This window comes from Ensifer sp. Root954 (genome assembly GCF_001429005.1).
Taxonomy (GTDB): Bacteria; Pseudomonadota; Alphaproteobacteria; order Rhizobiales; family Rhizobiaceae; genus Ensifer; species Ensifer adhaerens.
The window spans coordinates 208,722-266,392 of record NZ_LMJM01000051.1; the positions used below are offsets into that span (position 1 = coordinate 208,722).

Here is a 57,671-nt window from a genome sequence, read left to right on the forward strand (position 1 = left end):
GGCGATCTTTTTGCGGCGCTCGAAGGCGACGATCTCCAGGGCAAGATCGACATGGTGGTCTGCAATCCACCCTATATCTCGACCGGCCGGCTGGAGGGGGACCGCGCGCATCTGCTCGACAACGAGCCGCGCGAGGCATTCGACGGAGGCCCCTACGGCATTTCCATACACCAGCGCCTGATCCGGGACGCGCTTGCCTTCCTGAAACCAGGAGGCTGGCTGTTGTTCGAGTTCGGCGAGGGCCAGGAGCGGCAGGCGGCTGCACTTCTCTCACGGGCGAAAGCCTATGCACCGGTCACCTTCGCATCCGACCGTGACGGCAAGCCGCGCGTCGCCATCGTTCAGAAAATCGCCGGCCCGGTAGAGGCCGGCGCCGGAGAGCAGGCCCGATGAGCGAAATCCGTTCGCTAGACCACGCGGACGTTCCAGCGGTCGCCGGAATGTTCCAGCGGGTGTTCCGTGACGAGCGGACCGCTTCGCCAGCACTTGCCGACTATATGCGGCAACTCTATCTCCACGGGCCAGGCTGCGATCCGGAAATCAGACCTCTCGTGCATGTGAACGACGAGGGTCGGATTACCGGCTTCGTCGGCGTCAATGCGCTGCCGATGACACTGAACGGCCGGCACTTGCGCGCCGCGATCTGCGGATCGCTGATGGCGGAAGACCGGGAAAGCGACCCCTTGGCCGGAGCGCGCCTCATGAAGGCCTTCCTCGCCGGTCCGCAGGATCTATCCTTCAGTGAGACAGCAAGCGAAGTCTCTGTGCAGATGTGGACGCGGCTTCGCGGCGTGGTCCTGCCGCAATACAGCCTCGACTGGGTGCGCGTCATCCGTCCGGCGACCTTTAGCCTGAGCGTCGCCTCGAACCGCATCAAGCCCGCCCGGCTCGCCGCCCCCTTCGCGCGCGCACTCGACAGGTTCTATCGCAAGCGCATGGGCCAGGGCGAGCAGCGCTGGTCCGCCCTGCCCGAGGCGGGGGCGGCACCGGCCGGCTTCACCGCGACCGAGACGGACCGCAGCGGCTTTGCGGCCGTCGTCGACCAGTTCACCGCGCCGTTTCCGCTTCGCCCCGAATGGAGTGACGGCCAGCTCGATCACGTCCTTGCCGATGCCGAAAAGAAGCCCGAGCAGGGCGAACTCGCCTACGCGCTGGTGACGGCGCGCACGGGCGCCGTGGTCGGTGCATTCGCCTACTACGTCAAAGCCGGTGAAATCGGTCGGGTACTGCAGATCCTGGCGCGGCCAGGGCAGGCCGGGCCGGTCATTGACTGCCTGGTCGACGAGGCGTCGAGACGTGGCCTTGCGGGTTTGCGCGGGCGCACACAACCGGCGCTGATGGAAGCCATGCTCGGCCGACGCATCGCCTTCGTGCACGTCGCCTCGACCGTTGTGCATTCGCGCGACCAGACCATCGTCGAAGCCTGCCGCGACGGACAGGGCTTCTTCAACGGCATTTCCGGCGAATACTGGAGCCGGCTGATCGGCGGCAGCTTCGATTGACGATGGCCGGCGGTGCGGCCAGGCCTCAATAGCCGGCAATTTCCTCCACGGGCTGCACCAGTTGCGGCCCGAGATGCAGGTAGCGCGTCGCCTTGCGCTTGGCGGCGATATCCGCCCAGACCCTTTCGACCTGGACCACGGTCAAGCCGGCCGCCTTGGCGACGGCCTCGATCTCGATCCCGTGATTGAGGCCATAAAGGCAGAGGTCCATGCGGTCGTAAGGCAGGGAGAAATAGAACTCCTCCTGCGTCTGTTCCAGCGAATAGGTGTCGGTCGTCGGCGGGCGACGGCAAACTTCCGCGGGAACGCCGAGATGGGCGGCAAGCGCATAGACCTGCGACTTATAGAGATGGGCGATCGGCTTTACGTCGGCGGCGCCGTCGCCGTTCTTGACGAAGAATCCCTGGTCGTATTCCAGCCGGTTGGGCGTGCCGAGTACGGCAAAGTTCAACCGATCGGCATGATAGTACTCGACCTGCTTGCGAGTGCGTTGCTTCATGTTGGTGGCCGCAACGACGCCGAGATAGACCGAGGGCGGCATGCGATGTTTCGATTGCACGCCTTCCGGGCTCTGAACGACCAGCGAGGAGATGTTGTAGCCTTCTCCCTCAAGCGCGTTGGCGATGACGACCTTCGAGGCCCATCCGTCGCCATAGTCCGGAACCAGTTCCCGGATGAAGGCGTCGCGGCGCTCGTAGCAGCCCATGGCCTTGAGGGTCGGCCCGATGTCTTCGACGATCGCCGCGACGCCGAAGGTTTCAGCGACCAGCCGGCCGAAGCGCAGGCTTTCCGGATCGGAGTCGTTTTCCGGCATGAACAGGCAGAAGACGTTCTTGGCGCCGACCGCGCGCACCGCAAGCGCCACGGAAACGCTGGAGTCGATGCCGCCCGAAAGCCCGAGCACCAGACCGCGCTTCTTCATGGAGCGCAACTGTCCGCGCAAGGCGGAAACGATGCGATCGGTCTCGGCCGCGTGGTCGATCGTCAGGGTTTCGGCCGAAAACGGGCCATTGCCCCCGGTTGTTCTGATGTTCATTGTGCAGGCTCCATCGTCTCGGCGGCAAGTCGGCGGCTGACCTTGCCGGTATCCGTCTTCGGCAGTTCGGTGCGGAATTCGATGATCTTCGGCACCATGAAATCTTCGAGGTGGCGGGTGCAGTGGCGGATGATGTCCTTGTCGGTCAAGTCAGGATCCGTGCGCACCACAAGGGCAGCGATCGCGTGGCCGAGAACCGGATCCGGCATGCCGATGACGACGGCCTCGGCAATGCCGGGATGGGCATGGAGCACGGTCTCGACTTCCTTGGGCGCGACCTTCTCGCCGCGGGTCTTGATGATATCGTCCTTGCGGCCGACGAAATAGAGAAAGCCCTCTTCGTCCGTCTGGAAAAGGTCGCCCGTATAGAGCACCTTCTCCCAAGGGTTCGGCCCGGGCCGCAGCATGCGCTCGGTCGCCACGTCGTTGCGCCAGTAGCCCTGCATTACATGCGGCCCGCGGATGACGAGTTCGCCGGGAACGCCCGGCGGCACGCGGCTGCCCTCGTCGTCGACGACGAAGGCTTCCGTGTTGGGGATGGCAATGCCGACGGAGCCCGGCCGGCGATCCAGTTCCTCCGGCGGCAGGTAGGTGCAGCGCTTGCACTCCGTAAGCCCGTACATCGAATAGAGCCGTGCGCCCGGGAAAAGCTCGCGCAGGCGGGCGATATGCGGCGGCGGCAGGGCCGCGGCGGTGTTGGAGAGGTAGCGCAGGCTCGGCAGGAAACCCGGCTCCAGGTCGCGCATCTGCAGGATCATCGCCGCCATCGTCGGCACCAGCGGGAAGCCGGTGACGCCCTCCTCGCGAATACGCTCGAAGATCGCATGCGGGAACGCGAAGGACTTTTCGAGCACCAGCGTCGCCCCCAGCCTGATCGCCATCAGCAACTGATAGAGGCCATAGTCGAAGGCGAGCGGCAGCACGTTGAGGATGATATCGTCGTGCTCGTTGCGCAGATAGGTGGTGATCGATTCCGACGCCGCATCGATGTTGCGGTGGGTCATCATCACGCCCTTCGGGCGGCCGGTCGAGCCCGACGTGTAGATGAGCATCGCCAGGTCGACGTCAATGCCGCCATGCGGCACCGGCGTCGCCTCCGCCGACAGGCAGCCCTCGAAGGGCACCGCGCCGGCAGGCGACTGGCCATTGGGCGCCGCGGTCGATGCGACGATGATATCCGCCTTGCCGCTGCTCTGCGCCCGGGCGTCCGCCACCACCGGCATCAACTTGGCCTGCGTCAGGATCGCAGCCGCCTCGCAGTCGTCGATGATGTAGGCGAGCTTGTCGGCCTTGGTCGAGGCGTTGATCGGACTGAAGGTCGCGCCCGCCTTCAGGATCGCAAAGATCGAGACGGCCGCCTCCCAGCAATTGTCCATGAACACGAGGACGCGGTCGTTGCGCTTGACGCCTGCCTTTGCCAACGCGGCCGCCAGCCGGCTCGACAGATCGTCGAACTCGCCGTAGCTGAGGCGCTTGCGATCGGTGACCAGCGCCGTCTTGGCCGCATGCCTTGCCGCATTGCCGATGAGAAACTGCTCGAACCGCATGGAACGCCCTCGGGTCTTGGTTAGGCCGTGGCCGGCACTCCGGCCTTTGCCTCGATGAAGGCCGAGATGCGCGCGAGCGAATCGAGGTTCGCCGGCACGATGTCTGCGTCGGCCATGGCGATGCCGAACTGGTCTTCGATAAAGGCGACGAGTTCGAGAACGCCGGTCGAGTCGATGATATCGTTCTCGATCAGAGAGGCGCCGTCGGCGAGATCGTACGAGGTATCGCCAAACAGGAAGTTCTCGATGACAAAGGCCCTGACCTTGTCCTTGATGGTTTCCGTCATTTCCATTTCCTTTCCCAATGGGTTTCAGGCCGCTTGAGCGGCGCGGATGCTGGTGCCGGTAAAGGTCTGCAGCCAGAGCTGCGTCGACAGGATGCCGACGAAGGCGGCATTGTCCCTAAATCCGGTGGTCGGTTGCGACTGGCATTTCTCGTAGAGCTTGCTCACGGCCTTGGCATTGAACAGACCGCTGTCCCCGATGCGCGTCTCGCTCATGGCATCGCGAACGTAATCGAGTTCGCCAGGCCCCGTAAACGAGTGGCTGTCGGGCGCGCGATAGGGCTGCTTGGTGCGCTGGCCGATGGTCGGCGGAAGCAGGTCCTTCGTCGCTTCGCGCAGGATGTGTTTTTCCACCAGCCCCTTCAGTTTCATTTCCGGCGGCAGGCGCGTCGCGAACTCGACGAGGCGGTGGTCCAGGAACGGGAAGCGTCCTTCGATCCCGTGCGCCATGGCCATGCGGTCGCCCTGGCTGGAGAGAATGTAGCCGGGCAGAAGGAAACGGCTTTCGAGATACTGCGCCTGGTGCAGCGGATGCCAGCGACCGAAGGCAGCGGGAAGCCGGCTCGCCAGATCTTCGGCCGCGTCGTAGTCCTTCAGCGTGGCGCGCAGGTCAGGAGAAAAGAAGATCTTGGTCGCGGCCGTGCTTTTGAACCGCGGGCGGTGCGAGAACAGCGGGTCGTTGAGCGGCACGTCGCCGGCGCCGAAGAAGGCGGCGAGATATTCCGCCGATTGCTGCTGCAGGCCCGGCAGATAGGGGTAGAGCTTGCGGAACAGGTGCGGCCGGATTCGCGAGCCGGACTGGCGGCCGCAGAAGCGGCGCACCCGCGACTCCTTGAAGATATCGTATCCGGCGAAGACCTCGTCGGCGCCCTCGCCCGTCAGCACGACCTTCAATCCCTGCTCGCGCACGAGACCCGAGAGCTGGTAAAGCGGGGCGGGTGCCGTGCGGATAATCGGACGTTCGGCGAAACGGACGACCTGCGGAAAGACCTTCGCGATGTCGCCGGCACGACAGGCGACCGCGCTATGATGCGTGCCGAGCGCCTTCGCCATTTCCATCTGGAAGGCGCTCTCGTCGTGTTCGACGCTATCAAACGTCACGGAAAACGTGCGCAGACCCTGCGGCGCCATTCCGGCCGCAAGCGCCGAGACGATGGAGCTGTCGAGCCCACCCGAGAGATAGGATCCGACGGTCACGTCGGCCCGCATGCGGATCCGGGTCGCATCGGTAAGAAGGGCGCGTAGTTCCTCGGCCGCGCTACGCTCATCGGCAAACAGCGGCGGCGCGTCGTGGTCCGGATAGTCGAGTTGCCAATAGGGGCGGATCGACGTCTTGCCCTTCTCGACGATCATCAGGTGAGCCGGCTCGAGCTCTTGAATGCCACGAAAGCCGGTCCGCGGCGCGATCGGCGCCCAAAGGGTAAAAATCTGGTCGAGCGCAACGGGATCGAGTTCGGCTGAAATGCCGGGAACCTGGAGCAGCGCCTTGATTTCGGAGGCGAAATAGAATGTCCCGGCATGGGTCGTGTAAAACAACGGGCGCACGCCCATGCGGTCGCGCGCCAACACCATGCGCTGACGGCGTCTATCCCAGATCGCGAAGGAGAAATCGCCGTTGAGGACGGACAGGCAGTCCTCACCCATCACGGCGTAGAGATGCAGGATGACCTCGGTGTCGCTCGCGGTGCGGAACCGCCGCCCCTTGGCGCGCAGTTCCTCGCGCAATTCGACGTAGTTGAAGATCTCGCCGTTGAAGGCGATCGAAAGGTCGCCGGTTTCGTCGGACATCGGCTGCTGGCCGTCGCCGAGACCGACGATCGACAGCCGTACATGGGCGAGCCCGGCCTCCGGTGCGGCAAGAACGCCGTTTTCGTCCGGGCCACGATGCGCGATCGCAGAGGCCATCCTTTTGAGAAGGATTTCCGCATCCGGGACCGACCCGAAATAGCCACCGTAACCGCACATGCCGAGATACTTTCACACCGTTCGATCACTGCCGGACCATAAACCGCATGACGGAATCATGGGTTAATCTCCGGCATTTTCTAGTTGTATGGTAAATACCGCCGTTCAGGCGCCGCGTTGAGGATAAGCGCCGCTGGCCCTTGCCGTCAGCGCTCCGGAATTCGTCTTTTCGATGCCATCCTGAGCATCAGATACAGAAACAGAATCGGCCAGAAAACGCAGACCAGAAGCCCGGCCACGCGGTACATGTTCCAAGGTGCATGCGCCTGCAATCCTTCAAGGTAGGTCATCCCCACGAGAAAAAACGCCGTCAGGCCATAGGCGACACCGGCAACGTATAACCAGGACATGCAACCGCCCTCCGCGACGCGCCACAACCAAAACCAGGAAATAGCAGCAGCGAAGCTATACCACCGGAAGTAACATTTTGAAACGAAGAGTTAACTTTAAGCGGGGGCATGGTTAACCGAACCGAGGATCGTTTCGGTTCTCGGCGGATGCCCGGACATTACCGTCCTTGTCCTCATGCATGAAAGGACTTGAGCCGCCAAAGGCTCCTTAGCGGCTACCCTCGCGCGCCACGAACAGCAGGTCGAAACCGCGAAACTCCCGGCGCGCGATCGATTTGCGTAGCGCCGTCCAGATTGCCGAGGGATTGTCGAGGCGGAAGCCCTTCAGGCTACGGATCAATCCGATAGTGGCGGTCATGGTGCGAAGGACGCGCGACAGCCTGGAGCCCGTCAGCGACGCAAACAGGATCTGCGGATGAACCGCCAGCAGCACGCCGGCCGTCCGCATCCGATCGATCGTGCGGAACTGGTCCAGCGCGCGATACTCGTAACCTTCGATGTCGATCTTGAAACAGAGCCTTTCGGTCCGCGCCATGTCCTGAAGGGCTGCGATCGTCACGGTGTGCGCACGTATCGCCTCGCCGTCGTCGTCGGCGATCAGGGCCGATGTTTCGGAGCTGCCGAAACCGCCACCGACGGAATGCAGCACGAGAACGTCATCCTCCGATAGCGCGGCATTGATGACCCGCACTTCGCCGCAATTCTCCGGCTGCATTTCCTTGAGGATGCCGAAACAGACAGGGTCGGGCTCGACCGTGATGACGTTGTCGGCAATCTGCGCCGCCCAATAGGGCGTCACGCCGATCCAGCCGCCGATGTCGATGAAAGTCGTCTTGGCGTCGACCAGGCGCGCGATGTTCTGGAACGTGCAAGGCTCCCACTCGCCGTTCTGCAGCCGCGCGAAAAAGCGCTTCTTTTCCGGCTTGTCGGGAAACTGAACGGTCTTGTGGAAATAGGTGATCGAACGCATGGCGCTTCTCTAACCCATATCCGGACGAAGCGGAATGGATTTTGCGAAGGGCTCATATGACCGAGGCGAATGGCTGCCCCGGCACATCGCCGCCTGCATTTTCGGGAAGGTTCGCCCGTACAAAGGAGGTGCCGTCAGGCGTCCACCGGCTCCATCGAGCCGCGGGCCTCGCTGAGCTCCGCCGTCGTTTGCGCGAGGCGGTCGGCGAGAACGCGCATGATTTCCACCGCCATCTCGGGGAAATCGGCCAGAAGCTTGAGGAAATCGTCCTTGCGGATGCGCAGGGCCTCGAGCGGCGTGCTGGTGCGCACCGTCGCGGTGCGTGGCGTGTTGCAGAGGATGGCGATTTCGCCGACGATCGAATTCTGCTCGACTTCGGCGATCTTGAAAGGCCCACCCGCCGTATTGATGAGCACCTCCGCCTTGCCGGAAAGAATGACATAGGCCGCGTCGCCGATGTCACCCTGATAGAACAGCGCTTCGCCGGCGCTGTACATGACCCTGTCGGACGTGAAGGCCAGAAGTTTCAGCTTTGCCGGCGGCAATCCCGAGAACAGGGTTATTCGGCGCAGCATTTCGACTTCATCTTTGAGCAACATCACAATCCGTGTCTCCGAGTTCCCGTCGGGGGCAACTTGCCTCCCGCATCGCGGCGGGACCATATGCTCGTGCCCTGACATTAATATTACATCAAGATGCCATTTCCTTGTAGTCAGGTCGTTCATCCACATTGGCGTCGTGCAGCAGGCGCCCGTTTTCGAACCGGGCGACGCGATCGAAGAGGTCCGCCAACGCCGGATTGGCGAGAACCCAGATGACCGCAGGATCACGCCCGCCCTGATCGAGCATCGCAAAGACGTTGCGGACGACCTGTTCCTGGACGCGCTGGTCGAGCGCCAGGAGCGGTTGATTGAAGATGTAGTAATCGCAATTGCGGATCAGCGCGCGCGCAAGGTCGAGCTTCTGCCGCTGCGCGGCCGTCAGCCGCTTGCCGCCGGCGCCGACATTGAAGTCGAAGCCGAAAGCAAGCACTTCGTTGTAGAGACCGCCCGCCTCGAAGAGATCCCGGACGATCGCGCGGATTTTCTCCGAGCCGTCGGCATGTTTGTGACCGATACGTCCAAAGAGCACGTTGTCGATAATGCTGCCGGACGCGATGAAGCGGTTCGGGCGGTAGTGCTCGATCATCCCGGCGAGATCGGCCGGCAGGCCTTCGTCGAACTCGCGCCGGGCGGCGACGATCTTCGCCATGACCTCATCGGTCAAAAGACCGAAACGGTGCCGCGGCTCGATGTAATCGAAGCACAGCCTGATCACCTTGATCTGGTCGTCCTCGGAGACCTCGCCCTTGCCCTTCGTGCGTACCTTCTGGAGGATGGCCTCATAGACCGGGATTTCCTCGGCGGTCATGAAGGTCAACTGTTGGAAGAACGGGTGATCCGGCGGCAGGTCGCGGAACAGTTCGACGACGTTCTCGGCGATCTCGATGCCCATCTCATAAAAGGTGTCGCGCAGGCCGACCCGCTGCAGGATCGTCTTGAAGAACGGATGGTTCTCCAGCGCATCTGCCCACATCACCTGATCGGTGATGGTGCCGAAGAGCATGTTTTCGCCGATCGTCGCCTCGACATTGTAGGTCCCGGGCTCGAAGAACACGACGAGGTCGCTGAGCTTTTCCTTTTCGAGACGCTGCCGGAGCGCGCTGCGCATCTCGACGATGCCTGCGGCGAACTCCGCATGCTCGTGGGGATCGATGGTCGAGCGCACGGCCAGCGCCATGACGTCGTTGGTCAAAAGCACCGCGTCGAGAACCGGCCGGATCTGCACGAGCAGATCGTCCGGCCCGTTTGCCCCGGCGGATCCATAGTCGATCCAGTCGCTGTTGACGTCGAGATACGGGTTTCCGGCCAGCCGGGCTTCGGTCACCTCCCACTTGCGGTGCGTCGCACGCTCGCCCTCATAGATCTCGTCCGTGAGCGGCGCATGCTTCAGCCCGTAAAGGATGTTGTCACCGAGGCTGCCCTGGAAGACGTAGACGTCGGACGAGGCGTAGGCGATCCGTCGGCCGGTCACCGATTCCGGCAGCTCCAGGATGTCCTGGCCCCCGACGAGCACCTTGCCGCTTGCCGGCCAGACGAGCCGGCCGAAGGCCTCGGCGAGCACTTCGCCACCACCCATCAGCGCCACCTTCTCGCCGGGCTGGACCTGCAGCGAGACGTGGTCGAGCAGCGTCGAGCCGCCATCGTCGATCACCGTCAGATTGACGGCGGCAAGCGGGCCTGCGAGCGGCACGGCAGCGGTGGTTGCCACCGCCTGGACCTTGGGATCGAGCAGCGTGTCGACGCTGAACTGCTCGACCACCTGCGCATATTTCACCTGGACGTCCTGACGGGCCTGGTCCCAGTCGATCAGTTCCTTCAGCGGACCCGGCAGGTCCTTGTAGGCGCCGATGACGGCAACGAGCTGGCCGATGTCGAGGCGGCCCTGCAGGGCGAAATAGCCGCCGATCGCGTAAAACAGGAAAGGCGTGACCTGCGCGAGGAAGTTGTTGATGAACTTGACGAGGAATTTCCACTGGTAGAGGTCGTAGCGGATCTTGAAGATCCGGCCGAGCCGCGCCGCGATGTCGGCGCGCTCGTAGTTCGACGTATCGTGGCCACGGATCGCGCCGATGCCGTCGACGATTTCGCTGACGCGGCCGGAAAGCTCGCGCGCCGTCAACTGCCGCTCGCGCCCAAGCACAAGCAGCCGCTTGCGCATGCGCGGAATGATGACCGCCTGAACCGCGACGATCAGCGTTGCGATCAGCCCGAGCCAGAAGCTCTGCAGCAGGATGAACACGAGCGCCGTCAAGGCCTGGCCGCCGAGCAAGGCGGGCGAGACGAAGGCATCACCGGTGAAACCACCGAGCGGCTCGACCTCGTCCTTGATCATCGTCGCGATTTCGGCGGGCTTCACCCGCTTGAAATGGCTGGGCGGAAAACGCAGGACCCGGTCGACGAGTTCGAAACGGATGCGGCGCAAGAGCCGCTCGCCGAGCCGGCCCTTGAACGTGTTGATGTAGAATTTGAAGAGGCCGTTGACCACCACCAGCGCCAGGAACACCAGGCTGAGGGCGAGCAGCATACCTTCGCGGCCGAGCTGGAAGCCGTCAAAGACGTTGAACGTGCCCAAATACGGCAGGTCGAAGGATATCGGCAGGAAGGCCTGGGTGGCCTCCGGGCTGTCGAAGCCATCGCCCTGGATCGGCCCGTTGACGATCTGCTTCGGCAGATCGAACGACAGGAAGTAAGGGATCATCGACAGCGCGACGACAACCAGGATCCAAAGCTGGTCCTTGCGCGTGTGGGTCCAGATATAGCGGGAAAGGCGTGGTTCCATGTTACTGGCGATAGGACCTTATTGAACACGACTGCTGCTGGCGGGCCGGGTTGCCATATGTCCCCAGCACGCATCACTCTTCGGCGACACCTCCGGACGGGTACCCTAAGGCACGCTCCTGAAGGGACGCCTGCATATTCCGCCCGGCGCCGAATCCGGTTGATCGATTATGCAGGTGCGAGGGAAATCTGCAATGGACGCGGTTTCCAACAGGCGGCCTTGAAGTCAACCGGCAGAGGTCGACGCTCCCGAAAGCACACGCCGTTATTGCACTCGCTCGATGCGCAGCTTACAACGACCGCATGAAACAAACCAGCCATCCCCCCTGCCAAACCAGCGATTGGTACGAGCATGCCTTCGATCTCGCGCGTGGCATCGCCGCCTATACGCGCAGTCCGCTGATCGAAGGGATCGGCCGGGTGATCGCCAAACATCCAGACGCCCACATCGCCAATGCCTTCAACCACAAGCAGGTTGCCTGCAAGGTCTGGGCGCGCGATACGCTCTTTGAGGTGGCCGGCCCCTCCTACGGCAAGATCGCCATCCTCGGCGGCTGGTACGGCATTCTCGGCGCCATGCTGCTGGAAGACCAGCGCTTCGATGTGGCGGCAGTCGACAGCTTCGACATCGATCCGGACGTCGAAGCGGTGGCGCGGACGCTGAACGCGGCCTTTCCGGACAAGTTTCATGCCGTGACGGCGGACATGTATGCGATCGACTACGCGGCGCTCGCGGCAGACGTGGTGATCAATACGAGCTGCGAGCATATCGCAGACCTCAAGGCATGGCTCGATCGCATTCCGGCCGGTACGCGGGTGCTGCTCCAGTCCAACGACTATTTCAGCGAGCCGACGCATATCAACTGCGTGGCCTCGGTCGAAGAATTCGCCAAGCAGGCGGCACTGACGACCGTGGAGTTCGCCGGCGCGCTGCCGACCAAAAAATACACCCGCTTCATGCTGATCGGCACGGTCTGAACCGATCGAGATCGCACTTGTTTGCCGGGACAGCACCCGTGCGCTCCGGCACCGTTGTCTGTCGTCGGCCTCCACGGGTACCGCCGCCCCCCGACGTTCAGTCATGCGTCTCGGCGACCCTTGATTTCATCTCGTTCCAGAGCGACGACGCGGTTCCTGCGAACGCCTTGTAGCCTGCCTCAAACGGATGTCCGTCGTTATCAGGATAAAAGCGCTGCCCGGCCAGGATCGCATCCCGCAAGGCGTCAGTCGTTGCATCCACCGCACTACGATACGGCAGATCAAGCCGGCCGGCGACCTCCCGAATTTTGTCCTCGAGTGCGATCTGACGCTCGACACTGCGGATGAAGGCGGGATCGGCAACCGCCAGCTGGCCACCGCGCCGAAGGTGTTCGAAAACCACACGCTCCTTGGACGGAATCAGCAACAGTCCTACCCGTCCCCGTCCCTGCGCGGCCCAGTCGGCCGCAAAACGTTCAAAGTCCGCAAACATCGCCGCTGTCTCGGACGAGGCCAAATCGCTCATGCGACCGGCATCATCCACATAGCGCCTCGACACGGGTGGGATCCCGTCCGGGAACCGGTAATATTCGGACGCCTCATCGCTGCCCGTGCCAAGGAAGCGCGCATACAAGCTCGTCACACGGTCCTTTATCGCATATTGATAAGCGCTCAGAAGCGCGACGTTCTCGAACAGCTTCGTCTTGATGCTCGCCGATCGCGCCTTGGTGCATTGCGTATGGCTTCCGGTCGGACTGAAGAGAGCCTGCAGGTGAAGCCGCGCCTGCTCTGCAAGCCAGAAGTCGGAACGCGCGTTCATGATATCGCATGCCGAAAAAACGATCGCGAAGTCGTTGCCTGGGAAAATGGCGACTATCGCGCCTTTGGCTCCATTTGCCAGCACGTCCTGGACGATCGCGTGGTAGGTGTAGATGCCGTAACTTCCGACACCGAAATTGTAGGTGTGTTCGCCGGTGATGGCCTGCAAGACGGCCGGCCAGGCCTGGCCGCTTTCGACGTTGTTGCCATAGGTCATCGAGTCGCCGATTGCGGCGACTTGAAAGCCCTGCCGTGCGCCTGCCGGGTCGCGGAAGCCGTCCTCGTCAACGCCGGAAAGGGTAGGATCGAGACGATAGCCATACTTCTCGTCAATGCTTCGATGCGACTGCGTTCCGATCGGAAACGGCGTGAACATGCGCAGCATTACCTCCCCGGCCCCCAATGCCAAGGTCACTGAGATCAACAGCGCGATCAGATTTCTCAACTGCCCCTCCTGCCTTACGCGCTCGACGCGCCGAAATCCCCTGGCATTGCTCTGCGGCCGCCGTTCACCGCGGGTGCCCCGCTGCCTCCACGCTCGCCAGCCGGCGCCGCTGCAGCGCACCGGCGAAGCCGTGCGCGAGAGGCCGGCGGATGCTGGGGAGGTAGACAAGGCAGGAAAGCCGTGCGGGAAACTCTTCGCCAAGAGTATGACCCAGTCCTGGCAAGACCTTGAGTTTAGTGCACACAGGAACCCAGGTTATCGTTCGGCGGAAATGCACTGCGTATATTCAGAATCGGTATTATTGATTTCACTAACATGCCATTCCGGAGACAGCCAGCCGGGACACGCAGAACGCGAGGAAAATATCCAGGCTCCGTACATACTGGCAGATAGACGAATGGTCGTCCGACCATTGGTTTGCCGAGCGACTTTTCTATTGCGGTGCTTCCGCTCAAGGGCGGCCTTCGGCGGAGACCGCTGGGCACCACCGACTACGGCTAGCGAGCCGTCTGAAGCCCCAGTATCTCCGCCGTTCTAGCGGCGCCGTTCAGGTCGAGTGGTGGGATCTCCGGCCTTGGCCGCGCCAGCATCGTCTCGACGTCGCGGGCCAGCCTCTCCGGTGTCACGTCCGCTTCTGGCAGAACGCCGGCAAGGCCGAGCTTTTCGAGCCTTTCGGCGCGCGTCGACTGCTCGGTCTCGCCGCCGGCGACGAAGGGAATGAGCAGCGACGCACAGCCGGCACGGAAGATATCGCAGACGGTGTTGTAGCCGGCCTGGGAAACCGAGAGCCGCGCACCCGACAGAAGGCTCGCAAAATCCTTGCGGAAGCGGAACAGATGCACGTTTGCGGGCGCTGCGGCGGCAAAGCCGTCATAGTCGTCCTGCGGCAGGTTCGGCCCGGTGATCAGGCACCATTTCAGGTCGCCCGCAAGCAGCCCGGCCGCCTGTAGTGCCGCGCCGATCAGATCCTTGCCGACCGCGCCACCGCCGGCCGAAACAAGCACGTCGAACCTTTCAGCCGGAGGTTCAGGGGCATGGCCGGCGACAAGACCGGTATAGACGATCTTGTCTTCGATCTCCGCCGTATACGGATAGGTCTCCTCGAGCCGCGCAAAGGCAGGATCGCCATGCACGAGCACGAGGTCGAAATGCGCCCTGACAACGTCGAGGGTTTCTTCGGCGCGCCCGGGCTTCGTCCGCTCCTGCAGGATATCGCGCAGCGATGCGGCAACGAGGGGCCGCGGATCCTGCTTCTCGATCACCTCCAGCAGCGGCATCAACTCGAAACGCATCTGGCGGCGGCCAAAGGGGAAGGCTTCGAAGATGACGATGTCAGGCTTGCAGGCAAGAAATGCCTCGATCAGCAGCTCCCGGCGCTCTTGCTTGAAAGCCTCGCTGACCGGATTTCCCTCGCCGTCGGCAAGTCCGCTAAACCCCTTGTCGCCAGCCAGCACCGGCGGCAGGGCCACGTGTTTCACATCGTTTGCCGGGAACCCCGGCACCGGACTGCCGCCCGTCACGACGGTCACGTCATAGCCTTTGGCCGCCAAGGCGCTCGCGATCCGGCTTGCTCGCGCCAGATGACCGATGCCGAGCAGGTGCTGTACGTAGAAGAAGACGCGACGTGCGGACATCAGGCGGCTCTCCATTCGCTGGCGAACAGGCCGGCGAGTTGTTCGATGCTGGTGTGGTGGTCGAACTGGCCGCGAACCTTCCGCTCGGCCGCATCGCCGAACCTGTGGCGAAGTGCCGGATTGCGGATCAGTTCCTCAAGTGCGACCGCAAGTGCCTTTGGATCCTCCGACGGAACGACACGGCCGTTCTCGCCGTCCTCGAGGAGTTCCGGAACGCCGGATATGGCCGTCGAGACGCAGGCCAGCCGCTGGCTCGATGCTTCTACAAGCACGTTCGGCAGCCCGTCCCGATCGCCATCCGCGGTGATCCGGCAGGCGAGCGCGAAGATGTCGCTTGCCCGATAGTGCGCAAGCACATCGGTCTGGTCGAGCGCGCCCTTCCAGACAATACGGTCGGAGACGCCGAGCTCCGTGGCGAGCGTCTTCAACTGGCCGGTCAGTTCGCCGGCGCCGATATGCTCGAACCGCCAATGAAGCTCTGCCGGCAGCTTGGCCAGCGCCTTCAGCAACACGTCGTAGCCCTTTTTTCCAACGGCACGGCCGACGCTGACGATGCGGACGGGATCGGCCGGATCGGAACCGGTGCGATTGGAATGCGTGCCGTCGAAATGCGGGAAGCGGTCGAGGTCGAGGCCATGATAGCTCAGATGAACCCTCGATTTGTCGCTGGCAAGGCTGCGGAGATGCTCGTATCCCATGCGTGTGCAGGTCACGGTCCAGCGCGCAAGGCCGAGCTTTTCGGACAGTTCCCAGTCGGGCGAGGTCCAGATGTCCTTTGCATGCGCCGAACAGGTCCAGGGCGTGCCGGCAATCACGCTGGCATAGGCCGTCACCGAAGCAGGGGTATGGATGAAGTGCGCGTGCAGCCAGCGCGGCTGTCCAGGCCATTCGGAGGCGAGCACCAGCGCCTGGCCGAGCCGGCGAAAGCGGTTGCGGCTGAAATCGCGCGGCAGGTCCTTGAGGAACAGACCCAGGACGCGCCAGAATCCGGGTTTCGGCAGACAGCGCACGAGCCCGCGCAGAACCCTTAGCGGCTCCTCATGCAGATATTCCGGCAGATAGTGGACGTCGGCGCGGATTTCGTCATGCACCGGGTGGCGCTTGCCGTCCGTCGGACGCCGAAGCGAGATCAGGACGAGTTCGATCCCGGCGCGCTCGAGGCCAAGCAGTTCCTGGGCGATGAATGTTTCCGAAAGACGCGGGTAGCCCTTCAGCACGACTGCAATCTTGCGGTCTGTCGGCAATGCTTCAGCTCGATTTCTTCACGATGTTCAGGTGGTCGCTCGACGGCCGGTCGAGCCATCTGCCGACGATCTCGGAGATGTGCACGAGGCCTTCCAGCCGCAGGCCGTTGGCGCTACTTTTCGACGGTGGCTCACGATAGGGCAGCGCCCTCAGCGCCGCCGCCAGCCGTAACGGATCCTCCGCCTCGTCCGGCAGGAGCATCTCGATCAGCCCCAGCTCGGCAGCCCGGCGCGCGCGGATCAGTTGCTCCTCGCGCGGCTGGATGCGCGGCACGATCAGCGCCGGCTTGTCGAAGGAGAGGATTTCGCAATAAGTGTTGTAGCCGCCCATGGCGACGACGCCCTTGGCGCCGGCAATGAGCTCTTCCATGCGATTGTCGAACTCGATGATCTTGATATAGGGGATCTTGCTGCCCTTGCGGATCAGCTTTTCCCGCTTTTTGACCGGCATGTAGGGCCCTAGCACGATCAGCGCCTTGTGCGTGAGCTCCGGATCCTGCTGATAGGCATGGATGACGTCGTGGATCAGGTCCGCCCCATCTCCGCCGCCGCCGGTGGTGACGAGGATGTAGTCGCCCTGAGGCTTATGACCCGGCAATTCCTCGCGCGGGACGCTGCGCTGCAGAAAACCGACGAAGTTCATGCGCTCGCGCACCGCGGGCGGCACGTCGAGTTCGGTCAGGGGGTCGTAGAAATCAGGCGGGCCGTAGACCCAGATCGTGTCGTAGTACTGCTCGATCTTGCGCATGGTATCGCGCCGCTTCCACTCTGCCTCGAGCAGGTGCGGCGCATCCATGACCTCACGCAGGCCGAGGACGAGCGTGGTGCCGTGCGCTTTCAGATAGGTCAGCGTTTCCTCGACCTCGCCGCGCAGGCCCATCGGCTCCTTGTCGACGATGAAGATGTCCGGCTTGAAGGTCTCTGCCGTATGGCGAATGATCGCCTGGCGCATCTTCAGCGTTTCATCGAGTTCGATATGGCGGTCGAGCGAGGTGTAGTCGCCATTATGCAGCTTGATCACGCTCGGGATCTTCACGAAATCCACGCGCGCGCGATAGTCGAACGCGCCGGCAATCGTCGCCCCGGAAATGATCAGGATGTTCAAGCCGCGATAGTCTTCCACCAGCGAATGCGCGATCGTGCGGCAGCGCCTGAGGTGTCCGAGCCCGAACGTGTCATGGCTATACATGAGGATCCGGGCATCTTCAAAACGCCGCATCATGCAAGAAACCTTTCACTCAGGGTACGATGAACCGTTTCACGCGGGCCATATGGCTGCGTCAAACCGGGCTTCATTTGTAGGGATCCGCCGCGTCACGCAACCCATCTCCCAAGAAGTTGAACGCCAAAATCACAAGAATGACCGGAATTGTGGGAAATAGGAGCCAGGGATAGAAGGCAATGACGCTGACGCTTTTCGCCTCCGTCAGCAGAATGCCCCAGCTGGTGATCGGCGGCCTGAGACCGAGGCCAAGGAAGCTGAGCGCCGTTTCCCCGAGGATCATGCCGGGAATAGAGATGGTCGCGGTGGCGATCAGATGCGACATGAAACCGGGCACGAGGTGCCGGCCGATGATGCGGCTGCTCCTTGCACCCATGAGCTGGGCCGCAAGCACATAGTCTTCTTCACGCAAGGCCAGCAGCTTCGAGCGGACAGCGCGCGCAAGCCCGGTCCAATCGAGCAGGCCGAGGATGATCGTGATCGCCAGATAAATGAAGATCGGACTCCAGGTCGCCGGCATGATCGCCGCCAGCGACAGCCAGAGCGGGATGCTCGGGATCGATTGCAGCACCTCGATGACACGCTGGACGATGAGATCGAAGACGCCGCCGTGGTAGCCGGCAAGACCGCCGATGACGATACCGAGCACGAAGCTGACGGTAATGCCGAGAAGGCCGATCGTCAGCGAAATCCGCGCGCCATAGATGATGCGCGACAGCACGTCGCGCCCGAGGCGGTCCGTTCCGAGGAAGAAGGCCTCGCCGCCCGTTGCCGGGCAGACGAAATGCACGTTGCTTTCGAACAGCCCCCAGAAGCGATAGCCATCGCCGCGGCAGAAGAAGCGAAGCGGCTGCACATCCTTGGTATCGTCGGCGTAGTTGCGCTTCAGCGTATCCATGTCCAGCGTCATCGTGCGGCCGTAGACGAAGGGACCGACGAACTTGCCCTCATGGAAGAGATGCACCGCCTGCGGCGGCGCATAGATATAGTCCATGTTGCGGGTGTGCAGGTTATAGGGCGCCAGAAACTCGCAGACGACGATCATCAGGTAGAGCGCGACGAGAAAGACGCCCGACGCAAGCGCCAGCTTGTGACGGCGGAATTTCCACCACATCAGCCGCAGCTGCGAAGCCTGGTTGACGCGCACCTGCTCGTCCGTCATCGCCTCGACGGAATAGGGATCGAACGGAGCCGTCGATACGTAGTGCGGCATGGGCTCGCCGGGCGCCGGAAGAAATGACGTCACTTGGTGCTCCTGCCTTGCAGCCGAATTCGAGGATCAAGAATGGCGAGCGCGATGTCGGAGATCAGCACGCCGATCACCGTCAGGAAGGCCAGGAACATCAGGAACGACCCGGCAAGATACATGTCCTGGCTCTGCAACGCCTTGATCAACATCGGGCCGGTGGTCTCGAGCGAAAGCACGATCGCGGTGATTTCCGCGCCGGAGATGATCGCCGGCAGGATCGAACCGATATCCGAGATGAAGAAGTTCAGCGCCATGCGCAGCGGATATTTCACCAGCGTGCGCATCGGCGAAAGGCCCTTGGCGCGTGCCGTCACCACATACTGCTTCTGCAACTCGTCAAGCAGGTTGGCGCGCAGGCGCCGGATCATGCCGGCGGTTCCCGCCGCGCCGACGATGATGACCGGAATCCAGATGTGTTCGAGGATCGATTTTGCCTTTTCCCAACTCATCGGTTCAGCGAGATATTTTTGGTCCATCAAGTGGCCGATGGAAATCCCGAACCAGATGTTGGCGAAGTACATCAGGATCAGCGCCAGCATGAAGTTGGGGATGGCGATGCCGATCAGGCCCATCAGCGACAGGCCATAATCGCCCCAGCTGTACTGATGGGTCGCCGAGTAGATGCCGATCGGGAAAGCGATCAGCCAGGTGAAGATGATGGTGACGAAGGAAACGAGGATCGTCAGCCACAGGCGGTCGCCGACGACGGCGCTCACCGGAAGCTCGTATTCGAAGGAATAGCCGAAATCGCCCTGCAGCATGCCGCCGAGCCAGTAGACGTAGCGCAGCACCGGCGGCTGATCGAAGCCGTATTCCTTCCGGAGCGCCTCGATCTGCTCCATGTCGACGCCTTCGCCCTGCGCCTTGATCTCGGCAACATAGCTTTCGAAGTAGTCACCCGGCGGCAGCTCGATGATGGTGAAGACAAGAGCGGAAATGATGAGGAGGGTCGGAACCATCGCCGCGATACGCCAGAGAATATATCGCAGCATGTCAGCCTTCCTGTTCGATCCAGAAGGTGTCGGGTTTGTAGACACCGAAATAGCACGTGGGGTCGAAGCCGTAGAGCGCAGTGTCGGGCACGTTCCTCAGCTTCTTTGCCACGAGGATCGGCTGGAGCGAGGCGTTGACGATGCCGATCGAGAACACCTGGTCGGTGTAGATCGAGAGCATCCGGCTCCAAATCTCCGTCCGCTCGGCATCCTCGGCCGAATGCCGCCAGCGCTGCAGCAGTTCCGTCAGTTCGACGGCTGCCGGAAGGTCCGGGGCCTGGCCCATTTCGCCGTGGGAAAGATAATTCAGCCCCCAGACCGGCCATTGCAGCTGGTCGTCCGCGGTCGGCGCAAGCTGGCCGGGGTTCATGCTGGCCGTCGGCACGCCGTTGTCTATGCCGAACCACATCGACATGATGATCTCGCCACCGACGGCGCGGCTGCGGAACGTGTCGCGTTGCGAGGTCCGGATGAAGAGCGATATCCCGACCTTCTGCCAGTAGTCGGTGATGAGCTGCAGCACGTCCGTCTCGAGTGTGCTTTCCCCGGCCGTTTCCACGACGATCTGCGCTGCGCGGCCGTCGGAGAGAATGCGGATGCCGTCGCTGCCCTTGTTCGTAAGGCCTGCCTCGTCGAGCAGCGCATTGGCCTGCTCCGGATCGTGGGCGACCCAGGCGCTGGCAAACTCGGGCCGGAAGAGCGGGCTGTCCGGCAGAATCGTATCGGCGCTTTCCTTCGTCAGGCCGTAGAACACCGCCTTGTTGATTTCGGTACGGTCGATCGCAAGCGACAGCGCGCGGCGAACGCGCACATCCTGCAGCAGCGCCCGCCAGACCTCATCCGAGCAGTTGAGATTGGGAAGCAGCGCCAGGCGCGAGCCCTGCGTCTTCTTCCACAGAAGCACTTTCACCGGATAGCGCTTCTCGGAATCCTTGAGGAAGGTGTAGTCGACGAAGTCGATACTGGTCGCCTGCAAGTCGCTCTCGCCGGTGCCGGTCTTCGCCGGGATCAGCGCCGAGGAGCTGACGCTAAGCACGAACTTGTCGATATAAGGTAGCTGCAGGCCGTTCTCGTCGACGCGATGATAGTAGGGATTGCGCTCGAAGACGAATTGTTCGGCCGGAAGCGGCGTCGTGTTGCGCCAGGGGTCCAGCGTCGGCAGGTCCGGGTTTTCCGGGCGGTAGGAACGGGCCATGCGCATGTGCAGCTGGCTCCATTTCTTCACCCGCTCCTCCTTCATCAGCGCCTTGAGCTTGTCTTCTTCCTGATACTTCTCATGGAACTGTTTCAGGTAGGCCGACGGCATCACCACCACCATCGGCTGGGGGGCGGCGAGCTTCTGCAGGAAGTCAGGATTGGGTGTCGACCAGGAATAGCGCACCGTGCGTTCGTCGATGATCTCGAACTTGGCGGCCTCGCCATCCATGACCAGCGCCGTCGGCAGCCCGGCCGGACTCAGCTTCTCGTTGTTGAGAACGTCGTCCCAGCAATAGCGGAAATCCTCCGACGTCAGCGGCGTGCCGTCGGACCACTTGTGGCCTTCACGGATGTGGAAGGTGAAGATGCGGTCCTCGACCGTTTCGAAGCTTTCGAGAACGTCCGCTTCGATCTTCAGCGCTTCGTCGAAGCCGACCAGACGGGCATAGCCGTAGATGGTCATCAGGCGGATGTCCTTGGCGCTGCCGATCAGCATCCGCACCTCGCCGCCGTACTTGCCGGGCTGGCGCCCCATGGCCGCGACGTTGATGACACGCGGCGTCTTCGGCAGGCGCTCGGCCAGCGGCGGCAGCTTGCCGTCGGCAATCTGCTTTTCCCAGAATGCGGGCTCGCCTGCAGCTGCAAAGAGCCGCGTCGGCAGAGCCACGGTCGCAAGCAATGCCAGTACAGTTCGGCGGGTGATCATGGCCGCAACTCCCTTGCATCCACGGATCGGCGTGCCAGCACGATGTGGTCACCACCGAGATCCGCGGGGATCAGCGCGTCGCCGGCATCATCGTCCCGGAACTGCGCTCCCCAACGCCGCATGTCCGAACCTTCGCTGTCCTTCAGCAGTTCGAAATCCAGCGGCCGGTCGAGATCCGGATAAGGAACCGCCGCCAGCAGCGACTTGGTATAAGGATGAACCGGATTGCGCATCAGCACCTCGCGTGGCGCCAGCTCGACGATACGCCCTGCACACATCACGGCGATGCGGTCGGCCATATAGTCGACGACAGCCAGATTGTGCGAGATGAACAGGCAGGTCAGCCCCAGCTCCTTCTGCAGGTCCTTCAGCAAGTTGAGGATCTGCGCCTGGACGGAGACGTCGAGCGCGGAAACCGGCTCGTCGCAGATCAGCAGCTCCGGCACCAGCGCCAGTGCCCGGGCGATGCCGATGCGCTGGCGTTGGCCACCGGAGAAGCTGTGCGGGTACCGATTGATGAAGCGCTGATCGAGGCCGACGGCCTGCAGCAGCGAACGCACCGTTTCTTCGCGCGATTTGCCCGTTCCGCGCCCGTGAATCTCGAGCGGCTCGCTGAGGATGTTCTTGACCGTCATGCGCGGCGAGAGCGAGGAGACCGGATCCTGGAAGACCATCTGGATCTTGGACCGCATGGCCTTAAGGTCGTCGCCCTGCACTTTCAGCACATCGACCGGCCCCTCGCCATTGTCGAAGATCACCGAGCCCTGGTCGGGCGTGACGGCCCGCATCAGGATCTTGCTGACGGTGGTCTTGCCGCAGCCGCTTTCCCCGACGAGGCCGAGGCACTCGCCACGGCGGATATCGAAACTGACATCGTCGACGGCGCGATGCAGCGTATCTTCGCCACCGCCGAACCAGGACGATTTGCGCGTTCCATAGGTCTTCGAGACATTGCGGACGGACAAAAGCACGTCGGGACCGGTGCGCCGGTCGGCGGCCGAGGTCCCGAGCAGCGTTCCGGCCTTGACCGGCACTTCGCGCAGTGCCTTCAGCCGCTCACCGGGCTTCATGTCGAAATGCGGAACCGCGGCCATCAGGCCCTTGAGATAGGGATGCTGCGGGTTGCGGAAGATCGCCTCGACCGGACCCGCCTCGACGATCTGGCCGTGATAGATCACCACAACCTCGTCGGCCATGTTGGCGACGACGCCAAGGTCATGGGTGATCAGCAGCATGGCCATGTTGAGCTTGACCTGAAGCTCGCGCAGGAGTTTCAGGATCTGGGCCTGAACCGTCACGTCGAGCGCCGTCGTCGGCTCGTCGGCGATCAACAGCGCCGGCCGGCAGATCAATGCCATGGCAATCATCGCGCGTTGCCGCATGCCGCCGGAAAGCTCGAACGGATACATGTCGTAGGCGCGCTTCGGATTGGCAAAGCCCACATAGCCGAGCAGCTCTTCCGTTCGCGCCCGACGTTCCGCCTTTTCCGCGTCGGTGTGGATCTTCAGCACTTCGGAAATCTGGTTTCCGATCGTGTGGAGCGGCGACAGCGATGTCATCGGCTCCTGGAAGATCTTGCTGATGCGCGTGCCGCGCAGGCTGCGGATCTCCTCCCCTTCCCGCTCCAGCGAGAGCAGGTCGATCGGCTTTGCCGCCGTCGTCGGGTCGTTGAACAAAATTTTGCCACCAACCTTGGCGACGTTGGGCAAGATGCCCATCACCGCCTGGCTGATTGCGGATTTCCCCGATCCGGACTCGCCGACGAGCGCCGTCACCTTGCCGGGCAAAATTCTGAAATTCGCGTTATTGACGGCTTGAACTTCGCCGCCGAGCACCGAGAATGTGATCCGCAGACCTTCAACTCGAAGCAGGTCCGCCCCAGATGTCATAGCAGCACGCTTCCCTCATTGCTTTTTATCCGCCGCCTCTAAAAAAAGACTAGCGCAGCTTCCAAGGGCTGTCCAGCACACCCGATTGCAGACGAGGCTATACCCACCTGCATCTTCAGATGGTTAGAACGAAGGGCAGGCACCGCCCTTCAACACGTCGGCGCAATTGGCCGAGCGTCGGAAGTCGTCGTAAAACAGCGTCCAGTCGGTTTTATCGGCCGCCCGGTAGGGGCCGAACTTGAAGTACTGGTTCTTGCCGAGCCCCTTGTCGTCGTGACCGATATGACCCGTCACCGTGATGATCGGCTTGTCGTTGGCGAAGAGTTCGATGCGACCCGTGCCATTGGCTCCCGGCAGCGTGTAGATCGCGAAATCGATCCAGCCGGACTTCGGGTCGGGCAACGGATTGCCGTGGTTCGTCACCTTGATCGCATCGGTGCATGCATTGAAGAGACTGCCGTCGATCAGCTCCCAGTTGCTGTCTGCGGCGACCAGCATGCGCATCTGGTTGACGCCCGGCCGCCCCCATACGGGGATCTCGCCCGGTTTGCAGCTCGCCGGCTTCCCCTCAGGACCGGCCCAGAGCGGCGCGATATAGTTCGTTTCCACGGTGGCGAAAAGTTTGCCGGCCTCGAGCCTCAAGGCAAGGAACGGGCTGAAATCGCCCTCGGCACCCGGATCGATCTCGCGCTTCCACTGGGCGATCAGATAACGATGGTCCTCATTCGGGATCGGGTCGGCAAACTTGACCGCGAAACCATACCAGACGCCCTGGTCGTATGGCACGCGCAGCGCCGTCTTTTCCCAGATCTCGGCCCGCTCGCTGCAACCGTCGAGCGAATCGGGACAGGTCGGAACGACGCTCAGCTTGAGCGCGCCATTACCGTTATGCTTGACCTCGTTCTGAAACTCCACCGTGCCGGCGGTCTGCTCGAAGTTCTCGCGATAGTAGAGCCCGCCCTCAGGCGCAAAATCCCGCCCCTCGAAGTCGTCGGAAAGCTTGGTTTCCCATGGCTGCGCCATCGCGCTCCCGGCCATGACGATGGAAGCGACGAAAAGGACGGTGCGAAACATTCTTCCCCCTATTGAAGCATCTTGTCGATAAGGCCGCGCGGCGGCTGGAGCGGACGCGTATTGCGATGAAGCAGCATGACATGCTCCGCCTCGGAAAGTCCATCCTGCAACACGTCGTCGAAGCGTTCATCGGCCCTTGCGAGCAAGGCAGCGTCGTTGGGGTAGAGGATCGTGAATTTCTGCCGCACGCCGCGGAGTTTTTCCTGACCGAGGGCCGTCCAGTCGCCGCCGCAATAATTGACGAAGGCTTCGCTCGCGACGACGCTGTGGGCGTATTTCTTGGTCAGGTTCTGCAACCTCTGGACTTCGTTGACGGCCGAGCCGAAGGCCGAGAACGTCAGCCGGTCGCGCAGGCCCACATTGCCGAACATCACGTTGCCCACATGCAGACCGATACCGTAGCCGATCGGATCGCGTGCCTGCTTGCGCCGCTCGCCGTTCAGCATGTCCATGCGTGCGGTTGCCGCGCGCACGGCGGCAAAGGCCTCGCGGGCGGCAAATTCCGAGGGCTCCTTGTGGCGCCCACAGGGATAGACGGCGATGAAGCCGTCACCGACGAAGCTCAGAATATGGCCACCGTTGCGATTGAAGGGGGCTGCGATCGCATCGAAATAGGTGTTCAGGGTCTCGATATAGGACTGACGCCCTTCCTTTTCCGCCAGCATCGTCGAGCGGCGCATGTCGCCCATGACGAGGACGGCGCGCACGGTCTCGCCGTCGCCGCGGCGAACCTGGCCGCTCATCACACGCCGGCCAGCGCTGGAGCCGAGATAGGTGGTCAGCATGTTGTCGGCGAGCTTGCCGAGCACCGCCATCTTCGCGGCGACTGCCAGATGGTATTGCAGCTTCAAAAGCGCGCCAATGACATCGTCAGTGAAGCCGCCGTGCCGATCGGTCGTCCAGGATCCGACCATGCCGTGGCCGGAATCGGCGCCGAGAGACTGCATGAAGGCGAGATAGTCCGTGGCACCCTGCTCCTTCAGATCGTCGAAGATCGGAAATTCGGACGGGGTATCCTGGTAGATGCGCCGGCGGACATGCTCGAGATTGTTGTTGAGCAGGTAATAGTAGGGGCTCTGCAGGAACCGCTCGGGATTAAGCGCCAGTTCCTCGTGCCGAAGGCCGCTGACCTCCACGCCCTTGCCGCGCACCCAGGTGAAACCCAGAGCATCGTAAAGCGGGTGCAGCATCGAGAAGGAAAGATGGACGCGCATCAGCGGCAGGCCGGCGGCCGCCAGCCGCTCGCAGAAGCCTTTGACGATCGTCTCCAGCGGCGCGTCGCTCAGCGATGTGCGCATCAGCCAGTCGGCGACCTTGTCGATGAGGATTTCGGATACGTTGTCGTTCGTCGGGCCCATTTCGCGTCCTCGCATGACAGACCGTCCCGCGTCAGCATCCAGAGACGGCGAACGCCCCGGCAATTTGCCGGTTCATGTTCGCGGTGGATGATGATGAGCCGTGCCCGTTAAGAAAATGCTCCAACCGATTCCGGCGTCGATGACGTGCAGGCACCCGGAATGCGGCACTTATATGTTGCAGATATTCACGCGCGCCGCCAATTTCCAGAGGCGAACGAAGATTTTTCCGACCTGTTGCAGCATGAAGATTTGATAGCCGGCTCAACGGCCTGCCAGCGGCCCTGGTGCCGGGCCTCGCTTGACTTGGGGCTTGTTTCTCTCCAACAAACCACGACATGTTCGCGCGCCGCGCCTGTCTGTCCACGAGATCCGGAACCGAAACTTGACCTCACTTCATTTCGAAAGCCTGCTGTCGTCCATCTCTGCCCGGAGCGCCAAGGTCGGCGTCATCGGGCTCGGCTATGTCGGCCTGCCATTGGCGATCGCGGCAGCGCGCGCGGGCTATTCCGTCATCGGTTTCGACATCGATCCCGGCAAGATCGTCGCGCTCGACGCGGGCAAGTCCTATATCGGGGCGGTCTCGGACGCTGTTCTTGCCCGGGAGAGCGGTGCTGGCCGTTTCCGTTCCACGACGGATTTCCTCGAACTGTCCGGCTGCGACGTCATCATCATCTGCGTGCCGACGCCCCTGACCAAATATCGCGACCCGGACCTTTCCTTTGTCGAAAAGACGTCGCGCGCGATCGCCGCAACCCTGCGTCCCGCGCAGCTCATCGTCCTGGAATCGACCACCTACCCCGGTACGACCGATGGCATCGTGCGCAGCATCCTCGAGGAAACCGGGTTCAAGTCCGGCGCCGAATTTTTCGTCGGCTTTTCGCCGGAGCGCGAAGACCCGGGCAACCCGGTCTATGAGACCGTGAGCATTCCGAAGGTCGTCGCCGGCGACGGCCCCGAGGCGGCAAAGCTGATGGAGGCGTTCTACGCTTCCGTGGTCAAGACGGTCGTTCCGGTCTCGTCCAACGCCACGGCGGAAGCCGTGAAACTCACCGAAAACATCTTCCGCTCGGTCAACATCGCGCTCGTCAACGAATTGAAGATTGTCTACGAGGCGATGGGCATCGACGTCTGGGAAGTGATCGAGGCCGCCAAAACCAAGCCGTTCGGCTATATGCCGTTCTATCCCGGCCCCGGCCTCGGCGGCCACTGTATTCCGATCGACCCTTTTTACCTCACCTGGAAGTCACGCGAATACGAACTGCCGACGCGTTTCATCGAACTTGCCGGCGAGATCAACTCGGCCATGCCGCGCCACGTCGTCAGCCGACTGGCCGAGGCGCTGGACCGGCACGCCGGCAAGGCGCTCAGCCGTTCCAACGTTCTCGTCATCGGCCTCGCCTACAAGAAGAACGTTCCCGATATTCGCGAGAGCCCATCGTTGCGCCTGATCGAACTGATCGAGGAGCGCGGCGGCCACACCGCCTATCACGACCCCTACGTTACCGAGATCCCGCCGACGCGCGAATATGCCACTCTGAAGGGCCGGCGTTCAGTGACGCTCGACGAGCCCACGGTGGCGGCATTCGATGCCGTGCTGATCGCCACCGACCACGATCAGGTGGACTACGCAGCCCTCGCCAAGTGGGCGCCGCTCGTCGTCGATACCCGCAACGTCTTCCATCGAAACGGCCTGACGGGCAGCCACATTATCAAGGCATAGCGCAACGGTCGTGCGCATGCCTGTGGCCACAACAGCTAGCCGGCGCCACCCGCAAAGGGTTGAGTGGCCTTGTTGCGCGCCAGCGCGGCCTTGAGATTGCTCGCCGCCACCGCATAGCCGCCAGAGGCGCCGTCGACAAAGTGTATGTGGTCGCGGGTCATCGGCGTCGGCACGATGCAGGTCATCAGCGCCGAATCCTGCCGGTGCAGGCCATAGTGTCCGACGCCCTCTGCCTCTGCCCGCTGCAGCCGCGCCTCGATCCGTTCGAGGCGCGGGGCGCTGATATCGATCGTCATTTTCAGGCCGTCGTCGAATTTACGGAAGTCGGTGTTGTCGGCAAGGTCGCGGCGGTATCGGTTCGTATCGAAGGGCCCAAGGTTCCAGCCCATGCGAAGGCAGACGAAAAGTGCCAGCGTCTGCACGGTGATAACGCAACGCTTCAGGAAACGTCGCCCTCGCGGAGCGGCCGCGCGCGTCTCGGTGTCGATCCCCTGGAAGGAGAACCGCGCGGTCGGACCAAGCTCGGGAACGGGGTGACCGCCGCGATCTTCCTCGTCGGCAAGCGCGACGATGTCGGCGATCAGCGCCTGGAATTCCGGTCCGTTGCCCTTCGCGCCCGGCACCGCGATGATCGAGGCAATCGTGCCGTGGCGGGACTCGATCGGGTTCCAGCGACAGGAAAGGCCGGTCAGGTCCGGCCGGCTGCCGGCAGGCGCCGCCGCGACGTGATAGCGCCCGGCCTTCATCGCCGCCTCGGCCCAGCTTGCGCCGCCGCCTGCAAACATCGCGTAGGAAACCTCGTCGCTGGCCTTGAAGCGGGCGACGCGCATGTCGAGCCCGTGCTGGCGGATGTCACTGACCGGAACGAGCGCGGTCCGCAACTCAAGGTCAAGTTCCTCCGCCACCCAGGTCTTCACCGCGGCCAGCGCGTCGCGGGCCCTGTCGGCCATTGATGCCGGCAGCGCCGCCAAGGCGCCATCCCCCCCGAATACGAAGGGCATCGTCTTTTCTTCGAGCACGTTCATCAGGGCGGATATGACGCTGGCGCCGGCCATGTTGACCGTCTTGTAGCGGCCGTCGGCAATCGCACCGGTCGAGTTGACGATATCGGCCACGGCCAGCAGCCAGCCGTCCGGCAACGGCCGGTAATTCGCTTCGTCCGCGACGCCTTCGAAGGCGTCGAACAACGGCACGCTATCGTAAAATCGGCCTTCCATTGCCTCAGCCATCAGCGCCTCGATCTTCGCTCGCCCTTAACGTTCGTCAGATAATTCACGCGGGAGCGCAACAAAAAGTTTCATTGGCTGTTACCAAGGAGACACCTCTGTCCGTTTCTGCAGCCTAGAAGATAGGCGAGGAGTGGATTTGGCCGGAGGGGGGACTTGGCGACGCGATGGTTAGTTTCCAAATAATAACCCATGGCATTGCAGGGGTGTGGCCATCTGTGCTTGTTTAACAGTCACACAAGGATCAAAATGGTCCAAGCGTGCGTAGTGAAGCCGAAACTGAATGCGTGACGACAACTTTCGAGTGCGGTTCTGGGGCGTAAGAGGAAGTTTGCCGGTCTCCGGCCAACAATACGTCGCCTATGGGGGAAATACATCCTGCATCGAAATTCGATGCGGCAAGGACGTATTGCTGTTCGATGCCGGCTCTGGCCTGCGCGAGGCTGGCTATGCGCTGATCGCCGAAGGCGTCGAAGAGTTCGATCTGTTCTTCACTCACAGCCACTACGACCACATTATCGGTCTTCCCTATTTCAAACCCATCTACAAATGTCGCAATTCGGTGCGCTTCTGGTCTGGCCATCTGCACGGCACCATGACCACGCGGGAGATGATCCGCGATTTCATGCGCCCGCCGTGGTTCCCGGTCGATCCCGACATCTGTCAAGCGAGCCTCGACGGCATGGACTTCAAACCCGGTGACGTGCTGACCCCGCGTGCCGGCGTCACCATCCGCACGACGAGCCTCAACCATCCCGGTGGCTGCGTCGGCTATCGGATCGAATGGAACGGCCGCGCCGTCGCTCTCGTCTACGATACCGAGCACGAGCCGGGCGTCCTCGATCCCGGCGTGCTCGAACTGATCGCCGGGGCCGACCTGTTCGTCTACGACTGCACCTATCTCGAAAGCGAGATGGAGCATTTTCAGGGTTACGGACACTCGACCGGCATGCATGGCGCAAGACTGGCGATGGCCGCCGGCGTCAAGCAGCTCGCCATGTTCCACCACGATCCGTCGCGCACCGATGAGGCGTTGGCCGCCATGGAACGCGATGTCCAGGCGACATTCCCCGGCGCCTTTGCCGCCCGCGACGGACAGATCGTCGAGCTCGATTGAGCATCTGAAATCGCGTCGGGATGTCCTTTACCCGAAATTCGGGCCGGAACTATTTCACGCCTCGTGGATTCCTTCTTTCCAAAGAAGGAGTACCGCATGAGCAAGGACAAGAAGGCCCAGCAGGCGATCGAGGAAACCGGCAAGGATCCCTCGGGTGGGCAGCATCTTCCAACCGCAGGTCCTCACGCAAAGGATCGACTGACCGACAAGACCAAGACCCCCGGCTCAGGGTTGCTGCCGGACAACGATGACGACACTGTCGTACCCGGTAGCGGCTGAGGTGGTGTTCTAGCAAAACATGGGCCGTCGCATCCGGCGGCCGCGCCTCCCTGACATGGCGGCAAGCGTCCCTACTGTTTGTCGCGGCAGCTGGCCAAACTACGCTTCCGCCAGCGAAAGGATCATTAAGCTACGAGATCGGCTCCGGTCCGCCAGCGACAGGCCGGATGCGCGGCCGTAAGCGTGAAGAGCTCCTCCATGAAGGACCAAACGCCGGCGTCGTGAACCAGATGATGGGTGAGCACTCCGATGGTTCGCCCGGCCTGATCCCGCCTCTTTTCATCGTCTCCGCAGATCTGCCTTAGCCTGGCGATGATGTCTGCTACAATCGCCGCGTGCTCGCGGCAGCCGCGTGTTCCCTGCCAATCCATCACATCGGCATGGGTGTTGACGAGCTTGAAGAGCGAGGGTTTTTCCGGACCGAAGACCGACAGCGCCGCAAAACCGATCCCGGTCAGGTCATCCAGAAGCGCGCCATCGATCCGGTTCCACGGCGGCACCAGCATCGGCACGAAGCTGCGCGGAAACAGCGCCTGGAGACGCGCGTAGCCCTCCGTGAGTTCATGGAGAACCGTTGAGCGTGGCCGGTGCGCGCCGAGTTCCTGTTTCTTTTCCTCGGGCGGAGCATGGTTGCGGTGCGCCCAGCCGTGCACCGCAACGCTGACGCCGGCATGTCCATCGAGGCGGCGCGCAAGCGCCTCGCCCGTCAGCGCCGGGGGCACGGCGATGACCACCGGAATCCGGTGCTCGTCAACCAGCGACAACAGGCGGTCGAGTGCTGCCGTCGGCTCGGCGGCGTCGTCGTCCCGCAGCCAGAAATCAACCTGTCGCCCGGACGCGGCCACGCGGTCGAGCGCGACGGCAAGCTGCTGCCAATGGGGTTGTCTCATGCCGTCGCCTCCAGATGCTCGTCAAATATCGTGCGCAGCCGCCGCGCCGCGGCAGGGAAGGAACGTTCGTCATGGACGAACCGTCCGGCGGCCGTACCCAATCTCCGCCGAAGGACCGGATCCTCTATCAGCGCGCGCATCGCCGCCGCAAAGGCGGTGGCATCGCCGTCGGGCGTAAGGATCCCAGTCTCGCCGTCCCTGACCACTTCCGGCACGCCGGCGGTATTTTGCGCAACGACCGGCAAGCCCGCCGCCTGTGCTTCGAGATAGGCAAGCCCATAGGCCTCGCCGCAGCCCGGCCAAACGTAGAGGTCGCTGCCGGCAAGAATAGCCGGCAGATCGGCAGCGGTCCTTTCGCCGAGCCAGTCCAGCCGGTCGGACGGCAAGGCCGAGAAGGCCTGTTGCACCTCGTCGCGGCACGGACCGTCGCCAACGATCGTCAGGGTCCAGCGGCTATCGGCGATGTGTGTCAGCGATTGCGCCAGCATGCGGTAGCTGTCCAGCTTGTCGCCGCTGCGCATCATGGCGACAGCGACCATGCGGCAGAGGTCATCCGTGCTTCCGCCGCCCGGCACGAAAGGGGCCGCATCGATAAAGGGAGCAAGCATCGCGTGGCGGCAGTCGGGCGCGGCCTCCAGCAGGCCATCCCGGTCCCGGCGCGTCAGGCAGATGTTGACTGCCGCCTGCTCGATGGCCTGGAGCACCTGGCGTTGGGCGATCGCGCGCACGCCCTCGTTTCGCCGCGCCGAGTAGGAGGCCTCTGCCGTCACGTAGGGGATGGTGAATTCGGCGGCAAGCGAAGGACCGAGCAGGTCCGGCGCCTTGTAGTAGGGATGGTAGCAGAACCACAGATCGGGGGCGCCGTCGCGCATCCACCCCTGCCGGAGGCGGATGATCTCGCCTGCCGCCGCTTGCTCCAGTTCACGAAAATCTACGTCCGACGCGGCCGCCATGAAGCTGCGCAGGTCCGAGACGACCGCGACCTCGTGCCCTCCCGCACGGAGTGCTGCAACCAGCATGCGCGCCATCAGGCGATCACCCGAAGGAACGGGATGGTCTGGGGATTTCAGCGGTGCGTAAAAGGCGATCTTCATCCGCAGCGAGCTATCGTTTCTCCGCGGCGGCCTGTCAACCGACCGCACCGGGAGCTTGCCGCTTTCCGGTGGGATCGCGGGAGAGGAAAGCATGCGTCCGCGCCGCCGTCTGCAGCCAAGGGGATACCAGGCCCGACCGCCAGCGGTTCATCGGTCGATCGGCAAATCGTAGTAGTCCCGGCGGATCAGTTTCAGCGAACGGTCCGGCTCGATGACATAGGTTTCCTGAACGAAGCTGTTGCCGCTCGTGAAGCGGTGCGGGACGATGCTGCCGACGGGCGCCTTCGTCAGCTTCGTGCGCGGCTGCCCGCCATAGGTGATGCTGCCGGGGATCGGCTCCAGGTCCGGCGTCGTGCAGCCCGCAAGCGTCACCGCGGACAGAGCAAGCAGACCAAACCGCCCGCCAAGGCTGCGGATGTTTTTCACCATGATCACCTGGCAGCCCCATCGCCGTCCGTGGACCGCTCCGTGCCTGCCACTCCTTGTTTCGTTTCTCTTCTTCCAGCGCGGCCAGATCGCGCCGCCGCGTTCGCTAAGGCGTTGCAGCCACCCCTGTGCTGCCGGCCTTCTCGACCGTGGTTTCCGTATCATGCTCCGAGAGCAGGCTATAGGCGACATAGTATTTGTAGATATTGCTGACGTATTGCACCGTCTCGCGCCCGACGATCGCCGCCGCCGCATTCTCGACATTGCCGAACCAGAGGTTCGGGTCGAGCCCCATATCCTTGGCCTTGGCCCTGAACTTGCGCAGGTTTCCCGGTCCGGCATTGTAGGCCGCGAAGGCAAACAGCATCTGGTTTTTCGGCGTGACGGCCGGGTCGTCGATGTAGGTATCGACAAGGTAGCGCAGATATTTCGAGCCCGCTTCGACGTTGAGGTTCTCGTCCTTATCGATGCCGCGAATGTTGACGGCCTTGTCCGCAGCGGTCGATGGCAGCAACTGCATGATGCCGACCGCGCCCCTGTGGCTGCGGCGGGACTGATCGAGCTGCGATTCCTGGTAGCCCTGCGCCATCAGCATCAGGTGGTCGAAGGAATAGGTCTTCCCGTGCGTGCGGAAGATTTCCACGAGTTGCTTGAAACGTTCGACATCGGCTGGCGCATAGGCGCGCTTCAGCATCTTGTCGCCCTTGTAATAGGTGCTCCTCAGGATGTTGCCGAAGGTCGTCCCGACCTTGTGGGTCTTGACGAAGTCGTCGAGCACACCTTTAAGCTTGGGGCTGTCCTTGCGGATCGCCCAGGCGATCTCCCCGTGGTCGGAAACGACGATGTCGTCGCGCACCTTGAGGTCGGTGAACACCTTCACCCAGATGTCCGCCTTGTATTTGTCGACGACCGTCCAGGGCAGCAGGCCGGCATTGATCATCTCCAGGACGTCTTCGTCCTCGAGGTTCTCATCCATGTCCTTCAGCGTGATCGGCGCGCGACCGGCCTTTTCGAAGCCGGCGCTGAGCGCCGCCAGGTGCTCGTAATAGCTGCTCGATCGGCGCACATGCAGTTCCTGCCCGCTCAAATCGTCGACGCTTGTGATCGCCGGCGCCGAAGGGCCGGTGACCAGCACCTCCTTGGCTTCGTCGAACAGCGGCGCGGTGAAATCGACCTTTGCAAGCCGCGTCTCGGTTATCGTCAGATTGGCCATGACGATATCGCCAAGCCCTTCTTCGAGCGCCGAGAGCAGACGCGCCCGCGGCATCGGCAGGAACCCGACGCGGATCTTGTCGATCTGCTTCTTCCTCCCCTTGTTGAGTTCGTGTTCGAGCGCCGTTCCGAAGTCGACGGCCGTGCCCAATTGCTGGCCGCGATCGAGGAAATAGATGGTCTTGCTGAAAGGCACGATGATGCGGATCACGCGCCGCTTTTCCATTCCGTCGAAGTCGTCCTTGTGGGGGACGAACATCGAGCGAAGGAATTGCTCGTTCGACTGTGCCAAGGCGCCGCTTCCCGTGAAGAACACGAGAAGCAGCAGCCCCAAGAGAACGCGTTTCATGTCAGCCCCCAGCCCGAGAACCCTGTTGCCGAAATGCTATTCCTGCGGCGGACCGCCTTCGCCAAGCGCGGCGGCCGCATTCTTCTTGGCGATGGCGTCGCGGGTCGCGGCGGCCGCGGCGACGGATTGCTGCTGCTCGTCGCCCGCCACCTGCACGGTCGGCGAGGCGAAGTTGATGCCGTTTTCCTTGAAGGATTCCTTGATCATCACCTGCGCCCGGCGCCGGACCTGGGTCTGTGCCCCCGGCTTCGTCTTCATGGCGAAACTCAAGGTCATGCCGTAGTCGCCAAAGTTCTCGACACCCTTCATCTTGACCGTTTCCAGGATCAGCGGCCCGATATCCGGATCTTCGAGCAGCTTGGCGCCGATGCCCTTCACCAGTTTCTTCACCTTGGCGACGTCGGCATCGAAGGAAACGTTGATCAGGAACTTGTCGATCACCCAGTCGCGGCTCATGTTCTGCACCGCGCCGAGCGAGCCGAAAGGCACCGTGAACACGGGACCGCGATGATGCCGGAGCTTGACCGAGCGAATGCTGAAGGATTCGACCGTGCCCTTGTAGCTGCCGCTCTGGATGTATTCGCCGATGCGGAAGGCATCGTCCATCATGTAGAAGATGCCGCTGATGACGTCCTTGACCAGCGTCTGCGAGCCGAAGCCAATCGCCACGCCGAAGACACCGGCGCCGGCAATCAGCGGGCCGATTTCCACCCCAAGGCCGGAGAGCACCATCAGCACGGCCACGATCGCGATGAAGGCTGCCAGAAAGTTACGCAGGATCGGCAGCAACGTCATCAGGCGGGTGTTGCGGGCGCGCTCGGCCGGGTCTTCGGTCGCGTGATTGGCCTGCTTGACGCGCAGGTTGATGAAACCCTTGACGAGCTGCCAGACCAGATCTGCAGCCAGCAGGATGACGATACCCGCCAGGACGCCGCGGAACACCCGATTGAAGGCGTCGTCCTGCATCATCGACGTGGCGCTGACCTTGAAGACGAGCGCCAGCCAGCCGGCGGCAAGCGCGATGACCAGCAGCCGTGCCCCGCGCTCGATGAAGATGTTGCGCACCACGCGCGGATCGTCCTCTGCCGAGCTATCCAGCATCGTCTTGGTAAAGGCGCTCGTGAAACGCAGCAGCGGCGGCAAGCCGATCACGTAAAGGCCGATCCAGAACAGCACGTCCATGCCGGCGACCCAAAGCAGCCAAAGCACGATCAGGAAGGCAACCAGGAACACGTTGCCGACGATACGGCGCGAACCGACGACGGCCCCCACCGGACGCCGCACGACTGTGAGGATCCCGAGCGCGAGGACCACGAGCCCAAGAAGCGCGGTGATGAGATTGCGCACGTCCGCGGAAATCGACAACGCGCTCATCGCGTCGCCGACACCCCAGACGAGCGCCCCGCCACCGATCAGCCATAGGGCATGCCGGTGCCAGAAGCTGGCCTCATCGGGCGTGAGCGAGAGGTAACCGCCTCGCCCGTCCGCATTCCCCTCGTTGACCGGTCCCCCCGTCAGGACCGCCGAGGCGATGATCATCAAAAGGCGTGCTCCGATCCAGGCGCCGAGCAGCGGCGCGATCGTCGTTTCCAGCCGCGTCGGCCAGTCGGCGATCGCCAGCACCGACATGCTGGCAGCCGCAAAAACGATAAGCGGCAGAAGCCGTGTGAGCATGGTGCGGGCCGGCCCCGTCAGCACCGCCCCCTTCAGGCTGCGTCCGAGCAGCCAGCGCAGGAGATATTCGGCGCCGTAGCCGATCGCCAGGATCAGGAAAAACCCTTTGAGGATGGGAGCGGCGCCATGGCTCTCCATGTCGCCGGAAAGGCGCTGGCGCGCCGCCTGCATTTCCGGAAGGACACGCGGCACGGCGTTGCCGATGCCGGTCAGATGACGCCTGATTTCGGCGGTCCAACGCGCCACGACACCGGTTGCGGGCGTTCCGGCCGGAGCTTCGGCCGCAGTGGCGGGCGGGGCCTGTTTCGTCGACAGCCACTGTTTCACTTCCGGATCATCGAGAAGCTGGATCAGCTGCTGGACCTTTGCGGGCGGAGCCGCCGGCGCGGCTTCCTGCGCCAGCCCTGGCGAAACCAGCCCAAAAACAACGGAAAGAAAAGCCACGAGACCGAAGACCGGCCCCACAAGCAAGCGACCCGACGACCCGACACAGCCCATTCTCAGCACCCCCGACGAACATGCCCGTCCCCCGACCGGCACGACTCTCAATCATTACAAAGGCTAACATACCACCGGGCTGTTGCGCCAACGTCAAGAGCGTCGCGGTCAACGGCGACGGAATCCACCACCGCCATGGAACCCACCGCCTCCATGGAAGCCACCTCCGCTAAATCCACCGCCACCACCAAAGCCACCACCGCCGTGGAAGCCGCCGCCACCGTGGAAACCACCGCCATCAAAGCCGCCGCCACCAAAGCCACCGGGTCGGTCAAAGCCGCCTCCGCCACTGCTCGGGAAATTCAACGGCCGCTGATCGAAAGACTGTCGTTCGAAGGAGCGCTGGTTGCCAAGTTGACGTCCGATATTGTCGATCGCCAGATGATCGGGGGCACGAGCGCGGTCCGCGCCTTGACCGGCTTGCTGGCGCGTGTCGATCCGCTGGTTGAGGTTCGCCGCCGCATCCGGATGATTGGCGGAGAATTGCTCGCCCACCTTGGTCCTATCCTGGATCAAAGGCTTCTGGACTGGCTGCCAACCGTCGGGCGTACGCTTTTGCCATTGTCCGTCGTCACGACGATACACGTTTCCGTCACGGCCGGCATAGACGTCGCCGCCCTTGCCGCCGGCGACAAAGCCATGGTTCCCGTCCGACGTGCGCCAATTGACGCCGGCGCCATTGGCGGTCGAGCCGCCGCTGATGCGGGCAAAATCGGACCCGTGCTTGACGGCCGCGGTGCCCCAGCTTCCGTAGACGTTATGTCCGCCGCGGGCCATCGCCGCGTTGCCGGTGCGCGGATTGTAGGCGGCGACGAAGCCGCGGTCTCCGTTCGGTCCGTAGCCGGCCGCGCCGCGAACGTAGGTGCCCGTGCGCGGATTGTAGGCCGCACCGGCAGCAATGCCGCGATAGGGCCCGTAGGCATATCCATAGCGGCCGAACGTACCGATGGCCGGATTATAGAAGGCGCCGACCCCATAGGTTACCGGGCGTGGATAATAGGGCCAGTAACCGCCACCGGCCCAGCCGTAATCCCAATAGTCGTCATAGTACCAGCCGGTGCCGTAGACGAAGGTGTCCCAGGCGAGATAGGCACCCAGGTAACCCATCGTATAGCCGAACCAGACCGCGTCGGGCTCGGTATCGTAGATGCGCACATAGGTGGCATTGTAGATCGGCGACGACGGCGGGATGGTATAGATCTCGTCCGGCACCGCCTTTGCCACAGCGAACGGCCCGGTCGGTGCATCGCCGACGAACCAGACCCCGTCCTTGAGCACGAAATACTTGTCGCCGACCTTGATGACGGTCTCGTTGGTGTTGACCGCGTAGGTCAGGGACGTCCCGTCGATCGTTTCGAACTTCGGGTCGCCGCTATAGGCGACGTCCACCGTGACGGAGCCATCGAGCGAGACACGCGCCTTTTCGGGAATGCTCGCCTTCAGCCGCGCCTCTGCGTTTTCGGAGGTACCGGGAACGGACGCGCGCACCGTGTAATAGGCGGCATCCTGCGGAATGTTCTGGAAGTCCTGCGGCAGCTTGGGCGTCGCGAAGGTCCAGGGGCCGTCGAGCGCGGTACTCGCGAACCAGCGACCGGATACGAGGATGTACCAGCTTGAGTCAACGTCACGGTAAAAGGCGTCGCTCTCGGTGTTGGTCGCAACCTTGAGACCGGTGCCCGGCACCTGTTCGAGTTTCGGCTCACCGTCGAAGGCGAGCAGTTCCGACGGCTTGTCCGAATAGATGACGTCGGGCACGATCACCTTGTCCGCCTGCGGCGGGATCGCCGCCTTGGCATCCTTCCAGTTGTCGTCGTCCGGCAGTTTGCTGAGTATGTCGGGAAGCGACGAGGCGGACTGCCATCCCGAGGCGAGATCCTTCGATTGCAGCCATGACTTGTCGTTGCGCAGGTAATAAGTGGCGTCAGCCTCGACCTTGAACAGATCCCAATTGGTGTTGACCGTGAAGGAGAGCCCCTCGACGCCCTTGACCGGGGCAAACACGGCCTTGCCGTCGGTCTGCACCAGGATCGCCGGCTTCTTGCTGATAAAGATCGGCGGCGCGTCGGCCTTCAACCCCTCGACATTGCCGAGCCGCTGGTAGTCGGCGAGGCTCGCCGTCAGCTTGTCCTCCGAAATGGTGATCGTCCCGACCGGCATCAGCTTGCCGACCTCGAGCGTCAGATCCGCCAGTTCCTTCCGGTCGAGGACGGAGAAGTTGATCTCGGTCATCTTGATATCAGAAACGACGACCTGGCCGGAGGCGCTGTCGGCATCGGTCTTGCCAGTAACGCCAACCACGCCGAAGATCGGCTTGGCGTCGTCGGACTGCTTGTATTCGGCGGCGATCAGCGCATCGAGTTCGGTGAAATCCTTCCAGGCGTTGATCTGCGGCTGATAGAGCGTGATGGTCGCGCCACTATCGGTCTTGTAGGCGCGCGGCCAACCGAGCCCCTTGGGATCGGCATCGTTCAGGTACTTGCCGCTCACGAAGCCGTTCTGGCCATTGAAGCTTACCGCGCACCAGGTGCCCGCATCGTCGCATTCCTTGACATCGACCTCGGTTCCCTCGGCGATCGTCCCCAGACTGTTGGAGGCGGTTCCCGGTCCTTCCCGGAAATTGACTGAGGCGCTCGTCGTTGCCGGCCCGGCCCGCGCCGGAACCGCGGCAATCGCGAGGAGGGTGAAGGCGAGTGTCAGTCTGCGCATTACGGTTCTCCGAGATCCCGGGCGGCCGACCCGCGCCCGCAACGACTGAAGCCGAAGCTGGCACCGGAACTGGTTGAGCCATAGACATCTTTGCCCATCGCCAAAGCGCAAGTACGTAACAGTAACGGCGACCGTAACGGGTCGCCGAGAAGTTAGACGCAACGGAGCGGAGCGTGCCGCAGCAAACGCCGGATACCGGAACGATTCGGAGCGCCGCAGGGGCGCATGCCGTTTCACCACCCCTCCCCGGTCCTTCAGGTTGCCCGCTTCTGTCCCGATCGCGACGGTCGCTATCCCGTCTCCCCGGGTAAAATCATTAAAGCGTCGCAAATCTTTGTGTTTTAGCCCGTAGTGATTGCATAGAGTCATTTATTCAAGCAAACTCATATGTATGATTTGACCACTCCTACGTGCGGAGGAAATACAAGTGAACACGAAAGCCCCCAGCCAGATCGATGTCTTTGTCGGTTCCCGCGTCAGGATGCGTCGGTTGATGGCCGGACTGAGCCAGGAGAAGCTGGCCGACGGTCTCGGGATCACATTCCAGCAGGTACAGAAGTACGAAAAAGGCACCAACCGCATCGGCGCGAGCCGTCTGCAGGCGATCGCCGATATCCTCGGCGTGCACCCGAGCTTCTTCTTCCAGGAGGGTGAAGACCCTGCCGGCGCACGCAACGGCGACACAACGCGCGAGCCGAGCGAAATCTCGTCCTTCGTTTCGTCGAAGGAAGGCATCGCGCTCAACCGCGCTTTCCTGAAGATCACGGACCCGGTGCTGCGCAAGAAGATCATCTCGCTGGTCGCCGCCGTTGCCCAGACGCCGGAGACCGAGACCGCCCGCTCAAGCACGAGCCACGCTCAGGACCTGCACGGCTAAGCACCCGCGCCCGACAGGAATGACCGGATGACATTCAGACTGCAGACCCTCGGGCGCTTGCGGCTCGTCGATAACGGCGGGCGTGAGGTAGCGTTTCCCGAAAAGGGTCTGCTGATCCTGTGTCATCTGATCGTCGGCGGCCACAGCGAGCAGTCAAGAAACGATGTCGCCAAGCTCCTTTGGGACGAGATCGTCCCGAGCCAGGCCTTCGTCAATCTGCGCAAGACGGTCTCCCGCATCAGCGCGCGCCAGGAAGAACTCGGCTGTCACTTCCTGAGTTTCTCGCCGTCGGCCGTGCGCTTCGACGCCAGCCGGCTCAAGAGCGACCTCGATACCATCGGGCGTGAGGCGGGCGATCCACTTTCCCGTCTCCAGTGGGCCGTCGAAACCTTCCAGGAAGACTTCCTCAAGGACTTGAAGTCCCAGGGCCAGGCGCTGCATGGCTGGATCGAGCGGCAGCGTGGCGAGCATATGGCGCTGCTGCGCGAAAGCCTGCTTCTTGCGGCAGCGGAGGCGACGAACAATCATCGCAAGCTGGTCAAGGCGGCAGCGACCCGGCTGCTCGAGCGCAACCCGCTCGACGAGGACGTGCGCAAGATCCTGACCCAGGCGTTTCAGCTTGAGGGCAACCATCTGGAGGCACGGGCTGTCTCGAATGGCGGCGGCGCGATCGCGATCAACAGGCCGGAATTGCGATCGGTCTCGACGATAATCGCGCCGACGTCGGAGCCGGCAGCCGACTCGCGCCCGCCGCGCGTCGTGCTTCTGCCGCCGAACAACGGCGCGAACGACAGTCCGGCAACACAATTTGCAAGCGCATTGATCGAGGACGTGACGATCGGGCTTTGCGCGCTTCGCTCGGTTTCGGTGATCGCGCCCTACACGGCCGCACAGATCAGCCTGCAGGCAGACAAGGCCAGCACCTACCAGAAGCACGCCATCAGCTACATTCTCGACACGCGCCTGACCGACGAAGGCAGCCGGCTGACGCTCTTCACGCAACTGATCTTCTTTGCCAATGACGAAGTGATCTGGGCCGACCGTTTCAATCTCGATGGCGACGGGCTGATGGCCTCACGGCGGGAAATCGCCCGCCAGATCGCGCTGGCGATCGCCAACCAGGTGGAGCGCAACGAGACCCATCGCCAGACCTACGAGACCAATGTCGGCTCGTACCGCAGCTTCCTCCTCGGGCAGCGCTATCTCAAGCAGCTCAACCTTCCGGAGCTGCGGCGCGCGCGCAAGAGTTTCCGCCAGTCGCTCTATGAGAACTCCGGCTTTGCGCCGGCGATGAGCGGGCTCGCCCGCAGCTATTTTTTCGAGTGGCTGCTGACAGCCCGCGGCGACGCAGAGCTGCTGGCGCTTGCGGAACGGCATGCGCGCGATGCGGTGGTGGCCGACGACACGCTGGCAACGGGCTATCGCGAGCTTGGCGTCGTCAAGCTCTACTTGAGACAGTTCGACGAGAGCATGGAATACCATGACAAGGCGGAGGCGCTGAGCCCTCAGCACGCCAACGTGATTGCGAGCTACGCCGACACGCTGGTGCAAGCTTCGCGCCCCGAGGGTGGCCTGCGCAAGATCCAGGCAGCAATCGATCTCAACCCGATTGCGCCGGACGAATATTTCTGGACCGCGGCCGGCGCCAGCTACTCGCTTGGCCAGTATGAGCAGGCGATCGCCTATATCGAGCGCATGCGCGATCCGACCCCTGCCGACCGGCTGTCGGCGGCAAGTTGGGGCATGCTCGGCAACCGGAAAAAAGCGCGCCAGTTCGTCCGTAAGACTTTCGACGTGCATCCGGACTTTGATCTCGACAAGTGGATGACCATCGTTCCCTTTAGGGAAGAATGGCAGCGCGTTCATTATTGCGAGGGCCTGCGCAAGGCGGGCTTCTAATTTCTCACATCAGCAACGGCCAGGAGGGGAAAATGGCAAAAGTAGTGGTGATCGGTTTGGCGGGTGACAACCGGCTTTGGGTTGCGGATCTGGATGCGGGCACGGTCTCGCAGATCGCAACGCCGACGCAGGGGCCGCTGGCTGCGGCCAACGACCTGCGTAACAACAGCGGGGCAATGGTGCACAAGGGCGTCAATCTCGCCGTGGTTGCGGCCTCGTCCGGCTCCGTTTCCGGCGGGTTCATGGACGGCTAGTCCACGCGTGGCACAAGCCGCTGAAACTGGCCGGCCGTCGGACGAGCATTCCAGCCGTCCGGCGGCCGAGCCGCTTTCCTACAGCGATCGCGCCTGCCCGCCAGAAGAAACGTTCCGGCGGATCGAGGCATTCCTGCCGGCGCTCGGCGTCACCCGGCTCGCGCGGCTGACCGGCCTCGACCGGCTCGGCATTCCCGTGTGGAGCGCCGTGTCGCCCAACGCCCGATCGATCGTCATCAACCAGGGAAAAGGCATCACCGACGTTGACGCCAAGGTTTCGGCGGCCATGGAGGCGATCGAGCGGGCAGTGGCCTGCGCGCCGTCGGCCGCGACAAGAACGGCCACCAGCCGGGCTCTTTCCGAAACGGGCGATCGAACGCTGCATCTGCCGGGGCTCATCTCGGCGGGGCAAGCGGACCTTCAGAACGACGAAACGATCGACTGGCTCCGTGGCTTCGACCTCTTTGACGGCGCAACCACCTGGGTCCCGCGCGAAGCGACAATCCTCGACCGGACGATCGTCGATTGTCGTTACTGGCAGTCCTCCGATGGCCTGGCCTCGGGCAACACCGAGACCGAGGCGACCCTGCACGGCTTGCTCGAGCGCATCGAGCGCGACGCCGAAACGCTGTGGCGAATGCTGCCGCTGAACGGCAAGCACCGAGGCTGCATCGATCCGGGAAGTTTGGAGGATCCTGTCCTCGATGCCCTTACGGAACGGATCGCCTCTTCAGGTCTGGAGTTGCGCCTGTTCGACATGACCAGCGACATCGGCATCCCCTGCTATGCCGCAACCCTCGCCGAAGCGGGCATTCTCTCGGCCAGGCAGCCGCGTTATCACGACGTCACGATCGGCCACGGTGCCCACCCCGTGGCGCGGCGCGCCGCCATCCGTGCCGTGACCGAGGCCGCCCAGTCGCGGCTTACCTATATCAGCGGCGCCCGCGACGATGTGTTCCCGGAAACCTTCACCCGCGACCTTCCCGAGGAAACGCGAGGCCTGTTTGCCGCCGTGCCGCTCCGGACAAGCGTGGCGGCCCCCGATGTCCCGGCCGGGCCTCAGGCGCAGCTCGATTACGTACTGCGGCGGCTTGAAGTGGCTGGCGTCCGGACGGTTGTCGTCGTTCCGCTGATGGAAGGCGTTGCACCTTTCTCGGTGGTCAAGGTCATCGTTCCGGCCCTCGAAAATCCCGACGGCCTGCGCAAGCGTCGCTTCGGAGAACGCGCGCTCGCCCGTGCTCTGGAGGCCGGATGAACGTTGTCTTTGTTGGCCCGACGCTGCCGGACGCACGAAACGCGGCGGACAAGAGCGTCCTAATCCTCCCGCCTGCCGTTCAGGGCGACGTCCTGCGCGAAGTTGAGGGCGGTGCAACCGCGATCGGGCTTATCGACGGCAACTTCGAAAATGCTGCGCCCGTCTGGCACAAGGAAATCCTTTATGCGCTGTCGCTGGGCGTGCAGGTCTTCGGCGCGGCCAGCATGGGCGCGCTGCGCGCGGCGGAATGCGCGCCCTTCGGCATGGTCGGCATTGGCGAGATCTACCGGCAATACGCCGAAGGAGCCCGCGTGGACGACGCCGATGTTGCGCTGATCCACGGCCCGGCCGAACTCGGCTATCTGCCGCTGACACTCCCGCTGGTCAACGTCGATGCGACGCTCAAGCGCCTCTCGCAGACCCAAGCCCTTGCCCCAGCGCTCATCGCATTGATGGGCGCGACGGCGTCCGCCATGTTCTACAAGGAGCGCAACTGGGCGGGCATCGTCGCGCGCGTTGCACTGCCGGCGGGGACGAACCCCGCCCGTCTCACCGCGCTGCTCGCGAGCGAATATGTCGACCAGAAGGGCATCGACGCGCGACATTTACTGGACGCACTGCGACACACGCCAACCCAACGGACGGTTGCAACGCAAGGCTGGAAATTCAATTCTACCAGCATGTGGAAGAGGTTGTTCGGTCAACCTGACGCTTCATCTTAAGGATGTGGTTTTCACATACAACGTGTGTCACGCTCATGTCACGCGCAATGCCGCGAAGTCACGCTATGATTGGCCACGGTGGGCTGGATCTGCGGATCCAAAGGAAGCTGGGGAAAATCATGCTATCTTCATTTGCTGTGCCAGTAGAACCGGAAGACAAGGAAAAGGAGCTCTTGGCACTGGCTCGTCTTGTCACCTATGCGCGCGACTCCGCCAAGACCCTCAACGTCGAAGGCGTGCAATACTGTCTCGAACTCGCGCTCGCATCGCTGCTCAAGGAGGCCGAGGACTGCGGCAGCCAGAGAGCGCATCTGACCAACGAGTTGCTGACGCGCCCGAGCCTCGGCCGCTGCTGAGTTCCACGCCGCTTTTGGGATTGCGGTCATCCCGCGATTGGTCCGCCTGCGCGGACCGGTGGCTTTGCGATTGAGCGATGACACGAAGATAGCCCCGTTTGGCCGAAGGCGAAGCGGGGTTTTGGTCGTTGTTAGGCCTAGCGTCTGCCGCTCCCCGCGTTTCGCCGCAAGCGGATTTCGTCGCCGAACGATCGTTGCTCTCGCACCGCATGAGACAGCTCAGGGAATCCGTAAAACAGACGGCCGGGACGGATATTCCCCGCAAACCAGTTCCGTTCGAAAGCCCGCTTCGCGCTTTCGTTGAAATTTAGTCCATAATTTCCATAGACAATATTGAGTGAGCGAGCCACCTCCGGTTAGGCTTCTCCCATCATGTGCGAACCGGCGCAGGGCCCTTATCGACTGGCCCACCGCCTGAACGACAAAGGGAGACCAGCTTGAGCCAGACAAATCCAACCCTGCCCGTCCTTGACCTTTCGCGCTTTGCGGCGGGCCACCCCGAGCGGGCCGCAGCGCTCGACGAGTTGCGCAGCGTTGCCCGCTCGGTGGGCTTCTTTTATCTCGAGGGCCACGGGATCCCGCAGGACGAAATCGACGGCATTCTCTCGCTTTCGCGCCGCTTCTTCGCGCTGCCGGAGGACGACAAGCTGGCGATCGAGATGCGCAAGTCGCCGCACTTCCGCGGCTACAATCGCGCCGGCCTCGAATACACGCGCGGCACGCAGGACTGGCGCGAACAGGTCGACTTTGGTCCCGAGCGCCAGAGCCTCAATATCGCGTCCGGCGATGCGCCGTGGAAGCGGCTTGTCGGCCCGAACCAGTTTCCGGACGCCTTGCCGGAACTGAAGCCTGCGATCCTTGGCTATATCGAAGCCGTCACCGGGCTCGGTATCCGGCTGATCGAGATTTTCTCCGAAGCGCTCGGGCAGAAGCCCGATGTCTTCGGGCCGATCTATCGCGATGGCCCCAACCAGTTGCTGAAGATCATCCGCTATCCCGGCCGCGACAAGACCGAAAGCGATCAGGGCGTCGGCGCCCACAAGGACGGCGGCTTCGTCACCATCCTGTTGCAGGACGTGGTCGGCGGACTGCAGGTCGACGACGGCAAGGGCGGCTGGATCGACGCACCGCCGAAGCGCGGCACCTTCGTCATCAATGTCGGCGAACTCCTGGAACTGGCATCGAACGGCTATCTGCTCGCCAACATCCACCGGGTGGTAACGCCGCCAGCTGGCGGCGATCGGCTCTCGGTCGCCTTCTTCCTCGGCGCCAATCTCGCTTCGACCATCCCGGTGCTCGATCTCCCGCCACAGCTTGCAGCCGAGGTCCGCGGCGTCACCCAGGATCCGCAGAACCCGCTCTTCCACGAGGTCGGCCGCAACGTGCTGAAATCCCGGCTGCGCTCGCACCCCGATGTCGCCGCCGCGCACCACGCAGACCTGCTGGAACAGCCAAAGGCGGCTGTGCCCGCCTGATCAACCGGACAGCGCCGATCAACCTGAGAGCCAAGGAGAAATGGCATGACGATCCATCAGAAGCCGGAAGAACCGGCAGTCGAGATCAAGACGCCGAACGGCCTGCGCGAAGCCGGCGGGCGGTTGCATCCCGAAACGCTGGCGCTCCACGGCGGCAGCTATCGCTTCGATCCGGCAAGCGGCGCCGTCGCCGTGCCGATCTACCAGACGACCTCCTATCAACTGCCCGGCACCGACGGCGCCGACAAGCTCTTTGCGCTGGAGGCGCCGGGGCATCTCTACACCCGCGTTTCCAACCCGACGCAAGACGCGTTTGAGCAGCGGCTGGCGGAGATCGAAGGGGGAGCAGCCGCGCTGGCACTTGGCTCCGGCCAGGCGGCATCAGCCTTCGCGCTCCTGAACCTTGCGCGCTCCGGCGACAACGTCGTCAGCGCCGCCGGCCTTTATGGCGGCACCTGGGCGCTGTTTGCCGCCACGCTGAAAAGTTTCGGCATCGAGGTTCGTTTCGTCGATGCGGCTGATCCCGAGGCGTTTGCCCGGGCGACGGACGACCGGACACGTGCCTATTATGCCGAGTCCCTGCCGAATCCGAAGCTGGAGGTCTTTCCGATCGCCGAGGTCGCCGAGATCGGCAAGCGCTTCGGCATTCCGCTGGTCGTCGACAACACGGCGGCCCCGCTGACGATCCGGCCCTTCGACCACGGCGCTGCGGTAGTCGTCTATTCGACGACAAAATACATCGGCGGGCACGGTACCTCGATCGGCGGCGCGATCATCGACAGCGGCCAGTTTCCTTGGCACGAGCATGAGGCGCGCCATCCGAACCTGCACGAGCCTGACCCGAGCTACCAGGGCAAGACTTGGCTCGAAAAAGCGGCCGCGATCGCGTTTCATCCCTATATCCTGCGCGCCCGCGCGGTGCTGTTGCGCGACCTCGGCGCCGCGATCAGCCCGCTAAACGCATTCCAGTTCATCCAGGGTCTGGAAACGCTGCCGCTCCGGATCCGGCAGCACAACGAGAATGCCATCAAGGTGGCCGAGTTCCTCCGCACCCACCCGAAGGTGGCGCGGGTGATCTTCCCGAAGTTCCAGGATGGCGAGGCAAAAGCGCGCGGCGGGAAATATCTGCTGAACGGCCACTATGGCGCGCTCGTGGGCTTCGAGCTGAAGGACGGTCGCGAGGCGGGACGGCGTTTCATCGACGGGCTGAAACTGCTCTACCATGTCGCCAATATCGGCGACGCCCGCTCACTGGCCATTCATCCCGCCACGACGACGCACTCGCAGCTGTCGGAGATCGACCAGCTAAAGACCGGGGTGACGCCCGGCTATGTCAGGCTTTCGATCGGCATCGAACATCCGGACGACATCATCGGCGATCTCAGACAAGCGATCGACGCCGCCTGAGCGTAAGACGCTTTCGCATTTTCCGCGGGCTCGTCCACAGGGGCGAGCCCGCGGAGCCGTTTGCGGCTCAAAACACGTCTGTAGGCCTTTGTTTCGTTTCATGCGAAAAGAGCTTCTCGTCGCGCGTCAGCCGTCGCGGGGCATCGGGACACGCACAGGAGGAAAAGACTATGAGCAAGAATACCCAGGTCCTGCTTGCCGCGCGGCCATCCGAAAAACCGGTGCCGAGCGATTTCCGCGTCGTCGAAACGGCTATCCCGGAGCCGGCGGAAGGCGAGGTTCTCCTGAAGATCCTCTACCTTTCGCTCGACCCCTATATGCGCGGCCGCATGAATGCCGGCCGCTCCTATGCCAAGCCGGTGGAGATCGGTGCTGTCATGGAGGGCGGCACGGTCGCCCGCGTCCTCCGCTCGCGTCACCCGGATTTCAGCGACGGCGATTTCGTTCTTTCCCACTCCGGCTGGCAAAGCTATGCGCTGTCGCGTGGTACTGACTTGCGCAAGCTCGATCCGGCGGCCGCACCTCTTTCGACGGCACTCGGCATTCTCGGCATGCCCGGTTTCACCGCCTATGCGGGGCTGCTGACGATCGGCAAACCGCTGCCGGGCGAAACGGTCGTCGTGGCGGCTGCAAGCGGCGCCGTCGGCTCGGCGGTCGGGCAGATTGCCCGCATCAAGGGTGCGCGCGCAGTCGGGATTGCCGGCGGGGCGGACAAATGCGCCTTCATTCGCGACACGCTCGGCTTCGACGCGGTGATCGATCACCGCGCGCCTGATTTCGCCGAACAGCTCGCCGCCGCCTGCCCCAAAGGCATCGACGTCTATTTCGAGAATGTCGGCGGTCATGTCTGGGATGCGGTGTTCCCGCTGTTGAACGACTTCGCTCGCGTGCCCGTCTGCGGCCTGATTGCGCACTACAACCAGCCCGCAGGCGCGCAAGCCGGGAGCGACCGGTTGCCCGGCGTCATGCGCGAAGTGCTCAGCCGGAGCCTGCTCATCCGGGGTTTCATCCAGCGCGAGTTTGCCGATCAGAGGCCGCTCTTCTATCAGGAGATGGCCGGCTGGATCAAAAGCGGCGAAGTCCGCTACCGCGAAGACATCGTCGACGGGCTCGAGAATGCGCCGGAAGCCTTCATCGGTCTGCTGGACGGCCGCAATTTCGGCAAGCTGGTGATCCGGGTCGCCGCCGAAAACTAAAAGGGCTCGGGCCCGGCGTTACTGCTGGGCGAAGCCGGCCTTGGCGAGACCGTCATCAAGCAACGCGATCAGGTCCGGCGCGTAGCCGCGAGCGACCAGTTCCGTATCGTACGGCTGCGACGCGCGCGTTTCGTTCAGGCGCAATCCGTCCAAGGCGCTGGTCGCTTCCCGCGTCAGGCCGAGTTGGCCTGCCGCTGCCACGCGCAGGAGATTGACCGCCATGTCCGCCGGATTGGCAAGCTCGCGTGCGCGCCTCAGCGCTTCGCGGTAGCGCCCGCTGCGGTAGTCTTCCAGCGCCAGGGTCAGCGCGGCATCGTGGTGAAGATACTCGCTGCCGGCATCCGCCACACGGGCCAGATTCACCCCTTGCGAATAGGCGCCGCTGACGAAAAGCAGCAGGCCTAGCCGCGCCGGAATGGCGTCGTCGAGCGGATTGAGTGCCGCCGCGCGCCGACCGGAAATGAACGCCGCTTCCCTATCGCCGGCTGCAAAGCGCGCTTGCATCTGGGCGACGTAGCTCTGGCTCGATTGCGGTGCCAGCGCAACGGCCTTGTCGGCGAGCTTCAGCGCACGCTCAGCCACCGTCGGCGCCGCGCTCGCTTCACCGGTTGCCACCAACACCATCGCCAAGCTCGCCAAAACATCGGCGTCGGCGGCCTGGTAGGCGACGGATTTTTCAAGGCAGCCGTGGGCCGAAACCAGTCCCTCAGGGTCGATCCGCGCCAGTGCCACATCCGCCTGAAGCACGCAGCCGAAGCCGATCGACGGCGTCACCAGTTGCCGCGCAGCCTCCAGACTGACAATGACGCCCTCTTCGCCGGCAAGCGAAAGGGCCAGACGAGAAAGCAGCTTTTCCTGTATTTCCTGCGCGTCGCCGCTGTCGAGCGCCACCTTCGAGCTGCCGGACCTCAACGCCTCGTTGCTTTGCACATCGATCACCTGCCAGGAGACCTCATGCCGGCGCTCGTCGGTGCTGTAGGCGATGGAAAGCCTGTATTCCTTGCTGCCCTGCAGCTTGACCGGCGGCGCGGACGAAACCCACCCGGTTATCGACGCCACGTCGACACCCGCGGGCGAGACCGGCGCAAGGGTGCGGACGGCGGAAAACTGCGAGAGTGCGTGGACCAGATAGTCACCCGCCTTCTTCTGCACGTCGTCGTCGGCCCCGAGCCGCGTCGGCACCTCAACGACGATCGTCGGCTTGGCCGAGAAAACCGGCTGCCAGGGAAGATGGTCGGCAACGGACACGTAGAAGGCCCCGGCCATGACCGCCACGCCGGTTCCAAGTGCCGCGAAGCCCGCAAGCGGGCGCCATTTGCGGGCAAGAACGGCAGGCGCAATCGCGAGCTCGATGGGCTGCTCGGCTGCCGCCTCAGCAACCGGCGTCGTGCTCTCGAGCACCCCTCTCAAAGGCTCACCGCTGATCACGAATTGCGGAACGTAATTGCCTTTCGGCAGCTCGATGCGAATCTCCGCTCTTTCGCCGAGCGCCTCGTAATATTGCGCCAGGGCCGCGCGCAGGCGCGACGCCTCCACACGCACGATCGGATCGGTCGCAGGATCGAAGGAGGCGGGCCGTCCGAAGACGTCAATGGCGATCGTGTAGGCTTTCACCTGGCCCGAACGGCCAGCGAAAAACTCGTCAACCAGGTACCGCAACAGCTTGCGATGACGCTCGGTCGCGTGAAACTGGCTGTCGGCAAGAATGCGCTCAAGGGCGGCTCGCGCCTCGCATTCTGCAACGGCAATGCAGTTCGTATGACCCGCATTTCTGCTGGCTTCCATGATGCGCTCCCAACTGCCACAACCCCAAAGAGAGTGCAACGCGAGGCGAACTCTAGACGAGAGCTTCTGTGGCGGAAAGAAGAATATCGCACCGTCACAAAATATTTTCATCGAAGAATTGAATCATTTTAAGTTGGAACAGGAACGCTCGATCATTCCCATAGAATTCTTGTGGGGTTTTCGTCGCTCTGACAAGCTCAAGCGAGCTATTTGTTAATCACAACGGACTACGCTCACGTCCCCGTATCGGCGATACAGACGGAAATGACCTCTTCTTCGATCTCGCGACAGATCAATTCATACTCCGAGATCATCGGATGATCCAGAGGGGCGAGACGCCTTTGCCGGTCAAGCATAGAGCTCGCTTCCTCATAGGCTTCGCAGAGGCTTGCCAGGGACTGGTTCTTGGCACAGAGCAATTGCAACTGGCCGCGCAGAGCCGGCAGCCTGAGCATAAGCTTCAGTAGTCCCCGTTGAGAGGCTGCGCTGGGCATGGGTTACCATCCGTTTGAACGACAATCGATGCTCATGCCTTTGCATTCCCCAAGGTGTCAGCGACGACCCGACACCGTTGCGGGCGGGGGCCGGCTCGCCGGTCGGTGCTTGTGGCCAATCCGGCCCTCGCTTACCTCTCCCCTGAGCGAAAAGTGGCACGAACGCCGATTTTCGGAAGTACGTAACAGTAACATTGGCCCGGATTGCCGGCGCCTTGGCAATCTTCGCCTGGAATCCCATGATTCCGGCCGTCAGCAGCCGCACAGGCGGCACACGCGATATCGCGATCGATGTTGAGAGATGTTCCGCGGCGGGAAAGACGAGCAAGAGCACCATCGTCCGCGCGACGATAGTCGACCACGGCCCCGCGCTAAAGTCGCACTTGGCACTCGGCCCTCGCCCCGACATCGATAGCTGAGGCGCACGGCGCCAGCCGTGCAGCCACCTATTTTTCGAAGGCGTAGATCTTGCGCCAGTCGTTCTTCATATCGACCAGAAGCCAGTTTCGCTGCTCGGCCTCGGTCATCGCCTTGTCCAGCTTGCCGACAGGGGATTGCCGATCATAGGCCCATTCGCGCTCCCCGTCCGTATGGTGCACGATCATGCCGAAACGCGGGCCGGAGCCCGCCGTTACCCAACGCAGCATCTCATAGTCGCCATCGGAATTACCGGCGGCGAAGATCGGGCGGCGACCGATAAAGGTGTTGATCCCGACCGGCTTGCCGGCACCGTCGTCGATGAAGTCGATCTTGGGCTCCCGCATCAGCACCGGCGCGTCGCCGTCGAGTTCGTACTTCGTCGTGATGCTGCTGCCGACCACCTGCTCGGGTGGGATCCCATACATCTGTTCGGTCATCGGCCGCATGAATTCGATGCCGCCGCCCGAGACGATATAGGTCTTGAAGCCGTTTGCCCTGAGATAATCGAGCAACTCGCGCATCGGCAGAAAGGTGACCTCGTTATAGGGGCAATCGAAGCGCGGATGCCGGGCGGTTGCAAACCAATCCGTGACCGTTTTCGTGAACGCGTCCGTCGTCATGCCGGCATGGGTCGCCATGACCAACTCGACGATGCCTTTTTCGCCGGCGGCGGCAACGCCTGCCATGTCCCCCTTCAGCAGCGATGCGAAAGGCTCCTTGTCCTTCCATTCGGGGTGCTCGGGCGCCATCGCCTTGACGCGGTCGATGGCGAACATGCCCTGGAAATAGTTCGGCTGCTCGGTCCACAGCGTGCCGTCATTGTCGAAGACGGCGATCCGCTCTGCCGGCGACACGAAATCGGCGCTGCCCTCGCTGGTGACCCGTGTGACGAAATCGACGATCTCGGTTTTCGCCTCGCCATCGTTCCACGAAGGCAGAATGTCGGCCGGCGCATCGGCCGCCACAAGGGCAACAGGTGAGGCGAAGGCCGCAACGAACGCGAGCAGCAGGCCAGCGAGCCTTGCGCGACGCCGCGGTTTGCAAGCCCTTTCGTCCATCACGAACCCCAGACGCATCGCTGTTGCCGTCATCATCCATCCTCCTGGCGGAACGGTTTTCAAGTCCTCCGGCCGGATCAGGGCCGCCGAATGCAACGGAACCCAATATGGGTCGTCGCCGCGTTTTCCTCGTGCGCGTGACGCGCCGCCGGACGATACCGACGGCAATAGTTAGGCGCGCAGAGATGGGATCCGCCTTTCACGACGCGACGGGCGATATGGATCGTCGGCTGCCGCGGATCGAAACTCGCTTCCCGGTCCCCGCCCCGCGGATTGGCGGGTATGCAGCAGCTCTTTTGCGCCGGCGCAGGGTGGCGGGTGGACCAGTAGTCGCTGGTCCATTCCCAGGTATTGCCGATCATGTCGTAGAGGCCGTAGCCATTGGCGGGAAAGCTCGCGACCGGCGAGGTCCGCTCGAAGCCGTCGGGCTTCAGGTTTTCCGTCGGAAATATGCCGTGCCAGGTGTTTGCCATGAAACGTCCCTCGGGCACCAGTTCGTCCCCCCAGGCAAATTCCGCGCCTTCGAGCCCGCCTTTCGCGGCGAACTCCCATTCGGCCTCCGTCGGCAGGTCCTTTCCCGCCCAGGCGGCATAGGCCTTGGCGTCGAGGTAGGAGACCTGCACCACCGGATGGTCGAGTTTGCCGCGGATGTTGCTCTGCCGCCCATAGGGCCGCCGCCAGTCGGCGCCGAACTTGAAGTTCCACCATTGCGACGGACTGTTGCTGGTCACCCGCTTCGGCGGGTCGAAGATCACTGAACCCGCCCGCATCATTTCCGGAAGCGCGCCCGGATAGTCCTTCGGATCGGGCGTCTTCTCCGCCTCGGTCACGTAGCCGGTCGCCTCGACGAAGGCGGCGAACTGCCGGTTGGTAACGGGCGTGACGTCGATCCAGAAGCCGTCAACTTTCACCGGATGGGCCGGCGCTTCCTCCGGATAGTGCTTGTCCGAACCCATGAGAAAGGTCCCGCCCTCGATCCAGATTTGCTCGCGGGCGCTGATCGCCGCCGGCGTTTCGTCGACAAGGGGCATTTTCGGGGACATTTGCATGTGGCTCTGATCTCCCTTGGCACCGTCGGCTAGCACGCGCGCGGACGGTCTGCACACGTTAGCGCCAAATGACCGCTGCCCAAAGTACGTAACCGTTACGCAATCGCCCAAAGCCCTCGGGGCGCAGGCCGCGTGCCACAAGAGGTATCCGCCATCGCCGCTCAGGCCTTCGTTACTGTTACGTTCTTTCCAATTGGCCTGATTTAACAATAAGCTCTCGCGAAAGTTCATGACGACTGATGTTGCCGGCGGGGCAAGGGAGCAGGACTTCATGGGTGCACGCGACGATATCCAACAACTCGGCAAGCGCATCGGCGAAGCGATCATCGGCCAGGAGGGCATGATCGAGCGCTTGCTGCTGGGGCTGCTCAGCAACGGCCATCTGCTGGTCGAGGGCCTGCCCGGACTTGCGAAAACCCGAGCGATCAAGAGCATGGCCAAAAACCTCGATGCGGAGCTTTCGCGCATCCAGTTCACACCCGACCTCTTGCCCGCCGACATCACGGGGTCCGAGATCTATTTTTCCGAGGGCGGCAAGGGCGCGTTCCAGTTCCAGGAAGGGCCGATCTTCGCCAATCTCATCCTCGCCGACGAGGTGAACCGGGCGCCGGCCAAGGTGCAATCGGCGCTGCTCGAGGCGATGGAGGAACGCCAGGTCACGATCGGCGGCAAGAGCCATGTGCTGCCCGATCTCTTTTTGGTCATGGCGACCCAGAACCCGATCGAGCAGGAAGGCACCTATCCGCTTCCCGAAGCGCAACTGGATCGCTTCCTCATGCACATCCAGGTGGATTATCCGGACGCAGCCTCTGAGGCAGACATCATGCGGCTCGTGCGCTCGGAGGAAACCAACGCCAAGTCCAACAATCATGCGACGGAGAAGCTTGCCCAGGACGCGGTCTTTGCCGCACGCAAGGAAATATCGGCGATCACCGTTTCCGAAGCGATCGAGAACTACATCGTCGCGCTGGTGATGGCGACACGTTATCCCGACAAGGTCGACAAGGATCTGGCCAAGTGGCTTCAGGTCGGCGTGAGCCCGCGCGGCGTCATCGGCCTCGATAAGGTTTCGCGGGCGCACGCCTGGTTGAACGGCCGCGATTTCGTCACGCCCGACGATGTGCAGGCGACCGTGCACGATGTCTTTCGCCATCGCCTGGTGCTCTCTTACGAAGCGCATGCCGGCGGCACCACCGCCAACCAGGTGATCGACCGCATCGTCGAGCTCGTCGCGGTCGCCTGAGGATGGAGGTTCGCCGATGGCCATATCCCTGCCGGCCCTCGCCCGCTCACGCGGCATCATAAAGCCCCGCACCGCCGACACCACCGGCGTCTACACCTCGGTGGACGCACTTGTCGGCCTCGAAGCCATGGCCCGCGACCTGACGTTCCTGCGCAAGGCGCCGGTGCGCCGCCTGCTTGCCGGCCGTCACGAATCACGCATGCGCGGCCGCGGACTTTCCTTCGAGGAACTACGCAACTACCTGCCCGGCGACGACATCCGCGCCATCGACTGGCGCGTGACGGCGCGCACCGGCAAGCCGGTCGTCCGCGTTTATGACGAAGAGAAGGACCGGCCGGCCCTCATCCTCGTCGACCAGCGCATCAACATGTTCTTCGGCAGCCGCCGCGCGATGAAGTCGGTCGCCGCGGCGGAAGTGGCAGCGCTCTCCGCCTGGCGCGTGCTGGCCCTTGGCGACCGTGTCGGCGGCTTCGTCTTCGGCGACGAGGAGGTGACCGAAACGCGCCCATACCGCAGCCGCGAAGCGGTGATCCGGCTCGCCGACAGCATCGTTCGCCACAATACCGCACTGCAGGCCGGTTCGCAGGCGCCGCATGGAGCCGAGCAGCTCGACGTCGTGCTGACGACCGTCGCCAACATCGCCCGGCACGATCACCTGATCATCGTCGTCAGCGACTTCGACGGCTACAGCCTCGAAACCCGCGACATGCTTTTGAAGCTTTCGGCCCACAACGATGTGATCTGCGTTCTGATCTACGATCCCTTCCTGCTCGAACTGCCGCGCAAGGGCGATATCGTCTTTAGCGGCGGGCTGCTTCAGGCCGAAGTGCAGTTCGGCCACGGCAATGTGCGCGAGGCGATCGACAGCTTTGCCCGCAAGCGCGGGCGAGCGCTGCGCGCCTGGCAGGAGGAGCTCGGCCTGCCCATGCTGCCGATCTCTGCGGCGGAAGAGGTGGCGCCGCAGCTGCGCACCATGCTCGGCCAGCTCGCCAGCCGGCAGCGGAGGCGATGATGGCGACAGCGGCACCTGCGAAAGATCCGATACTCGACGCCGCCCTTCGGCAGCTCGCGGATATCGCCTTGCCGCAGCCTGTCTCGATGATGCCCCAGACCCCGGCATGGGTGGTGCTCGGCTGCATTGTCCTTCTCATGGCGGCCTTTGCCTGCTGGCGCTGGTACCGGCGCTGGGAGGCCAACAGCTACCGCCGCGAGGCGCTCGCCGACCTCAGAAAGATAGAAGCCGGATTGACCGCCACCGGATCGCGTGGCGAGGCGCTCGCGGCCCTGCCTGTCCTTTTGAAGCGGACCGCGCTCTCGGTCTGGCCACGCGAAGCCATTGCCGGCCTGCACGGCACCGGCTGGACCAAATATCTCGACGCTCATTCCGGCGGCCCCGTCTTTCCGATCGCCTCTGCGCGTTTTTTCGAGGAAGCCGAGTATCGTGGCAGCCAGGCGCTCGCCGCGGTTCCGGAGGCTGAGGCAAAGGCCTACATCGCGGCAGCGCGGCACTGGATCGAGGCGCATCATGTACGTGCTTGACCACGCCTGGGCACTGATCCTTCTGCCGTTGCCCTTCCTTGTCTGGTGGCTGCTTCCGCCATACCGCGAGCAGTCGGCCGCCGTCAGGGTGCCGTTCTTCAAGGACATCACCGCGGCGGCCAATCTCGGTCCGACCGAAGGCTCCGTCGTTCCGAGAACCAATCTCGGCCAGAAGGTGATCGCACCCATCTGCTGGACGCTGATCGTGCTGGCGCTGGCGCGGCCGCAATATGTCGAGCCGCCGATCGAAAAGGTCGAACCGCAGCGCGACCTGATGTTGGCGATCGATCTGTCACAGTCGATGGACACGCGCGACTTTCGCGATCCCGCCGGCAACCTGCAGACCCGCGCCGAAGCGGTGCACGCGGTGGTCGCCGACTTCATCGACCGGCGGCCCAATGACCGGTTGGGCCTGATCGCCTTTGGCGATGCGCCCTATCCGCTGGTACCGTTCACGCTCGACCACAAGACCGTCAAGCTGATGCTGGCCGACAGCCTGCCGGGCATGGCCGGTCCCCGCACCGCCGTCGGCGATGCGATCGGGCTGGCGATCAAAATGTTCGACGCCAGCACCGCGCCGGACAAGGTGATGATCCTCTTGACCGACGGCAACGACACCGCCAGCAAGATGCCGCCCGACAAGGCCGCCGGCATCGCCGCCGAGCGAAAGGTGGTGATCCACACGGTCGGCATCGGCGATCCCAATGCTCAAGGAGAGCAAAAGCTCGACACCGCGGCACTCCAGCAGATCGCCGAAGCGACGAAGGGGCGCTACTTCTTCGGCCAGGATCAGGCCGGTCTGCAGAACATCTACCAATTGCTCGACCAGTTGACGCCGGCAAACCAGAAGACGCTCTCCTGGCGGCCGCGCATCGAGCTGTTCTACTATCCGCTGGGTGCGGCACTCCTGCTGGTGCTCGCCTATCACGCCGTCATGTGGCTCCTATCCTCGCTCGGTGACCGGCGTCAGCGCCGGGAGGCAGCGCCATGATCGCCGATTTTCACTTTCTGCGGCCGCTGTGGCTGCTGGCGCTCGCCGCCGTCCCGCTGCTGATCTACCTCGTCACCCGGCGCGGCGATGTCCGCTCGCAGTGGCAGGACATGATCGCACCGCATCTGCTCGATCACCTGCTGATCGACAAGGGCGGGAAACGGCGCTTCCAGCCGGTGCACGTCACCGCCGCACTGATCGCCGTTGCGGCGATCGCAGCCGCTGGCCCGACCTGGCAGCGTGAACGGCCGCCCTTCGTCGAGGACACCGCACCTCTGGCAATCGCCATCGACCTCAACCCGACGATGAACGCGACCGATGTTTCGCCGACGCGGCTCGAACGCGCCAAATTGAAGGTCCAGGACATTCTCGACAGGAGGAAAGGCTCGCGCACCGCCTTGTTCGCCTATGCCGGCTCCGCCCACATGGTGCTGCCGCTCAGCGACGATGCCGCGCTGGTCAAATCCTACCTCGCCGCGCTGTCGCCGCAGATCATGCCCGTCGAGGGTAAGGACACAGCCAAGGCCCTCCAGGAGGTCGAAAAAGCGCTCGCCAACGAAACGGTGCCTGGCACCATCCTGTTCATGACCGACGGCGTCGAGCGTTCCGCCTTCCCGGC

At 63.1% G+C, this 57,671-nt stretch carries 48 protein-coding genes and 1 pseudogene (1 of these 49 only partly in view); 20 read left to right on the forward strand and 29 right to left on the reverse strand.

Annotated features, from left to right (window positions below; translation table 11 throughout):
* Positions 1 to 393, forward strand: a pseudogene (locus ASE71_RS37220) (methyltransferase); the annotation flags it as partial.
* Complete coding sequence (locus ASE71_RS30275; RefSeq protein ID WP_060521763.1) at positions 390 to 1,502, forward strand: hypothetical protein; 1,113 nt, start codon at positions 390 to 392, stop codon at positions 1,500 to 1,502. The pseudogene ASE71_RS37220 and the gene ASE71_RS30275, both read left to right, overlap by 4 nt.
* Positions 1,503 to 1,527: 25 nt before the next feature.
* On the opposite strand, the gene nadE is transcribed toward ASE71_RS30275, so the two are convergent.
* The 8 genes from nadE to ASE71_RS30315 all read right to left on the reverse strand — a co-directional run bounded on the left by nadE (position 1,528) and on the right by ASE71_RS30315 (position 11,035).
* A complete protein-coding gene (gene nadE / locus ASE71_RS30280; protein ID WP_060521765.1) occupies positions 1,528 to 2,538 on the reverse strand; it encodes an NAD(+) synthase in 1,011 nt (336 codons plus the stop codon).
* Entirely contained in the window at positions 2,535 to 4,085 is a 1,551-nt protein-coding gene (locus tag ASE71_RS30285; RefSeq protein WP_060521767.1) for a class I adenylate-forming enzyme family protein, read from the reverse strand. Before ASE71_RS30285 ends, nadE begins: the two co-directional genes overlap by 4 nt.
* Positions 4,086 to 4,105: 20 nt before the next feature.
* Positions 4,106 to 4,372 (reverse strand): acyl carrier protein, encoded by a 267-nt coding sequence (locus ASE71_RS30290; protein WP_034799210.1) that lies wholly within the window; start codon positions 4,370 to 4,372, stop codon positions 4,106 to 4,108.
* 24 nt (positions 4,373 to 4,396) lie between these two features.
* A complete protein-coding gene (asnB, locus tag ASE71_RS30295; protein WP_060521768.1) occupies positions 4,397 to 6,334 on the reverse strand; it encodes an asparagine synthase (glutamine-hydrolyzing) in 1,938 nt (645 codons plus the stop codon).
* 146 nt (positions 6,335 to 6,480) lie between these two features.
* A complete protein-coding gene (locus tag ASE71_RS30300) occupies positions 6,481 to 6,684 on the reverse strand; it encodes a hypothetical protein (protein ID WP_034799207.1) in 204 nt (67 codons plus the stop codon).
* Positions 6,685 to 6,892: 208 nt separating this feature from the next.
* Entirely contained in the window at positions 6,893 to 7,654 is a 762-nt protein-coding gene (locus ASE71_RS30305) for an FkbM family methyltransferase (protein ID WP_060521770.1), read from the reverse strand.
* Positions 7,655 to 7,788: 134 nt separating this feature from the next.
* Positions 7,789 to 8,253: a cyclic nucleotide-binding domain-containing protein gene (locus tag ASE71_RS30310; protein WP_034799203.1), complete on the reverse strand. Its 465-nt coding sequence runs from the start codon at positions 8,251 to 8,253 to the stop codon at positions 7,789 to 7,791.
* 91 nt (positions 8,254 to 8,344) lie between these two features.
* Entirely contained in the window at positions 8,345 to 11,035 is a 2,691-nt protein-coding gene (locus ASE71_RS30315) for an ABC transporter transmembrane domain-containing protein (protein WP_034799202.1), read from the reverse strand.
* A gap of 302 nt (positions 11,036 to 11,337) precedes the next feature.
* On the opposite strand from ASE71_RS30315, the gene ASE71_RS30320 reads away from it, so the two are divergent.
* The gene (locus ASE71_RS30320; protein WP_060521771.1) at positions 11,338 to 12,012 is read left to right on the forward strand and encodes a class I SAM-dependent methyltransferase; all 675 of its coding nucleotides are present in this window, start codon (positions 11,338 to 11,340) and stop codon (positions 12,010 to 12,012) included.
* Between the two features lie 97 nt (positions 12,013 to 12,109).
* Here the strand turns inward: ASE71_RS30320 and ASE71_RS30325 are convergent, their stop codons facing one another.
* The 10 genes from ASE71_RS30325 to ASE71_RS30370 form a co-directional block, all read right to left on the reverse strand.
* Positions 12,110 to 13,276 (reverse strand): hypothetical protein, encoded by a 1,167-nt coding sequence (locus tag ASE71_RS30325; RefSeq protein WP_060521773.1) that lies wholly within the window; start codon positions 13,274 to 13,276, stop codon positions 12,110 to 12,112.
* 497 nt (positions 13,277 to 13,773) lie between these two features.
* On the reverse strand, positions 13,774 to 14,910 hold the full coding sequence (locus ASE71_RS30330; protein ID WP_244496961.1) for a glycosyltransferase family protein: 1,137 nt from the start codon (positions 14,908 to 14,910) through the stop codon (positions 13,774 to 13,776).
* Positions 14,910 to 16,154, reverse strand: coding sequence for a glycosyltransferase family 4 protein (locus ASE71_RS30335; protein WP_060521777.1), 1,245 nt, complete (start codon positions 16,152 to 16,154; stop codon positions 14,910 to 14,912). The genes ASE71_RS30330 and ASE71_RS30335 overlap by 1 nt, the downstream gene beginning before the upstream one ends.
* A 4-nt stretch (positions 16,155 to 16,158) precedes the next feature.
* On the reverse strand, positions 16,159 to 17,376 hold the full coding sequence (locus ASE71_RS30340) for a glycosyltransferase family protein (RefSeq protein WP_060521778.1): 1,218 nt from the start codon (positions 17,374 to 17,376) through the stop codon (positions 16,159 to 16,161).
* A 70-nt stretch (positions 17,377 to 17,446) separates the two neighbouring features.
* Positions 17,447 to 18,622, reverse strand: coding sequence for an ABC transporter permease (locus ASE71_RS30345; RefSeq protein WP_060539369.1), 1,176 nt, complete (start codon positions 18,620 to 18,622; stop codon positions 17,447 to 17,449).
* A complete protein-coding gene (locus ASE71_RS30350) occupies positions 18,619 to 19,617 on the reverse strand; it encodes an ABC transporter permease (protein ID WP_043613700.1) in 999 nt (332 codons plus the stop codon). The genes ASE71_RS30345 and ASE71_RS30350 overlap by 4 nt, the downstream gene beginning before the upstream one ends.
* Before the next feature lies 1 nt (position 19,618).
* Entirely contained in the window at positions 19,619 to 21,520 is a 1,902-nt protein-coding gene (locus ASE71_RS30355) for an ABC transporter substrate-binding protein (protein ID WP_060521779.1), read from the reverse strand.
* Positions 21,517 to 23,409, reverse strand: a complete 1,893-nt coding sequence (locus ASE71_RS30360) for an ABC transporter ATP-binding protein (protein WP_060521780.1) — start codon at positions 23,407 to 23,409, stop codon at positions 21,517 to 21,519. Before ASE71_RS30360 ends, ASE71_RS30355 begins: the two co-directional genes overlap by 4 nt.
* Before the next feature lie 123 nt (positions 23,410 to 23,532).
* Positions 23,533 to 24,483, reverse strand: a complete 951-nt coding sequence (locus tag ASE71_RS30365; RefSeq protein ID WP_060521781.1) for a polysaccharide lyase — start codon at positions 24,481 to 24,483, stop codon at positions 23,533 to 23,535.
* A gap of 8 nt (positions 24,484 to 24,491) precedes the next feature.
* Positions 24,492 to 25,841 carry an adenylate/guanylate cyclase domain-containing protein gene (locus ASE71_RS30370; protein ID WP_060521782.1) on the reverse strand — a complete coding sequence of 450 codons (1,350 nt, stop codon included), beginning with the start codon at positions 25,839 to 25,841 and terminating at the stop codon, positions 24,492 to 24,494.
* A gap of 382 nt (positions 25,842 to 26,223) precedes the next feature.
* Between ASE71_RS30370 and ASE71_RS30375 the strand changes: the two genes are divergently transcribed.
* Positions 26,224 to 27,561, forward strand: a complete 1,338-nt coding sequence (locus ASE71_RS30375; protein ID WP_060521783.1) for a nucleotide sugar dehydrogenase — start codon at positions 26,224 to 26,226, stop codon at positions 27,559 to 27,561.
* A gap of 35 nt (positions 27,562 to 27,596) precedes the next feature.
* Here ASE71_RS30375 and ASE71_RS30380 read toward each other — a convergent pair whose 3' ends face one another.
* A complete protein-coding gene (locus ASE71_RS30380; RefSeq protein ID WP_060521784.1) occupies positions 27,597 to 28,790 on the reverse strand; it encodes a DUF3095 domain-containing protein in 1,194 nt (397 codons plus the stop codon).
* A gap of 280 nt (positions 28,791 to 29,070) precedes the next feature.
* Here ASE71_RS30380 and ASE71_RS30385 point away from each other — a divergent pair, with 280 nt between their 5' ends.
* Positions 29,071 to 29,904 (forward strand): MBL fold metallo-hydrolase, encoded by an 834-nt coding sequence (locus ASE71_RS30385; protein WP_043613689.1) that lies wholly within the window; start codon positions 29,071 to 29,073, stop codon positions 29,902 to 29,904.
* A gap of 96 nt (positions 29,905 to 30,000) precedes the next feature.
* On the forward strand, positions 30,001 to 30,183 hold the full coding sequence (locus ASE71_RS30390; protein WP_034799175.1) for a hypothetical protein: 183 nt from the start codon (positions 30,001 to 30,003) through the stop codon (positions 30,181 to 30,183).
* Positions 30,184 to 30,308: 125 nt separating this feature from the next.
* On the opposite strand, the gene ASE71_RS30395 is transcribed toward ASE71_RS30390, so the two are convergent.
* From ASE71_RS30395 to ASE71_RS30420, 6 genes are all read right to left on the reverse strand, one after another.
* On the reverse strand, positions 30,309 to 31,073 hold the full coding sequence (locus ASE71_RS30395) for a polysaccharide deacetylase family protein (RefSeq protein WP_060521785.1): 765 nt from the start codon (positions 31,071 to 31,073) through the stop codon (positions 30,309 to 30,311).
* Positions 31,070 to 32,167, reverse strand: coding sequence for a glycosyltransferase family 4 protein (locus ASE71_RS30400; protein ID WP_060521786.1), 1,098 nt, complete (start codon positions 32,165 to 32,167; stop codon positions 31,070 to 31,072). The genes ASE71_RS30395 and ASE71_RS30400 overlap by 4 nt, the downstream gene beginning before the upstream one ends.
* A gap of 147 nt (positions 32,168 to 32,314) precedes the next feature.
* Entirely contained in the window at positions 32,315 to 32,596 is a 282-nt protein-coding gene (locus ASE71_RS30405) for a hypothetical protein (RefSeq protein WP_082566550.1), read from the reverse strand.
* Between the two features lie 103 nt (positions 32,597 to 32,699).
* A complete protein-coding gene (locus tag ASE71_RS30410) occupies positions 32,700 to 34,154 on the reverse strand; it encodes a lytic transglycosylase F (protein ID WP_060521787.1) in 1,455 nt (484 codons plus the stop codon).
* A gap of 36 nt (positions 34,155 to 34,190) precedes the next feature.
* Positions 34,191 to 36,326, reverse strand: coding sequence for a mechanosensitive ion channel family protein (locus ASE71_RS30415; protein WP_082566551.1), 2,136 nt, complete (start codon positions 36,324 to 36,326; stop codon positions 34,191 to 34,193).
* Between the two features lie 108 nt (positions 36,327 to 36,434).
* Entirely contained in the window at positions 36,435 to 39,032 is a 2,598-nt protein-coding gene (locus tag ASE71_RS30420) for an SH3 domain-containing protein (RefSeq protein ID WP_060521789.1), read from the reverse strand.
* Positions 39,033 to 39,459: 427 nt separating this feature from the next.
* Here ASE71_RS30420 and ASE71_RS30425 point away from each other — a divergent pair, with 427 nt between their 5' ends.
* The 9 genes from ASE71_RS30425 (at position 39,460) to ASE71_RS30465 (ending at position 48,473) form a co-directional block, all read left to right on the forward strand.
* Entirely contained in the window at positions 39,460 to 39,909 is a 450-nt protein-coding gene (locus tag ASE71_RS30425; RefSeq protein ID WP_060521790.1) for a helix-turn-helix domain-containing protein, read from the forward strand.
* Positions 39,910 to 39,936: 27 nt separating this feature from the next.
* A complete protein-coding gene (locus ASE71_RS30430) occupies positions 39,937 to 41,808 on the forward strand; it encodes a hypothetical protein (RefSeq protein ID WP_060521791.1) in 1,872 nt (623 codons plus the stop codon).
* 32 nt (positions 41,809 to 41,840) lie between these two features.
* A complete protein-coding gene (locus ASE71_RS30435) occupies positions 41,841 to 42,062 on the forward strand; it encodes a hypothetical protein (protein WP_034799164.1) in 222 nt (73 codons plus the stop codon).
* A gap of 7 nt (positions 42,063 to 42,069) precedes the next feature.
* Positions 42,070 to 43,317, forward strand: a complete 1,248-nt coding sequence (locus tag ASE71_RS30440; protein ID WP_082566552.1) for a YcaO-like family protein — start codon at positions 42,070 to 42,072, stop codon at positions 43,315 to 43,317.
* Entirely contained in the window at positions 43,314 to 44,039 is a 726-nt protein-coding gene (locus ASE71_RS30445; protein WP_060521792.1) for a TfuA-like protein, read from the forward strand. Before ASE71_RS30440 ends, ASE71_RS30445 begins: the two co-directional genes overlap by 4 nt.
* A 119-nt stretch (positions 44,040 to 44,158) precedes the next feature.
* Positions 44,159 to 44,395, forward strand: a complete 237-nt coding sequence (locus tag ASE71_RS30450) for a hypothetical protein (protein WP_034799160.1) — start codon at positions 44,159 to 44,161, stop codon at positions 44,393 to 44,395.
* Positions 44,396 to 44,832: 437 nt separating this feature from the next.
* On the forward strand, positions 44,833 to 45,870 hold the full coding sequence (locus ASE71_RS30455; protein WP_034799159.1) for an isopenicillin N synthase family dioxygenase: 1,038 nt from the start codon (positions 44,833 to 44,835) through the stop codon (positions 45,868 to 45,870).
* A gap of 45 nt (positions 45,871 to 45,915) precedes the next feature.
* Positions 45,916 to 47,277 carry an O-acetylhomoserine aminocarboxypropyltransferase/cysteine synthase family protein gene (locus ASE71_RS30460; protein ID WP_082566553.1) on the forward strand — a complete coding sequence of 454 codons (1,362 nt, stop codon included), beginning with the start codon at positions 45,916 to 45,918 and terminating at the stop codon, positions 47,275 to 47,277.
* 170 nt (positions 47,278 to 47,447) lie between these two features.
* On the forward strand, positions 47,448 to 48,473 hold the full coding sequence (locus ASE71_RS30465; RefSeq protein WP_060521793.1) for an NADP-dependent oxidoreductase: 1,026 nt from the start codon (positions 47,448 to 47,450) through the stop codon (positions 48,471 to 48,473).
* An 18-nt stretch (positions 48,474 to 48,491) separates the two neighbouring features.
* On the opposite strand, the gene ASE71_RS30470 is transcribed toward ASE71_RS30465, so the two are convergent.
* The 4 genes from ASE71_RS30470 to ASE71_RS30490 form a co-directional block, all read right to left on the reverse strand.
* Positions 48,492 to 50,258, reverse strand: coding sequence for a tetratricopeptide repeat protein (locus ASE71_RS30470; RefSeq protein ID WP_060521794.1), 1,767 nt, complete (start codon positions 50,256 to 50,258; stop codon positions 48,492 to 48,494).
* A gap of 233 nt (positions 50,259 to 50,491) precedes the next feature.
* Complete coding sequence (locus tag ASE71_RS30475) at positions 50,492 to 50,752, reverse strand: hypothetical protein (RefSeq protein ID WP_060521795.1); 261 nt, start codon at positions 50,750 to 50,752, stop codon at positions 50,492 to 50,494.
* Between the two features lie 446 nt (positions 50,753 to 51,198).
* Positions 51,199 to 52,230: an HAD family hydrolase gene (locus ASE71_RS30485; RefSeq protein WP_082566570.1), complete on the reverse strand. Its 1,032-nt coding sequence runs from the start codon at positions 52,228 to 52,230 to the stop codon at positions 51,199 to 51,201.
* Positions 52,231 to 52,307: 77 nt separating this feature from the next.
* Positions 52,308 to 53,273: a formylglycine-generating enzyme family protein gene (locus tag ASE71_RS30490; RefSeq protein ID WP_082566554.1), complete on the reverse strand. Its 966-nt coding sequence runs from the start codon at positions 53,271 to 53,273 to the stop codon at positions 52,308 to 52,310.
* A gap of 277 nt (positions 53,274 to 53,550) precedes the next feature.
* Here ASE71_RS30490 and ASE71_RS30495 point away from each other — a divergent pair, with 277 nt between their 5' ends.
* The 5 genes in view from ASE71_RS30495 to ASE71_RS30515 are tightly spaced (at most 16 nt apart) and all read left to right on the forward strand, a layout consistent with a single transcriptional unit that may run on beyond the window.
* The gene (locus tag ASE71_RS30495) at positions 53,551 to 54,522 is read left to right on the forward strand and encodes an AAA family ATPase (protein ID WP_060521798.1); all 972 of its coding nucleotides are present in this window, start codon (positions 53,551 to 53,553) and stop codon (positions 54,520 to 54,522) included.
* A 16-nt stretch (positions 54,523 to 54,538) separates the two neighbouring features.
* Positions 54,539 to 55,534: a DUF58 domain-containing protein gene (locus ASE71_RS30500; RefSeq protein ID WP_082566555.1), complete on the forward strand. Its 996-nt coding sequence runs from the start codon at positions 54,539 to 54,541 to the stop codon at positions 55,532 to 55,534.
* Positions 55,534 to 56,061 carry a DUF4381 domain-containing protein gene (locus ASE71_RS30505; RefSeq protein ID WP_060521799.1) on the forward strand — a complete coding sequence of 176 codons (528 nt, stop codon included), beginning with the start codon at positions 55,534 to 55,536 and terminating at the stop codon, positions 56,059 to 56,061. Before ASE71_RS30500 ends, ASE71_RS30505 begins: the two co-directional genes overlap by 1 nt.
* On the forward strand, positions 56,048 to 57,052 hold the full coding sequence (locus tag ASE71_RS30510) for a vWA domain-containing protein (RefSeq protein ID WP_034799141.1): 1,005 nt from the start codon (positions 56,048 to 56,050) through the stop codon (positions 57,050 to 57,052). The genes ASE71_RS30505 and ASE71_RS30510 overlap by 14 nt, the downstream gene beginning before the upstream one ends.
* Positions 57,049 to 57,671, forward strand: partial view of a vWA domain-containing protein gene (locus tag ASE71_RS30515; protein ID WP_060521800.1) — the 5' portion only. 949 nt of this gene lie beyond the right edge of the window; only the first 623 of its 1,572 coding nucleotides appear in the window; its start codon is at positions 57,049 to 57,051; its stop codon lies off the right edge, out of view. The genes ASE71_RS30510 and ASE71_RS30515 overlap by 4 nt, the downstream gene beginning before the upstream one ends.

Excerpts from the sequence above, each read along its gene's own strand:
- ASE71_RS30275 (WP_060521763.1), top strand. The coding sequence starts at position 390 with ATGAGCGAAATCCGTTCGCTAGACCACGCGGACGTTCCAGCGGTCGCC.
- ASE71_RS30450 (WP_034799160.1), top strand. The coding sequence starts at position 44,159 with ATGCTATCTTCATTTGCTGTGCCAGTAGAACCGGAAGACAAGGAAAAG.
- ASE71_RS30350 (WP_043613700.1), bottom strand. The coding sequence starts at position 19,617 with ATGCTGCGATATATTCTCTGGCGTATCGCGGCGATGGTTCCGACCCTC.
- nadE (WP_060521765.1), bottom strand. The coding sequence starts at position 2,538 with ATGAACATCAGAACAACCGGGGGCAATGGCCCGTTTTCGGCCGAAACC.
- ASE71_RS30395 (WP_060521785.1), bottom strand. The coding sequence starts at position 31,073 with ATGAGACAACCCCATTGGCAGCAGCTTGCCGTCGCGCTCGACCGCGTG.
- ASE71_RS30445 (WP_060521792.1), top strand. The coding sequence starts at position 43,314 with ATGAACGTTGTCTTTGTTGGCCCGACGCTGCCGGACGCACGAAACGCG.
- ASE71_RS30320 (WP_060521771.1), top strand. The coding sequence starts at position 11,338 with ATGAAACAAACCAGCCATCCCCCCTGCCAAACCAGCGATTGGTACGAG.
- ASE71_RS30430 (WP_060521791.1), top strand. The coding sequence starts at position 39,937 with ATGACATTCAGACTGCAGACCCTCGGGCGCTTGCGGCTCGTCGATAAC.
- ASE71_RS30370 (WP_060521782.1), bottom strand. The coding sequence starts at position 25,841 with ATGGGCCCGACGAACGACAACGTATCCGAAATCCTCATCGACAAGGTC.
- ASE71_RS30355 (WP_060521779.1), bottom strand. The coding sequence starts at position 21,520 with ATGATCACCCGCCGAACTGTACTGGCATTGCTTGCGACCGTGGCTCTG.
- ASE71_RS30490 (WP_082566554.1), bottom strand. The coding sequence starts at position 53,273 with ATGTCCCCGAAAATGCCCCTTGTCGACGAAACGCCGGCGGCGATCAGC.
- ASE71_RS30415 (WP_082566551.1), bottom strand. The coding sequence starts at position 36,326 with ATGGGCTGTGTCGGGTCGTCGGGTCGCTTGCTTGTGGGGCCGGTCTTC.
- ASE71_RS30420 (WP_060521789.1), bottom strand. The coding sequence starts at position 39,032 with ATGCGCAGACTGACACTCGCCTTCACCCTCCTCGCGATTGCCGCGGTT.
- ASE71_RS30475 (WP_060521795.1), bottom strand. The coding sequence starts at position 50,752 with ATGCCCAGCGCAGCCTCTCAACGGGGACTACTGAAGCTTATGCTCAGG.
- ASE71_RS30405 (WP_082566550.1), bottom strand. The coding sequence starts at position 32,596 with ATGGTGAAAAACATCCGCAGCCTTGGCGGGCGGTTTGGTCTGCTTGCT.
- ASE71_RS30290 (WP_034799210.1), bottom strand. The coding sequence starts at position 4,372 with ATGACGGAAACCATCAAGGACAAGGTCAGGGCCTTTGTCATCGAGAAC.
- ASE71_RS30505 (WP_060521799.1), top strand. The coding sequence starts at position 55,534 with ATGGCGACAGCGGCACCTGCGAAAGATCCGATACTCGACGCCGCCCTT.
- ASE71_RS30305 (WP_060521770.1), bottom strand. The coding sequence starts at position 7,654 with ATGCGTTCGATCACCTATTTCCACAAGACCGTTCAGTTTCCCGACAAG.
- ASE71_RS30460 (WP_082566553.1), top strand. The coding sequence starts at position 45,916 with ATGACGATCCATCAGAAGCCGGAAGAACCGGCAGTCGAGATCAAGACG.
- ASE71_RS30380 (WP_060521784.1), bottom strand. The coding sequence starts at position 28,790 with ATGGCTGAGGCAATGGAAGGCCGATTTTACGATAGCGTGCCGTTGTTC.
- ASE71_RS30485 (WP_082566570.1), bottom strand. The coding sequence starts at position 52,230 with ATGGACGAAAGGGCTTGCAAACCGCGGCGTCGCGCAAGGCTCGCTGGC.
- ASE71_RS30400 (WP_060521786.1), bottom strand. The coding sequence starts at position 32,167 with ATGAAGATCGCCTTTTACGCACCGCTGAAATCCCCAGACCATCCCGTT.
- ASE71_RS30315 (WP_034799202.1), bottom strand. The coding sequence starts at position 11,035 with ATGGAACCACGCCTTTCCCGCTATATCTGGACCCACACGCGCAAGGAC.
- ASE71_RS30310 (WP_034799203.1), bottom strand. The coding sequence starts at position 8,253 with ATGTTGCTCAAAGATGAAGTCGAAATGCTGCGCCGAATAACCCTGTTC.
- ASE71_RS30470 (WP_060521794.1), bottom strand. The coding sequence starts at position 50,258 with ATGGAAGCCAGCAGAAATGCGGGTCATACGAACTGCATTGCCGTTGCA.
- ASE71_RS30495 (WP_060521798.1), top strand. The coding sequence starts at position 53,551 with ATGGGTGCACGCGACGATATCCAACAACTCGGCAAGCGCATCGGCGAA.
- ASE71_RS30500 (WP_082566555.1), top strand. The coding sequence starts at position 54,539 with ATGGCCATATCCCTGCCGGCCCTCGCCCGCTCACGCGGCATCATAAAG.
- ASE71_RS30510 (WP_034799141.1), top strand. The coding sequence starts at position 56,048 with ATGTACGTGCTTGACCACGCCTGGGCACTGATCCTTCTGCCGTTGCCC.
- ASE71_RS30465 (WP_060521793.1), top strand. The coding sequence starts at position 47,448 with ATGAGCAAGAATACCCAGGTCCTGCTTGCCGCGCGGCCATCCGAAAAA.
- ASE71_RS30410 (WP_060521787.1), bottom strand. The coding sequence starts at position 34,154 with ATGAAACGCGTTCTCTTGGGGCTGCTGCTTCTCGTGTTCTTCACGGGA.
- ASE71_RS30385 (WP_043613689.1), top strand. The coding sequence starts at position 29,071 with ATGCGTGACGACAACTTTCGAGTGCGGTTCTGGGGCGTAAGAGGAAGT.
- ASE71_RS30390 (WP_034799175.1), top strand. The coding sequence starts at position 30,001 with ATGAGCAAGGACAAGAAGGCCCAGCAGGCGATCGAGGAAACCGGCAAG.
- ASE71_RS30330 (WP_244496961.1), bottom strand. The coding sequence starts at position 14,910 with ATGTCCGCACGTCGCGTCTTCTTCTACGTACAGCACCTGCTCGGCATC.
- ASE71_RS30365 (WP_060521781.1), bottom strand. The coding sequence starts at position 24,483 with ATGTTTCGCACCGTCCTTTTCGTCGCTTCCATCGTCATGGCCGGGAGC.
- ASE71_RS30360 (WP_060521780.1), bottom strand. The coding sequence starts at position 23,409 with ATGACATCTGGGGCGGACCTGCTTCGAGTTGAAGGTCTGCGGATCACA.
- ASE71_RS30300 (WP_034799207.1), bottom strand. The coding sequence starts at position 6,684 with ATGTCCTGGTTATACGTTGCCGGTGTCGCCTATGGCCTGACGGCGTTT.
- ASE71_RS30285 (WP_060521767.1), bottom strand. The coding sequence starts at position 4,085 with ATGCGGTTCGAGCAGTTTCTCATCGGCAATGCGGCAAGGCATGCGGCC.
- ASE71_RS30340 (WP_060521778.1), bottom strand. The coding sequence starts at position 17,376 with ATGATGCGGCGTTTTGAAGATGCCCGGATCCTCATGTATAGCCATGAC.
- asnB (WP_060521768.1), bottom strand. The coding sequence starts at position 6,334 with ATGTGCGGTTACGGTGGCTATTTCGGGTCGGTCCCGGATGCGGAAATC.
- ASE71_RS30435 (WP_034799164.1), top strand. The coding sequence starts at position 41,841 with ATGGCAAAAGTAGTGGTGATCGGTTTGGCGGGTGACAACCGGCTTTGG.